Below are 56,958 nucleotides of genomic sequence, written 5' to 3' on the forward strand. Positions count from 1 at the left end.
GCCCAGCATCACTTGCGCGATATCGTCCGAATTGCGGATGTTCTCGGCCGGGTCGGCGGTGAGAATCAAGAGGTCGGCCAGCTTGCCCACTTCGAGGCTGCCGATATCCTGGACCATGCCGAGCGACTTGGCCGGTTCGATCGTGCCTGCGCGCAGCGCCTCGACCGGGCTCATGCCGCCGCGCACGAAGCTCCACAGCTCCCAATGCGCCGCGATGCCGGGCTGCTGTCCGTGGGCGCCAATGCTGACCTTGACCCCGCGTTCGGCGAGCTTCTTGGCCTCGCGGGCCGAGTTGTCATCGACAAAGGCCCAGTCGGGCGCGGTGACACGGCGACCCGTCTGCGCGAGCAGCAGGCGCGGCGGCGTATGGACGAGCAGCGGGTTGTCGAACACATCGGTAGCCTGCCGCCAGTAAGGATCGGCGGCCAGACCGCCGTAGGTCACGGTCAGCGTCGGCGTGTAGTTCGTGTCCGAACCGCCGAACATCTGCAGCACGTCTTCGTACATGACATCGACCGGGAGATTGTGCTCCACGGTCGAATTGCCGTCGGCGACGAGGTTCATGTCCATGCCGAAGAGCGAACCGCCCTCAGCCACCACCAGCATATTCTCCGCCCGCGCGGCAGCCACGACCTGCTGGCGCTGCTCGCGCCGGGGCTGGTTGTAGTTCTTCACGCTGATGCCGCCCTGCGCCTTGATCCGGCGGACATGGGCGAGCGCATCTTCGTAGCTGTCGATCCGGGCATAGACGCTCGGCGCCTTGGCCCCGTAGATGATCTCGCCGGTCGAGAAGATGCGCGGGGCGAGCAGCGTCCCCGCCTGCTGGCGTTCGGCCGCTGCGAAGATCATGCTCGCGCTCGACGAGGGATCGTGGATCGTCGTCGTTCCCATGGCGAGGTTCTGGACCTGCGACCAGTTCTGCTGCGGGATCAGGTCGCCCGTCCCCTGCGCGCCATGGGCGTGCGCGTCGACCAGGCCGGGGATGATCGTACGCCCTGTGGCATCCACCACAGTCGCGCCCGAGGGTAGTGGCACGCTCGCGGCAGGACCGATCGCGGCAATACGATCGCCTTCGATCAGGATCGTGCCGTTCTCGATCGTGCCGGCACCCTCGCCCGCCATGGTGTGGATACGCGCGCCGGTGATGGCGACCACGCCGCGGGCCTTGTCGGCACGGACCGTGCGGGCCAGCGAGGTGCCGCGGTCGGGCGGCGTGAATTTCGGCGCTTCATCGCCCGGCGCGCTCGGCGTCAGGGCTGCGGTGCTGGCGCGGTAGAGGACCGGGCCCATCGACCAGTGCAGCGTCGAACCGTTATCGGCCCAGCCGATATAATCCGCGCCGCCCTTGCTGACTTTCGTCACAGGCAGCGAGCTGGCTTTCTCGCCCACGGTGACCGTCTGCCCGCCGGGCAGCAGCGGCATGGCGAAGACTTCGTAATTCTGCCTAAACGCCACGTAATCGCCGCGCGGGCTTACACGGAAATCGTTCGCCAGATCGCCCTGGGCGTGGACGCGGCGCGCCTCGCCGTCGAGATCGGCGGAGATCAGCTGCAGATTGCCGCCCTCTCTTGCGAGCATGAAAATCCGTTCGTCATCCGCGCCGTATTGTGGGGTTGAGGTGTCTCGCGCGACAAGGCGCGGCGTTCCGCCGCTGGCCGCAACAGCGTAGACGCCCTCATTCTCCGAGTAAGTCGGCGAGGTAAGGTAGCCGCCGCCGCGCTTCTCGAACACGATGGTGTCGCCATCGGGCGAGAATTGCGGGACCGCATAATGCCCCTGCTGGCGAGTGACCACGCGCTCGTTCCGGCCGCGGGCATCCACCGTGACGATCCGGCCAAGCCCGGCATCCGTCCAGCGCACGAAGGCGATCCGATCCCCGTCGCGCGACCATGCCGGCCACAGCTCGAGACTGTCATCGCTGCCGGAGACGAGCCGGCGCGGAGCTGCATCGCTGCCCACCGGTTTTACATACAGCTTGCCGAGGCTTTCGAAGACGACGGTGCGACCGTCGGGCGAAACGCTGGCGAAACGCGGGATCTTCGCAGTGAAGCTGTCGGGAGCGACATCGATCACCGGGTGCGGCGCTTCGGCCACCATGCGCGTGTCGGAGATACGGAACGGGATCACATCAGCGCCAGATCCGTCTGCGGCCACGCGGTTGAGCTTGCCGCCCGCCCAGACGACCATGCTTTTCCCGTCGGGCATCCAGTCCATCATCGGGTAGACGCCGTAGACCGCCCAGGTCTCCTGCAGGTCGAGGTCGAGCGCGCCGAAGATCATGCGCTCTTCGCCGGTCGAAAGGTCCTTCACCCACAGCTGCGACTGGTCCTTGTCGCGGCGCACGAAGGCGAGGCTCTTGCCGTCCGGCGACGGAGTCGGACGCACAGCTCCGCCAAACCCGCCAACCGCCGTTGTTACTTCGCCGGTGTCAATGTCGTAGCGCTCGATATTGAAGATGCCCTGCGTCGAATCCTGCGCGTATTCGAAGGTCGCGCCCGGCGTGATGTTGCGGGTGTAGTAGATCGCGTTGCCGTCGGGCGCGTAAATCGGTTCGCCCAGTTCCTTCTGCACCGCTTCGCTGGCACGCTTGACCAGCTGGACACCGCCCCCGCCCGAGACGTGATAGAGCCAGATTTCGCCCGTGCCCGCGCTGCGCTGGGTGGTGAAGTGCTTCTTGGCGACGATGTAGCGCCCGTCGGGCGACCAGCTGGGCTGGTTGAGCAGGCGGAAGTCCTCCTTGGTGACCTGCTGCTTGTTCGAACCATCGGCATTCATCAGCCAGATGTTGTCGCCGCCGCCACGGTCCGAAATGAAGGCGATGCGCGAGCCGTCTGGCGAAAAGCGCGGCTGGATTTCCCAAGCCAGCCCGTCCGCGATCCGCGTCGGCGTGCCGCCGGAAACGGGCATGGTGTAGATGTCGCCCAGCATTGAGAAAGCCAGCGTGCGCCCATCGGGCGAGACGGCCACATCCATCCAGGTGCCTTCATCGGTGTTGATGGCAACTTCGCGCAAGGTAGCGCCGCGCGGGGCGGTGATGTCCCACCCTTCGCCCCTCGCCTCCTCGCCCGCAATCGGCACGTTTGCAGGCGCAGCATCGACCGCCTCGCCGCTGCCTTCGGGCGGCAGTTCGTCCTGCGAGGCGTCGACCTCCTGCTCCTCGACCGGATTGGGGCTCGGCTCGGGCTCCTGGTTCTGCGCGAAGGCAGGTGCGGAACCCGCGCAGAGCACGAGCGCGAGGGCGGAAGCGATGCTGGTTTTCATGTCTCTTAGCTCTCCCCTAGAGAATTGCGGGGAGGCTTAGACCGACCGGAGCGGGCTTGGCAAACGACCAATCCACGAACGTCTAACGCGCGCTGGCACGCTCCACCAGACGCACGGGCACGCGGCGTTCGGTCCGCTCGCCGTCTCCGGCCAGCGCCGTCTCGACCAGCAGGCGGCCCGCCTCGGCGAAATCGGGCTCCACCGTTGTGAGCGGCGGGTTGCTGAATTCGCCCGAGCCAAGGCCGTCGAAGCCGACCACGCCGAGCGTGCCGGGCACCTCGATCCCGCGGGTCGACAATTCCTCCAGAGCGCCGAGCGCCATGGCGTCGCAGGCGAAGAAGAGGCCGTCGAAAGCCTCGCCGCCCTCGTGCAATTGGCCGATGGCGTTTCGGCCCTGCGACACGCGATCCTCGCCCTCGGACACCAGCGGATCGCGCGGGGCGAGTCCGGCCTTTTCCATCGCCGCACGATAGCCTTCGTAACGTTCGCGAAACTGTTTCTGCGAGGAATTGGGGTCGCCCACGAAGACGATATCCTTTGCGCCACCAGCGATGAGGCGCTCAACCGCGAGCCGTCCGCCTTCGAGATTGTCCGAGCGCACCCAGACCGCGTCGTCGAAGGGAGAGCCCCAGAAGGCGATCGCGCTGCTCGCATCGGCCACGGTGCGGAAATAATCCCAGGCCGGTTTGTTAGTCGCCGTGCCGATAACCACTACGCCATCGGCCTGCCGCCGCCCGACGTAGTGACCGAAGAGCTCTTCCTCCTTCGCCTGGAAGGAAACCAGCGCCTCGTAGCCGCGTTCGGCGGCGGCGGCGCAGGTGCTGCCAAGAAGGCTGTAATAGAAGGGATTGATCGCCGCGGGGCCCTGCCCGTCGCGCCCGATCACGACGATGGCGATGGTCCCGGTCTCGCCCTTGCGCAGGCCCGCGGCGCGCATGTTGACGTGATAGCCGAGTTCGGCAGCGGCCTGTTCGACCCGCCGACGGGTAGCCTCGGTGATGGTTTCCGATCCCGATAGCGCGCGGCTGACGGTGGACTGGCTCACCCCGGCGCGTTCGGCGACATCGATCGACGTAACCCGATGGGGGCGTCCGTTACCCTCTTTCGTCATGGCATCTCCTCAAGCCCGTCCCCGCCCTAGCCCACAGTTTGCGCCAAGGCGAGAGCGAGCGCCGCTTGCAGCGGGTCCCAACTCGTGGAAAAGCGCGTAACAGGATGGACGAGGGGAAAGCAAATGCCGCCGAGGAGGCGCAAGGTCCTGCTGCGGGCAGCGGGAGGCGGATAGCGCGCGGGCTGGCGGCCAACCTCGCCTCGATTGGCACGCGCATCCTCGTGCAATTCGCAACCCTGCCCATCTTCTTTGCCAACTGGAGCCCCGAGCGGGTCGGCACCTGGCTGATCGTGTTTGCCATTCCCGTCTATATCGCGCTGGTCGGCAACGGTTTTTGCGGCGCCGGGGGGACATCCTCCCTCGCTGCGGCGCAGGCCGGAGACATGCGCGCTGCGCGAACGAACTTCCGCGCGGCATGGACGATTTCGGCCATGAGCACCGCCGTGCTCGCGCTGCTGTTTGCGGGAACGGCCATGTTCCTGACGCCATCGCTCATCGAGCCGCGCGCCGAGGTCGAGATCTGGGACATCGCCAAGGCGGCCGCGTGGCTCTCCCTCTATATTTTCGCGTCGAACCAGATGGCCGTGTTCGATATCCCGTTCAGGGTCGCCGGCCGCTATCCCGACCACATCTTCCTCTTCAACGCCACGAGCCTGCTCGAGATCGTCGTCATCGCCGCGGCTGTCACCTTTTCGCAGAGCCTCGCGGTCCTCGCCATGTCGCTCGCGCTCTTCCGCTGTCTTGCGGCGGCTTACATCCTTTATACAGCGCGCCGCGCCGAGCCGCGCCTGTTCAAGGGCGAGCATGACCCGGTGTCGAGCCGCCTTGGCGAGCTCTGGAAACCCTCGCTCGCCTTCATGATGCTGCCGCTCATTTACGGTCTCAACCTGCAGGGCTACGTACTGGTCGTGAGCGCGGCCTTCGGCGCCGTCGTGCTGGCGGGCTTCGTTGCCACCCGCGTCCTGACGCGGATGCTCGACCTCGGCACCAATATCGCCTTTGCCATGCTGTTCTACGAAAGCGGCTATCTCGAGGCAGACCGCAAGGCCATCCAGCGGCGGATGCTGGCGACGGTGACCGCCGGATCGCTGGTTCTGGCAGTGGGTTTCACCGTGGTCCTGATGTTGCTGGGTGCCTGGGCGCAGGACCTCTACACGCTGGGAGAAACCCGCTTTGCCCCCGCCGTTGCGCTGGTGCTGGTCTGCGCCTCGACCTTCCGCGCGCTGTCGGCCGCCCCGATTGCCATCCTCGCGGCCGAGAACGCCCACCCGCCGGTCATGACACGCTATCTTGCCGGTTCTGCCGCGGCGCTCGCGCTGGCTACCCTGTTCGGCGCGGCGGACCTGCCGCTGCCCGTGATCCTCTTGCCGATCATCGCGGCGGAGGCGAGCCAGATGGTCCCCGCCATGTCGCGTGCCCTTGCGCATCTCAAGATCGCCCCTGCGGACTTCCTTCGCACTCTCGTCTCGCGCGAGAGGATTTCCGACGTGAAAGCGCTGATACACACGCTCGGCAAGAAGGCATGAGCGTCTTGCGCCCGTGCCCGAACGAGCGATAGACCTGCGCCCCGTGTACGAGTTCCTCCTCCTCGCCTCGGTCGTCCTGCTGGTCTTCGTGACCATCGTCTACCTGCGGCACCCGGCAGCCTCGATCGCGCATCCGGCGAGCTTCTATCTCGCCTTTCACGCTTTCATCTTCGTGCTGCGCCCCATCGTCGCGCGCTGGTACGAGTTCGATTTCGTCTACCAGCTCTACGAATTCATGCCCTCGATGGAGACCAAGATCACGGTCATCCTTGGCGCGAACCTGTGCATGGTCACCTTCGTGATCGTGTCGCTGTGGATCGCCTCGAAAGAGCGGCGCGACATTCTGCGGCGCGAATACGACGCGTTTCGTACCCGGATGTTCTGGCCGATCCTGTCCGCGGTCGGCCTTGTCACCCCGCTCGCCCTCGCTGCGCTGATCAGCAATTGGGAGCGGCGGGTGAACAATTTCGAGAGCATGGTCCGCGATGCATCCACCGGCGCGATGGTCAACATCCAGGGCAACGGCTGGTTCACCGATTCCGCGCTGATGATGGCGCCCATGTCGGTGATGATGGTGTGGCTGTCGCGCTATCGCTGGTGGGGCTGGGCCTATTTCGCGGTCTTCGCTTTCCTGCAGGCGGGCACGGGATCGCGCCACGCGATCATCTACGCCATTTCGGCCATTGCGATATGCTGGCTGCTGGAGACCGGGCGCAAATGGTTCGACTGGCGCGCGGTTGCGCTGGCCTTGGTGGCGGCGGTCGCCTTCAACCAGATCGTGATCGACCGCGGCGGCGCTGTCCGCGCCCTGATCAGCGACGATCTTTCCGACGGCTATATCGACGAAGAAGCGCTCGACCCGCTCGAGCATATGGATTTCGCCAATCTCGAATATTTCGAATACATGGTCTACGCGGTGCCGGAGCGGACCGGCACTTACGACTATTTCGCCCACACCCTCCAGATCTTCACCGAGCCGATCCCGCGCGCCCTGTGGGAAGGCAAGCCGGTGGGTTCCCCCATCCAGCACTTTTCGCTGTGGGATTATGGCCGCCCCATCGGGATGACAGGCTCGCTGCCGGGGATCGGGTGGATGAGCCTCGGCTATCCGGGCATCGTCATCCAGGCGAGCATCTTCGCGCTGATCTTCGGCGGACTCCACCGCCTGCTGCTGGTCAACCGCGCCAGTCCGCTGGCCCGCCTCGCCTATGCGCTGGCGATCTCCATGACGGTGCTCGGCTTTAGGGACGGCACGCTTCTTACGCTGCTGCGCTCGACACCCTTTTACTTCGGTCCGCTGGCGCTCGCCGTGTTCTTCTGGTGGCTCGCCACACCCCGAGGCACAACAGTCGCGCAAGTGCCGTCCGCAGGCCATCCCTCGCCTGCCGAGCGCCGCCGCGCCCTTGCCGCGCGAGCCGAAGAGAAACCGCAATAGGTTGCACCTCGCAACTCGTGCTTCCCCTCTCGCGTCGCTTGGGTTAGTCTGCGCCTCATGGGAGAGAGACCAGCAAGCAACCGCGCCACCGATTTCGATGTGCTGATCGTCGGCGCCGGCATTTCCGGCATCGGCATGGCCGCGCATATGCGGGAGAAAGCGCCCGATCACACATTCGCCATCGTCGAACGGCGCGAAAATCTGGGCGGCACCTGGGACCTGTTCCGTTACCCCGGCATTCGCTCGGACAGCGACATGCACACGCTGGGCTTCGATTTCGAGCCGTGGAAGCATGAGAAGAGCATTGCCGATGGACCGGCCATACTCGACTATCTCGACCGCATCGTCGACGAGCGCGACATTCGCCGCCACATTCGCTTCGGCCACAAGGTCGTCGCTGCCGACTGGCGCGAAGCCGATGCCCGCTGGCACGTGACGCTGGAAACCGAGGATGGCGAACGCAAGAAGCTGACCGCGAACTGGCTGTATCTCGGATCGGGCTATTACGACTATGACGAGCCCTACGATCCGGGCTTCGACTTCGGGGACTTTACCGGGCAGGTCATCCATCCGCAGTTCTGGCCGAAAGACCTCGACTATGCGGGCAAGAGCGTGGTGGTCATCGGATCGGGGGCGACGGCGGTTACAATCGTGCCCTCGATGGCGGACAAGGCGGCAAAGGTCACCATGCTCCAGCGCACGCCGACCTGGATGTTCTCGCGTCCGGCGAAGGACGGGTTCGCGAATTTCCTGCGCAAGGTGCTGCCAGAAAAGCTCGCCTATCGCATCACCCGCTTCAAGAACATCAAGCTGCAGGACATCGGCTTCAAGCGGGCGCGCACCAAGCCCGAGAAGGTGAAGCAGTTCCTGCACAAGAAGATCACGAAGATCATGGGGAAGGATTACGACCTTGCCCCCTTCACCCCGCCCTACGATCCGTGGGACCAGCGGCTCTGCCTCGTGCCCGACGACGATCTTTTCGAAGCGATCAAGGGCGGCAAGGCCGAGGTCGTCACCGGTCAGATCAAGGCCTTCGAAAAGGGCGGCGTGCGGCTGAAGGACGACAGCTTCCTGCCCGCCGACATCGTCGTCACGGCCACGGGCCTGAAGCTGGCCGTGGCCGGCAAGATCAGGCTGTCGGTCGAGGGCGAAGCGGTCGATCTGGCCGAGCGCTTTTATTACAAGGGCTGCATGTTCTCGAACCTGCCCAACCTTGCGGTGGTGTTCGGCTATCTCAACGCCAGCTGGACGCTGCGTGCCGATATCAATTCCGATTACGTGTGCCGCGTGCTCAACGTGATGAAGGCCAAGGGTGCGGAGGTTGCCGTGCCGGTCCTGCCGCAGGATCACGGGTTGGAAGAGGACGATATTTTCGACTTTTCTTCCGGCTATATCCAGCGTTCCAAGCACATCATGCCCAAGAACGCGCTGCAATATCCCTGGCGGCTCAACCAGGAATATGTGCTCGACCGCAAGCGCATGGCCACCGACCCGGTCGAGGACGGCCTGCTCCGCCTGCGGGGGCGGCAGGAGGCCGCGACCGGCGACAGAGAGAAACTGGAAGCAGCAGAGTAGCTTTCACGCGCTGCACGCATTAGGCCGGGCGTCATGACCGATCGCATCTACACCGCCGGGCTCGTCGTCATCGGTGACGAAATCCTTTCCGGCCGCACGCATGACAAGAACATTGCGCAGGTCGCCAGCTGGCTGCAGGTGCAGGGCATTCGCCTGTCCGAAGTGCGCGTGGTGCCCGATGTGGTGGCGAAGATCGTCGAGGCGGTGAACACGCTGCGCGAGAGCTATGACTACCTCTTCACCACCGGCGGGATCGGGCCGACGCATGACGACATCACCGTCGATGCCGTGTCGGAGGCGCTGGGCGTCGACGTCGTCATCCATCCGGAAGCGCGCGCGACGCTGGAAGCCTATTACGCCGACAAGGGCGGGCTCAACGAAGGGCGCCTGCGCATGGCCCGTGTGCCGGAAGGAGCCGAGCTCATTCCCAACCGCATGTCGGGCGCGCCGGGCATCCGCATTGAGAACGTCCACCTCATGGCGGGCGTGCCGCATATCACCGCCGGGATGCTCGATGCGCTGACCGGCACGCTGGAAGGCGGCGCGCCGTTGCTGTCCGAGACCATCGGCGGTTTCATTCCCGAAAGCGAGGTCTCGACCCTGCTGCGCGATGTCGAGAAGGCGCATGAGAACTGCCAGATCGGCAGCTACCCCTTCTTCAAGGAGGGCAAGGTCGGCGCGAACTTCGTCATCCGCTCCACCGACCGCGTCGCGCTGGACGCCTGCCTCGTTGCGCTGACCGCTGGCCTGGACGAGGCCGGCTTCGCCTATACGCCGGGCGGGATTTGATCGGACAAAGAGAAAGGGCCGGAAGTTTCCCTCCGGCCCGTTTCTGTTTGCGCTATCGCCTATCGGCTACTTGAGCGCGAACGCCCTCAATTAGCGAAGCGGTAGGGCGAAAAAGGCTTACGCACCCTCGACTTCGCCGAGATCGACCTTGAGGCCGGGGCCCATCGAGCTGGTCAGCGTGACCTTGCGGACATACTTGCCCTTGGCGCCAGCCGGCTTCGCCTTGACGATGGCGTCGGTCAGAGCCTTGAAGTTGGTCTTCAGGTCTTCGTCCTTGAACGACAGCTTGCCGATGCCTGAGTGGATGATGCCCTGCTTTTCCACGCGGAATTCGACCTGGCCGCCCTTGGCGTCCTTCACGGCCTGTTCCACGTTCGGCGTAACGGTGCCGAGCTTCGGGTTCGGCATCAGGCCCTTGGGGCCGAGCACCTTACCGAGACGGCCGACGACACCCATCATGTCCGGGGTCGCGATCACGCGGTCGTAGTCGAGGTTGCCGTTCTGCATGTCTTCCATGAGATCTTCGGCACCGACCTTGTCTGCGCCGGCAGCAAGAGCCTTCTCGGCGTTGTCGCCCTTGGCGAACACGGCGACGCGCACGTCCTTGCCGGTGCCGCTCGGGAGCGAGACCATGCCGCGGACCATCTGGTCGGCGTGGCGCGGATCGACGCCGAGGTTCATCGCGACTTCGACGGTCTCGTCGAACTTCGCCTTGTGCTCGCGCAGCGTGGCGAGTGCTTCGTCCACGGTGTAGAGCTTTTCGCCGTCCAGCTTCGCGCGGACCTGCTGGTTCTTCGTCTGCTTTGCCATGTTCTTAGCCCTCCACCACTTCGAGGCCCATCGAACGCGCGGAGCCTTCGATGATCTTCATGGCCTGGTCGATGTCGTTCGCGTTGAGGTCGACCATCTTGGCTTCGGCGATTTCCTTGATCGCGCTCTGCTTGATGGTTCCGGCCGAAACCTTGCCCGGCTCCTTCGAGCCCGACTTCAGCTTGGCAGCCTTCTTGAGATAGAACGATGCCGGCGGCGTCTTGGTGACGAAGCTGAACGAACGGTCGGCATAGACGGTGATGACCGTCGGGATCGGGGCGTTCTTTTCAAGGTCCTGCGTGGCGGCGTTGAACGCCTTGCAGAATTCCATGATGTTGACGCCGCGCTGACCCAGTGCCGGGCCGATGGGGGGCGACGGGTTTGCAGTGCCCGCGGGCACCTGCAGCTTGATATAGCCTTCGATCTTCTTGGCCACGATTGGCCTCCTTTCACACTGTCGGCCGCCTCTTTCGAGGGGGCCTCATGTTGAGCGGTCGAGCGGCTTGCCGTGAGGCACTCCTCCCGCGTGGAATCCCATGACTGTCGCTTGGGAAGGCGCGCACATAGCGATTCTGCCCGTAAATGCAAGCCTGAGCACGTCCTGTAGGACGCCGTTTGGATTGGCCCGGCGCAGTCCCGACAGAATGGAGCGGATGGAGCACGGTCCTGCGGCGAAATCCAGTCCGAGGGCCACGATCAGACGAGGCGGCGGCGGGAAGCAGGTAAGGTAGGGCAAAATCATGGCCGGACCTTATTCGTCTACGCCCGTGTAGGAAAACGGATGAACAGCCCAAACTGCGCTTCCTATTTCTTCTCGAAGCGTTAACAATTGACCGGTAAGAAATTCGGGACTTTCAAAGGGGGACGCTTTCATGTTTCGTATTGCCATCCAGGTGAAGGAACTCATTTCCAGCAACGTCACCAGCGCGATCGACAGCGCTTCGAACCCGGCCAAGATGCTGGCGCGCCTGCAGCGCGAAATCGAAGAGGCTCTGGTCGGCCTGCACGGCGAAGTGTCGAAGGCCCGCCGCCAGAAGGACCGGCTCGAGAACGAACTGACCCAGGCCGAACTGCGCGAGGCCGACTGGTCGGATAAGGCCCAGATCGCCATGGACAACGGTCGCGAGGACCTTGCCCGCCAGGCGCTTATGGCGCGCGAGGATTGCCGCGCCGGGATCGAGCGGGTGAAGCAGGACATCGACCGCCTTTCCGCCGACATCACCGAAATGGAAGCGGCGACGCGCGAACTGGAAGCCAAGCGCGAGGACGTGCGCCAGCGCCACGCAGACCAGACGGCGGCTGACGGCAACGCCAGCGGCTCGGGCGCAGTCAGCGGCTACGCCAGCCGCACCGAACGCCGCATGGACCACATCGAAACGCTGGAAAAGCGCACCGCCTTCGCCACCGAAGAGAGCGCGCCGTGCCGCGGCAACGCCTCGGTCGAACGCGAGATCGAGGAAATGCGCCGCAACCGCAAGATCGAGGAAGAACTCGCCGCCATGCGCTCGGACGATAAGCCCGCACCGGCGAAGAAACCGGCAAAGAAGGGCGGAAAACGCAGCAAGGCCGCGTGATCGCTGCGCCATCGAATGTTAGGGCGGTGCTGCAAGGTGCCGCCCTTTTTTATGCGCGCGGCAAGCGGGAGAGGACGCAGTGATGACCGACACGGGCCAGCAGCGCATGGGATGGGGCTATTTCCTGCTCCAGCTCATCACCATCGGGGCGGTCTATTTCCTCTGCTCGATCCCGGCAGCGGTGATCTGGGGCTATGTCGATGCGAGTGGCGAGGCCGCGATAAGCTCGACCGGCGCGGCGGCATCGGTCGCCTCGAGCATGGCCGGCGCGCTTCTGGTCGCCTGGCTGTGGCTGCGCCGCGATGGCGCGGTTGCCGAGGCGTGGAACCTGCGCCGGCCCGAAGACGGCTGGGCGAGGACACTGCTCGCCGCCGTGGTCGCGACGATCGCCATCATCGGCTGGTTCACGCTGGGCGCAATGCTGGTCGACGCGATCGGCCTTGCCATGCCCGATGTGGTCGAGGTGCTCGGCTGGGTCACACAGAGCCAGTTCCACTTCATCCTGTGGATCGTCCTCGTAGCCCTCTTCGCTGCCGGCCTTGGCGAGGAACTCATTTATCGCGGCTTCCTCATGGACCGGCTGAACCGCCTGCAGGGCCTTGCCGGAAAGGCCTGGCCGATCATCCTGATCCAGGGCGTGCTGTTCGGCCTCCCCCACGCCTATCAGGGCTTGGGCGGCGTGATCATCACCGGCGTCGTCGGCATCGGGCTCGGCTGGCTGCGCTACAACCGCAAGGGCAATCTGTGGGCGCTGGTGCTGGCGCATATGGCGGTCGACGTGATCATGATGAGCCTGTCCTATGCCGACAAGCTGGGCTTCATGCCCGCGACCTGAGCCACACTCTCCACGCAAACGAAAAGGGGCGCCCCCCCGGATGTGAGGAGCGCCCCTTTTTCGTGAGCCCGAAGGCGAAGTCTTACTTGACCAGTTCGACCTGTTCGAATTCGAGTTCGACCGGCGTGGCGCGGCCGAAGATCGAGACCGAAACCTTGACCTTCTGCTTGTCGAAATCGAGTTCCTCGACGAGGCCGTTGAAGCTGGCAAAGGGGCCGTCGAGCACCTTGACCTGGTCGCCGATCTCGTAATCGACATTGACCTGCTTCTTGGGTGCGGACTTGGCTTCTTCCACACCGCCGAAATAGCGCGCGGCTTCCTTCTCGGAAATCGCCTGCGGCTTGTTGTTGTTGCCGAGGAAGCCGGTCACCTTGGGCGTGTTTTTCACGAGGTGATAAACGTCGTCGGTCATGTTGAGCTTGGCCAGCACGTAGCCGGGCATGAACTTGCGCTCGACCTGGACCTTCTTGCCGCGCTTCACTTCGGTGACGGTTTCGGTCGGGACCTGCACCTCTTCGACGCCTTCGGACAGGCCCAGGCGCTCGGCCTCGGCGATGATCGAATCGCGGACCTTGTTCTCGAAACCGGAATAGGCGTGGATGATGTACCAGCGTGCCATGTGTTCTCGTTATCCTTTAGGAAAGGTCAGGCCAGCGTGAGGAGCCAGCTCACCACGGCGCCGAAGGCCGAATCGACGCCGAGGAAGAAGAGCGAGAGGATGATCATCATGATGAACACGAAGATCGAGATACGGACCGTTTCGGGCCAGGTCGGCCACACGACCTTGCGGCCTTCGGTCTGAACCTGCCGGATGAATTCGGCGGGCGAGGTTTTCTTGCCCCCCTTAACTTTGGCAGGGGCTACCTTGGCGGTCTTGTCGGCTTTGTCGACCATGATCGTGTCTGCTCTCGCGAATGAACTTTTGTATCTCTTCCGGGATGGGGGCCGCGCCGCCCCGATGCAAGATCGGGAGGGGCTTTTCCTTCATCGATGTCGGAAGACGGGAAGCCATTTAGGCCGCGCGCCACAAAAACGCAAGCGGTGGAGACGCGCGCGATTGCCGCTTTCCAAGAGCCGTGCGCGTGGCTAGCTTGCGCGCTTCGAATTCAAGGGACGCTTGAGGGGAATACAACGATGGCAAACGCCACACCGCCGAGTTTTGGCGAGCGGATGATCGAACCGGTCACCAACATATCCGATTTCATCTGGGGGGGGACCTGGAACGGCGAGGCCGTGATCCCCTTCCCGCCGCTGGCCATAATCCTGCTGGGCATCGGCCTGTGGTTCATGGTGGGCCTGCGGTTCTACCCGATCGTCAAGCTGTGGTCCTCGATCACCGGCCTTTTCGCCGGTCGCAAGGGCCAGGGTGCGGGCGAAATCTCGCCTTTCGCTGCGCTGTCGACCGCCCTGTCGGGACAGGTCGGCACGGGTAACCTCGCCGGTGTCGCCACCGCTATTGCACTGGGCGGACCGGGGGCGATCTTCTGGATGTGGATCACCGCCCTGTTCGGCATGGCGCTGGCCTTCGCCGAAGGCTCGCTCGCCATCCGCTATCGCGAAAAGACCAGCGACGGCGTCTATCGCGGCGGTCCGATGAGCTACATCATGATGGGCCTGGGCCCCAAGTTCACCTGGCTGGCGGTGGTCTTCTGCCTCGGTACGCTGTTCTCCGCGCTGGTGACGGGCAACTCGATCCAGGCGAACGCCATGGCCGACGGCATGAACGAACTCTTCGGCATGCCCGAATGGCTTGGCGGCCTCCTGACGGCGGCCATCGTCTTCATCGTCATCATCGGCGGCATCAAGTCGATCGGCAATGTGGCGGAAAAGATCGTGCCCTTCATGGCCGCAACCTACATCGTCATGGCGGTGATCGCGCTGATCCTGAACTTCGGCGATCTCGGCGAGACTTTCGCCCTGATCTTCAACGGTGCCTTCAACCCGCAGAGCGCGGTGGGCGGCTTCACCGGCGCGGCGATCATCATGGCGATCCGCGCAGGTGTGGCGCGCGGCCTGTTCTCGAACGAGGCGGGCCAGGGTTCGACCCCGATCGCCCACGCCGTCGCGCAGACCGACGATCCCGAACTGCAGGGCCGCATGGCCATGCTGGGCACCTTCATCGACACCATCGTGATCTGCACCATGACGGCGCTGGTCATCCTCACCGTGCGCGGTGATTTCACCGCTGGCGGCGAGGCTGTCGCGCACGCCTGGCAGTCGGATCGCGTCGGCTTCGAAATGACCAGCGGCGCCTTCGCAGCGGCCTTCCCCTTCGAGATCGCCTCGATCCCGATCGGCACGCTGATCGCTTCGATCGCTCTCATTCTGTTCGTCTTCACCACGCTGCTGACGTGGAGCTATTACGGGGAACGGGCGATCACCTTTATTTACGACCGGATCAAGGGCTCGACCCGTAGCGGCGAGAAGAAGCTGCACATGGCGTGGCGCGTGCTGTGGTGCCTTGTGATCTTCCTCGGTGCCGCTCAGCCGAGCGAACTGGTCTGGCGTCTTGGCGATATTTCCAACGCCGCGATGGCGCTGCCCAACCTGCTGGCGCTGGCGCTCCTGTCGGGCGTGGTGTTCAAGCTCGCCCGCGGCGATCGCAAGGCCGGGCCGGACCATACGGCCGACACGCCCGAGGAACCGGAGGAGTACTAAACTCCTCCCACCCTAACGGTGGCCAAGAAAAAGGGGCCGGGAGTATCGCTACTCCCGGCCCCACCCTTTTGGGTCACGTCCTTTACGACTGAACCTTCGTATCAGCGGGCGCCAAACAGGCGGGCGAGGAAACCGGGTTCTTCCATCGGGAGGATCTTCCCGTGGTGCTTATAGCGAAGGCTGGCGTCGCTATAGCTCTTCGGCTTCACCCACCCGTCCGGGCGGCTGCTGCGGTAGGACAAGCTCGACATGGGTACTCCTCCATGAAATCTTTTCCCTGCGTCCGCCGAGTAGAACCACCTAGGCGCGGCTGCGGTTCCCGCGCCGCCTCCACTGAGGCGCTCGGGCGTGGCCAAAGGGCAACATTAACCCTTTGAATCCGCGGAAATCTGTTACCCGAAAAACGCGTATTCTAAGGCGCGGTTAAAGCGCCTTCTCAAGGCGAGCGGCTATTTCACAATGCCGGCCGCGCGCGTTTCGACATCGGTGGCAAGGCCCCTCACGAAAGGGCGCCAGGATCAGCCCTTTCCCGCGCCCGCTGCAATCCACCGGTCGATCTTAGCCTCCAGCACGGGAAGCGGCAGGGCGCCGCTGTCCAGCACTTGCGCATGGAAATCGCGGATGTCGAAAGCCGCGCCCAATTGCTGCTCGGCCTTGGCGCGCAGTGCCTGGATCTTGAGCGCGCCGACCTTGTAGGCGAGCGCCTGCCCGGGAATCGCGATATAGCGTTCGACCTCGGCGATCACCTCGGTCTCGGTCAGGCCGGAATTTTCCAGCATGAAGGCAATCGCCTGCTCGCGGGTCCAGCCCTTGGCGTGGAGCCCGGTGTCGACCACCAGCCGCATCGCCCGCAGCTGCTCGTCCTGCAGCGTGCCGTAGCGGTTCCACGGATCCTCGAAGAAGCCCATCTCATAGCCCAGCGTCTCGGCATAAAGGGCCCAGCCTTCGATATAGGCGGTGTTGCCGCCGAAGCGCATGAAGCTTGGCAGGGCCTCGTTCTCGCGCGCGAGGCTGATCTGGAAGTGATGCCCCGGCGCGCCTTCATGGAGATAGAGCGTGACGATACCCGTCGTCAGGCGGCTCGGCAGGTCATAGGCGTTGAAGTAGAAGGTGCCGGGTCGTGATCCGTCGGGCGCGCCGTCCTGATAGGACCCGCCTGCCTCGAACTTTTCGCGATATTCCTCATAGGGCTTGATCACGAGCGGGGTCTTCGGGACCAGCGAGAAATAGGCACCGATGCGCTCGTCCACCTCGTGGCCGATATCGTAATAGGCCTGCGTCAGCGCCTCGCGGCTTTTCGGCTTGAATTGCGGATCGGTCCGCACGTAATCGAAGAATTCGTTGAGCGTGCCGGTGAAGCCGACCTCTTCCTTTATCTCTTCCATGCCCGTCTTGATCCGGGCGGTCTCGGACAGGCCGAGATCGTGGAGGTAATCGGGGGTGAGCGGCAGCGTGGTCGAACCCTCGATCAGGTGCTGATAGAGCGCCGCCCCGCCCTTCATCTGCGAAAGGCCCACGCTTTCGCGCGCGGCACCGTAATATTCGTCACGCAGGAAATCGCGCAGGCGCATATGCGCGGCGTAGACGGCCTCGACCGCATCGAGATATTCGAACTTAAGCCGCTTCTTCTCCTCCGCGCTGAAGCTGTCGGGGAAGTTGTCGACCGGCATCCAGAAGGGCGATTCGTGGTATTCCATCGACAGCTGGGTATCGATCTGGCTGATCACGTTTCCGATGGTCAGGCGCGTTTCGAGGACGCCGCTGTCCATCCCTTCGCGGAACCGCGCTATCGCGCGGTCGATGATCGCGACATATTCCGCGTGGCGCGCAAGATTGTTCTCGTGGTCCTCGACCGTCGCCAACGTGACCCCGCCCTCGCCGCTCGCAAGGCTGGGGTAGAAAGTGTGCAGGCCGCTGAAATGGTTGATGGGGCGAACCTGCGTTACTGCGAGCAGTTCGGGCTCCAGCCCCTTCAACGTGCGCTGCTGGTCGAATTCGAACACGTCATAGGCGAGCTGGTCGGTCGGCGAGAGGGCCGCGCGGTCGATCGCTTCCAGCTGCTGCAGGTTGAGCGCGGCATCGGCGCGGCTGGCTTCGGTGTATGCGTCGCTGAAATAATCGCCCAGCCGATCGGCATAGCGCGTGTCGCCGCGAAACAGGCCGCTTAGAGGGTTGAGCTTGAGATCGCGTTCGTCCGCTTCCGCGAAGAGCGCGAAGAGCGCGTCATGGGCGACACTCTCGTCTGTCGCTGAGACCGGGGTTTCGGCGGCAGCGACGGCGCCGTCCCCTTCTGTAGCCGTCTGGTCGACGGTGCCGGTCGTGGCACACGCTGCAAGCGCTAGCGCCGAAGCGCCGCACACGGCGAGGCGGGCGATATTCATCCTGTTTCCCTCGAAGATTGCTTCGAAAACGCGCTTACAAGGACCGCCGGAGAACACAAGCCGCAGACCGCCGACAGTCTATCGGCATCGACGGAGGGCTTCACACCGCAAGCCCGGCCCGGTTTGCCTTACGCACGGGCCTCGCTATGAGTGCGCGCAAACGCATCCATGAAGGAGAGGATCGCATATGAAACTTCGCCCCATCGCCCTTGCCGCAAGCTTGCTGGCCGGTGCCTCGATCACCGCCACGGCGCAGGCGCGCCCGATGACGCCGGAAGATGTCGCCAAGCTGGAAAGCGTGGGCACCATCGCGGTTTCGCCCGATGGCAGCCGCATCGCCTACACCACCGCCAGCCTGCCCGACATCACCGATGGCGAGGAAAACGGCAGCACCGAGCAGCAGCTCAAGATGGCCTACGCGCCGATGAACGCGCGCGACTTTTTGCCCGAAGACATGAGCGTTTCGGGCATCACCTTCTCGCCCGATGGCCGCATGGTGAGCTTCCTGTGGGCCGATGAGGACGAAGACCGCGCCGTATGGGGTATTCCCGTGGATGGCGGCGCGCAGCGCAAGCTCGCCGCAGTCGAGGATGCCAGCGTGCGCTCCTTCGCCTGGGCACCCGACGGCTCGCGCATCTGGATGCTCGCCTCGGCAGAGAACGACGAGGCCCGCGAGAAGGAATCCAAGGCCGGCTTCAACGCCATCGTCTATGAGGAAGAGGCGCGCCTCAACCGCCTGTTTTCCGCCGCCGTCGGTACCGAAGTTGACGAGGACCCGGTGGCCGTCACCATCCCCGGCTATGTCAGCGCCTTCAAGGTCGCTCCTGGCGGCAAGACCGCCGTGGTCCAGAGCGCTCCGACGCCGCAGATCGACGATGAATACACCTCCAAGCGGGCCCATGTGATCGATTTGACGAGCGGCAAGGTCCTGCGCGTCGTCGAAACCCCCGGCAAGCTGGGCGACATCGAGATTTCGCCCGATGGAAAGCAGCTGTCCATGATCGCGGGCGTCGACATGAACGACCCGGCGGATACCACGCTGCACCTGGTCGATGTCGCCAGCGGCAGCTACCGCGCGCTCAATGCAGGCGCGCCCGAAGCGGCGGTCGATGCCGAATGGCTCGCCGACGGCCGCCTTGCCGCCGTCATCCACAAGGGCGCCCAGTCTGCGCTCCGCATCTACAACGCCAATGGGACCGTTGCCGAGGAACACGATGGCGGCGCACTCATCCTCACCAGCGTCGAGGCAGGCGGCAAAACGCTGGCCGTCGAAGCCAACAGCCCCACCCATCCGACCGAACTGTTCGTCTGGAACAAGGGCAAGTTCGCCCGCTGGACGCAGCACAACCCGTGGCTGTCGGAGATCGATTTCGGCAAGCAGCGCACCTTCCGCTACACCGCGCGCGACGGGCAGGAAGTCGAAGGCGTGCTGATCGAGCCGGTCGGCGGAGCCCCGCGCGGCGGCGCCCCGCTGATCCTCAATGTCCACGGCGGCCCCGAAGCGCATGACAGCAACGGCTGGCAGACCGCCTATTCGAAGCCCGGCCATGTCGCGGCAGGCCAGGGCTATGCCGTCTTCCTGCCGAACTATCGCGGATCGACCGGCTATGGCACGGCCTTCTCCAAGCAGCACACGGGCAATTACACCGATCCGGAATTCACCGACCTGGTCGACGCCAAGCGCGCGCTGGTCGAGGCTGGCATTGCCGACCCTGATCGCACCGGCGTGACCGGTGGTTCCTATGGCGGTTATGCCACGGCATGGTCCTCCACCGCGCTGTCGGACGAATTTGCCGCGGGCGTGATGTTCGTCGGCATTTCGAACCAGATCTCGAAGTTCGGCACGACCGACATTCCTTACGAGATGTACAACGTCCACTCGGGCAAATGGCCGTGGGACGACTGGCAGGCCATGCTCGAAGTCTCGCCGATCTACCATGTCGACAAGGCCAACACGCCGCTGCTCATCCTGCACGGCGCGGAGGACACCCGCGTCGCGCCGAGCCAGAGCTACGAGCTCTATCGCTCGATGAAGGTGCGCAAGCCCGATGTGCCGGTGCGCCTCGTGCTCTATCCGGGCGAAGGCCACGGCAACCGCAAGGCCGCAGCGCGCTACGACTATAACCTGCGCATGATGCGCTGGTTCGACACCTATCTGAAGACCGGCGACCGCGACGCGGAAATCCCGGACGCACGGCCGGTCCTGCCGGAAGGCACGACCGGAGCGGCAAAGAAGGACGACTGACCCCGCGCCAAGACGGCCACAACCTGCTAGACCCGCCCTTTCGTTACCATGCGAAAGGGCGGGTTTTTGCGTTCACTTCTTGCCATTGCCGTGGGGATCGGACTCGTTGCCGCAGGGTTCGGCTATATTCGCGACATCGATACCATGCCGATGGTGATGAAGGTGATCTTCGTCCTGTTCGGCGGGGTGCTCATCTATGCCGGGCTCTATCATCTCTGGCTTCGGATCCAGCGGCGCAGGGCCTACACCGGCGGGCGCGAGCGGCAGGGCACCGCGCGCTTGCTGAAGCCGCTGGACGAGGATGACGCTCTCGCCTTCGTCCTTTTCGCGAACAGCCATTCCGAATGGCTGATGTCGGTCGACCGCGGCAGCATCCGGCAGATCGAGAGCGGGCTTGGTGAAGGCCTGCCCGCCCGCGCCTATCTCGGCAATGACGACCGGATTTACGGTCTCGACATCGGCTCCACCAAGGCGCTGCCGATTTCGGTCGGGACGCCCTATGGCGGCAAGCTCAAGGAGCGCGTCGACTGGGCCGAGCGCAAGAAAGCCGAATGGGCTGCGCGCAAGCGCGAGGACTGAGCCGTCAGCCCGCCGCCTGCCACTCGCCGATCGCCTCGACCGGCCAGATCAGCATGATGAAGTTGAGGGTCAGGTTATCGCGCACGACCATCGCCGCCACGGTCTCCATGATGATTGCGAGCACCACGGTCACTTTCACCGGCAGCTTCAGCGCGAGGTAGAAGCCGAGGCTCATCCAGCCGAGGTCGGCAAGCGAGTTGATGATGCTGTCGCCCGAATAGCCCCAGTTGACCGTGACCGAGCGATAGCGGTCGATGACCCAGGACATGTTCTCGACAATCTCCCATACGGCCTCGAGCGCGATGGCGAGCGCGAAACTCCACTTCGCCGCGCCCTTCCCGCCGATCTTCAGCTTCGCGAACAGAAGCCAGCCGAGTGCGTAGAACAGCATGCCGTGGATGATGTGGCTCGGCGTGTACCAATCGGCGAGGTGCTGGCTGTTGCCCGAAGAATTGATGTTGCCGTGCCACAGCTTGACGTAGCCGCATTCGCATATCGGCGGTCGGTCCATCGCGTAAAGGATCGCGAGCGTGGCGATCACGAGGACAAGCGACAGGGTGAGCGCTGCGCGATGCGGCTTGAGCGACCGGTTCTTCATGGGCGCGACCCTGCGGCGGGAATGCCCCGCTGCCAAGAGACGCGCCCTCGCTTATCCGCTAGAAGGTGTAGCCGACGCCCAGCGCGACGAAATACTGGTCGTTATTGCCGCGAATGCTGGTGAAGGGCGTGTCGGCCGCATCATTGACCAATTTCGACCAGCCGCCGATGCCGACAAGAGACAAGCCGCCATCGGTGACATCGCCGCTGAGGTCATGCGCGAGCAGCAGGTTTACGCCGTAGCTTTGCATCCCGCCTTCGGCCTGGAAACCGGGCAGCACGTTTTCGTCCGGCAGCAGCGTGTTGAACTGCGGCACGGAGTAGTAATAGTCGGCAAACTTGTCGTCGACGAAGGTCGTGCTGAGCGAGAGCGAGGCGGCGGTCGCGCGGCTGAGCGGCGAGAAATAGGTGACGCTCGGGCTCCAGTACATGCCGCCATGCGCGCCCGCGACATCCCAGGCCGCGTCGAGATTGACCGAGAGACTATCATAGGGGTGAAGGAGTTTGGGAAAGCTCACCCCGACGCTGCCGCCCAGTTCCACGGCCCGGTCGAGTTCGCCATAGGCTGCCACCACATCGTCGTTGATGTCGTCGACATCCGCGCGGTCGCTGCGCAGGCGCACCATGGGGCCGGCGGAAAAGCCGATGCCCTCGTCGGGATCGGGAATGAAGTCGAGCGCGAGGCCCGCGGGGCGCGGATTGACCTTGATGCCGGCGAAGCTCGCCTGGACGATGGGCAGGATGTTGATGTTGTAATCGTCGCTGCCCGAATAGCTGGCGTTGTATCCCACGCCGATGCCGACGCTGAGGAAATCGCCGTCGAAAACGGTTTCGGGCGGACCGGCGGGCAGCGGTTCCTCGACTTGCGTTTCCTGTGCGAGGACCGGCGTTGCCGAGACGGATATGAGAAGGGCTGCGGCGATGGACGCAGGTCGAACCATTTGATTAACCCCCATGAAGTTATTTCCCTTGCCAACGTGCATCATCCCGCCACGTTCCTCAAACGATGTGTGCCGTCAGCGATTGCGGCGGAGCGGCGACATCCATAGAAGGCAGACCCATGACCAGACTGATTTCCCTTCTCGCCCCGCTTGCCTTTGCCACGGGGCTGGCCAGCGCTGCGAACGCTCAGGAAGCCGAAGCCGTCGCTTCCGCCAGCGAAACGAGCAGCTATGACGCGCTGCTCGATTCGATGCTGGACGGGCTCGATCGCGAACAGTTGATCGACAACCAGCTCCGCGTTGCGAAGTCCTTTTGGGAGGCCGACGCCAATGTCGTGGCTATGGAAGCGCAGCATCCCGGCCTGATGGACGCCATGGTCCGCGCCATGCGGCCGATCCTGATCCGCGTCGATGCCGAGCTGCAGAACGAATACCGCGACGATTTCGTAGCCGCCATTGCCGCCACGGTGACGGCGGAAGAAGCCAGCACCATTGCCCAATTCTACAGTTCGGACCTCGGCGTGAAGATGCTGTCGGGCATCAGTGCCACGTACGATGGCAAAGAATCCATCGCGAAGACGCTCGAAAGTGGCGCCCCCACCAACGAGACTTTCGACCGCGACACCGCTGTGACTACAAACCACGTAGTGCAGACCCTGTCCGCCGAGGAGCAACAGGAACTGGTGGCGCAGTTCACGAGCAAGCCGGCGCTTCAAAAACTTCCGGCGATCCAGCAGGCGATGCGTCCCATCCGCATACAGATGGAACGCGCAGGCATGGCTCCCGAACGCCAGCGCGTGATCCAGGAGGCTGTCCGCAAGGCGGCCATGGATCACATGGCGAATTCCTAGGCGGGGCAGGCTCCCGGCGTGCTCGACATCGCAATCGTCGGCGGCGGTCTGGCCGGTGGGCTGACCGCGCTGGCGATCCGTCGGGTTGCGCCGGACCTGTCCTTCGCCCTGTTCGAGGCGGGCGACAGCTTCGGAGGCAACCACCGCTGGAGCTGGTTCGAGCATGACCTCGATGCCGAAGCCACCGCCCTCCTCGCGCCGTTCGACAAGACCGAATGGAGCGGCGGCAACGAGGTGCGCTTCCCCGCGCACAGCCGCATTCTCGCCAGCAATTACCGCTCGCTCGACAGCCGCGATTTCGACGCCGCGCTTCGCCGCCTCCTGCCACAGAAAGCGATCCGCACCTCCTCGCGCGTGGCGGGCCTCGATAAAGGCGGCATTACGCTGGCCGATGGCGAACGTATCGCCGCTCAATGCGTGATCGATTGTCGCGACGGAGCGGGAAGCGAGCATCTGACCGGCGGATGGCAGGTCTTCCTCGGCCAGCACCTCCGCACCGAGGCGCCCCACGGGATCGAACGCCCGGTCATCATGGACGCCACGGTCGAACAGGCGAACGCCTATCGCTTCGTTTACCTCCTGCCGCTCGGCGAGGACGAAATCTTCGTCGAGGACACCTATTACGCCGACAGCCCCGAGCTCGACGCGGGAACCCTGCGCGCGCGGATCGAGGCCTATGGCTGTGCGAAAGGCTGGCAGGCGAAGGTCTTGCACGAGGAAACCGGCGTCCTCCCGGTCATCACCGGCGGAGATTTTGGCGCCTATCGCGCTTCGCTGAGCATTGCGGGCGTCGCGCTGGCGGGCGCGCGCGGAGGCTTCGTCCATCCGCTCACCAGCTACACCATGCCAATTGCCGCCGATAACGCGCTCGCCATCGCGCGGGCGGCCCAGGCCGACCTCGCCGCCCTGCCCGAATTCGTCGAGCACCGTGCGAAGGAACATTGGCGCGCGACGGGCTATTATCGCATGCTCGGCAAGATGCTGTTCCAGGCGGCACGGCCTGCGGAACGATATCGCGTGTTCGAGCGCTTCTATCGCCTACCCGAACCCCTCATCGAACGCTTCTACGCCGCCCGCTCTACCCCGCTCGACAAGATGCGCATCCTCACCGGCAGACCGCCCGTACCTGTCGCTCGCGCCATCCCTGCCCTGCTTGGCAAGGGCACACCGCTCGTCCAAGAGATCGATCCATGAACGCCCAGACCCAGAATACCGCCTTTCGCGCCACCGACCTGCCCGAAAGCCCGACCATGCCGGAACCCACGGGCAAGACCGCCTGCGTCGTCGGCTCGGGCTTCGGCGGTCTCGCTCTCGCCATCCGCCTGCAATCGGCCGGCATCGCCACCACGGTGATCGAAGCGCGCGACAAGCCGGGCGGCCGCGCCTATTTCTGGGAGAAGGACGGCTTCACCTTCGACGCCGGCCCCACCGTCATCACCGATCCCGACTGCCTGCGCGAACTCTGGGCGCTGACCGGCCACGACATGGCCGAGGATATCGAGATCATGCCGGTCATGCCGTTCTATCGCCTCAACTGGCCCGACGGGACGAATTTCGATTATTCGAACGACGAGGAACAGCTCTTCAGCGAAATCGCCGAGCTGAACCCGCGCGATGTGGCGGGCTACCAACGCTTCCTCGATTACGCCGAGGGCGTCTATGAAGAAGGCTACGTCAAGCTCGGCCACGTCCCCTTCCTCGACTTCAAGTCGATGATGAAGGCGGCCCCGGCGCTGGCCAAGAAGCAGGCCTGGCGCAGCGTCTATTCCATGGTGTCGAGCTTCGTCGAGAACGAGAAGCTGCGCGAGGCCCTGAGCTTCCACACGCTGCTCGTCGGCGGCAACCCGATGAAGACCAGCAGCATCTACGCGCTGATCCACAAGCTGGAGAAGGACGGCGGTGTGTGGTGGGCCAAGGGCGGCACCAACCGGCTGATCGCGGCCATGGTCACGCATTTCGAACGGATCGGCGGCGCCATGCGCGTCGGCGATCCGGTGACGCGCATCCACACGCTGGGCAGCAAGGCGAGCGAGGTGGAAACGCATTCGGGCTTCAAACAGCGGTTCGACGCGGTCGCCAGCAACGCCGACATCATGCACAGCTACAAGGACCTCTTGGCCGGGACCAAGCGGGGCGAGAGCTATTCCAAGTCGCTCGCGCGCAAGAAGTTCTCGCCCAGCCTCTTCGTCGTCCATTTCGGGATCGAAGGCACCTGGCCGGGCATCCCGCACCACATGATCCTGTTCGGCCCGCGCTACCAAGGCCTGCTGGAAGACATTTACGATCACGGCGTCCTGCCGCAGGATTTCTCGATTTACCTCCACCACCCAAGCGTGACCGACCCCAGCGTCGCGCCCGAAGGCATGAGCACCTTCTACGCGCTGGTGCCGGTCGCCCACATGGGCAAGCTGTCGGTCGATTGGGAGCAGATGGGCCCGGTGCTTGAAAAACGCATCCTCGACGAGGTCGAACGCCGCCTGATCCCCGACCTGCACGGCCGCATAAAGACCAAGTTCCACTACGCGCCGAGCGATTTCGCGCATGATCTCAACGCCCACAAGGGCAGCGCCTTCAGCCTCGAACCGCTGCTGACCCAGAGCGCCTTTTTCCGCGGGCACAACCGCGACGATGTGCTGGACAATTTCTATCTGGTCGGTGCAGGGACGCATCCGGGCGCCGGCATCCCCGGTGTCGTCGGCAGCGCGAAGGCGACGGCCGGCTTGATGGTAGAGGATCTGGTTTCGTGAAGTTTGGTGTTGCTGTCGCTCTGGCGGCGTTAAGTGTTGCAGGATGCGGAGAAACGGTGGCGCGTGAAGAGGCGCCGGTTCCCGCCGGTTTCGTTCCGGTCGAGATGCCGGCTGGTGAGCGCGTCTATTTCGACCCGGCCTCGCGCGGCGAAGGCCAGATGAACGGCAACCCGGCACGCACCGGCGTGTTCGTGGAGGTATTCGAGACGACCGACAATCGCTGGGCCTTGCGCCGCGAAAAATGGACCTCGCGCTGCGACCCGCAGCATGCGACGAAGGAAGTCCTTTCGCTCCAGACGCCGAGCGGCGAAACCGTGGCGGAAAGCGCGCTCGTCATTCCCGAGCGTGATTTCGCCGAGCGCAGCTATTACTTGCGCAGCTTCTCCGGCTATCTCTGCGAACAGGAGGTGCTGCCGTGAAGCGTCTTGCAGTCTATTGCGGTTCGGCCTCGCCCGAGGACCCGCGGTATCTCGAACTTGCCCGCGACGTGGGCGCAGGCCTTGCCGAGCGCGGAATCGGCGTCGTCTATGGCGGCGGACGTCTGGGCCTGATGGGCGCGGTGGCGTCCGGCGCGCTCGATGCGGGCGGCGAGGTGATCGGCATCATTCCCGATGCGCTCGCCAACAGCGAAGTCGCCAACCACGACTGCACCGAGCTTTACACCGTATCCGGTATGCACGAGCGCAAGCAGCGCTTCACCGACCTGTCCGACGGTTTCGTTACCATCCCCGGCGGCGTCGGCACGATGGACGAGTTGTGGGAAGCGGTGAGCTGGGCGCAACTCGGCTACCACCAGAAGCCCGTCGGCCTGCTCAACGCCTTCGGCTTTTACGATCACCTCATCGCCTTCAACCGCCACATGGCCGAGGTCGGCTTCGTGCGTCCGGCGCACCAAGGGATAATTCTGGCCGAAGAGACGTTAAGTGCGTTGCTGGACAAAATGGAAAGCTATCAACCGCATACACCGATCTTCAAGATGAAGGCCTCCGACCTCTGAGCAAGCCCCGCCCCTTAACGACGCAAAACCTTCGCCCCACCCCGGCGCGCGCCGGTGGCGGGCGTGAGCGTGCCACGCTGGTGGCGCGGGCGCTGGAATCGATCGAGGTCGGCTCGCACAGCTTTTCCGCCGCTTCCAAGCTGTTCGACAAGACCACCCGCGAGCGCAGCTGGCTCCTCTACGCCTGGTGCCGCCGCTGCGACGATATTGCCGACAATCAGGACAAGGGCGGGCCGCTCGGCGACCAGGGCACTCCGAAAGATGCCGAGGACCGCATCCAGGCGATCCGCGTCCTTACCCGCCGCGCCTTGGAGGGCCAGCCCACGGCCGATTTCGCTTTCGACGCGCTGGGCATGGTCGCCTCCGAATGCGGCCTGACCTACGAGATGGCGAACGACGTCATCGGCGGCTTCGCCATGGACGCGACCGGTTTTGCGCCCAAGAATGAAAACGACATGCTGCGCTATTCCTACCATGTGGCAGGCGCGGTCGGCATCATGATGGCGAAGATCATGGGCGTGCACGAGGACGATGGCGAAACGCTTGATCGGGCGAACGATTTGGGCCTCGCCTTCCAGATCGCCAACATCAGCCGTGACGTGGTGGAAGATGCCGCTGCGGGCCGCGTCTACATCCCCGCAACCTGGCTCGAAGAGGCAGGCCTCACTCCCGGCGAGCACGCCAAGGAAGAAAACCGCTTTGTCCTCGCCAGCATCATGCCGCGCATGATCGCGCTGATGCAGAAGCACGAGGACGCAGCGCGCCTCGGCGCAAAACGCCTGCCGTTCCGCTCGCGCTGGGCGGTGCTGTCGGCGGCGAATATCTACGGCGCAATCGGCCGCAAGGTCCTCGACCGCGGACAGAACGCCTGGAACACCCGCACCCGCGTGAACGGCCTCGAAAAGGGCTGGCACGTCACCACGGCCTTCTTCCAGGCCCTGTGGAACCGGCCTGCTGGCCCGCAAGAGCCGATCATCTGGTCACGCCACGATTTCAGGCCTGTTGCCGGTTGGTAGCTTGATGCGGCGCGCCGCTACGGCTAGCGCGCATTCGTATGATTTCTAAGCTTCTCATCGCCAATCGCGGCGAAATCGCCTGCCGTATCATCCGCACTGCGCGCGAGATGGGGATCGCCACTGTCGCGGTCTATTCCGATGCCGACGCCAAGGCGCTCCACGTTCGCAGCGCCGACGAAGCGGTGCACATCGGACCCTCTCCCGCTGCCGAGAGCTATCTGGTGGGCGAGAAGATCATTGCGGCGGCCAAGGAGACCGGCGCCGAGGCAATCCACCCCGGCTACGGCTTCCTCTCGGAAAACGCCGGTTTCGCGCAGGCGGTAATCGACGCCGGGCTGATCTGGGTCGGCCCCAAGCCCTCCAGCATCGATGCGATGGGCCTCAAGGACGCCGCCAAGAAGCTTATGCGCGATGCCGGTGTGCCGGTGACGCCGGGTTATGAGGGCGAGGACCAGTCGGTCGAGCGCCTCAAGAAAGAAGCCGACGCCATTGGCTATCCCGTCCTGATCAAGGCAGTCGCGGGCGGCGGAGGCAAGGGGATGCGCAAGGTCGATCACGCCGAGGACTTCGAGGCGAGCCTCGAAAGCTGCCGGCGCGAGGCCAAGGCCAGCTTCTCAAACGATGAAGTGCTGCTCGAAAAGTGGATCACCTCGCCCCGCCATATCGAGGTGCAGGTCTTCGGCGACAGCCACGGTAATGTCGTCCACCTGTTCGAACGCGACTGTTCGCTCCAGCGCCGCCACCAGAAGGTGATTGAGGAAGCCCCCGCCCCCGGCATGGACGAGGCCACACGCGAGGACATCTGCGCCGCAGCCGTGCGCGCCGCCAAGGCAGTCGATTACGAAGGCGCAGGCACGATCGAATTTATCGCCGACGCCAGCGAAGGCCTGCGCGCCGACCGTATCTTCTTCATGGAAATGAACACCCGCCTGCAGGTCGAACACCCGGTGACCGAGGAGATCACCGGAGTCGATCTGGTCGAATGGCAGCTGCGTGTGGCGAGCGGGGAGCCAATCCCCCTGAAGCAGGAAGAGCTGGGCATCGACGGCTGGGCCATCGAGGCGCGGCTGTATGCGGAGGATCCGGCGAAAGGGTTTTTGCCGAGTACCGGACGGTTGGAATATCTCGGCCTGCCCAATTTCAGGTCGAGGGTCGAAGCAGGTGTCGAGCAGGGGTCGGAAGTCTCGCCTTTTTATGATCCCATGATTGCTAAGATCGTCTGCAAGGGCGCCGACCGGGACGACGCTATCGCCAAGCTCCGCGAAGCAACGGCCAACACGAATGTGTGGCCGGTCCGGCAAAATGCGTGGTTTCTTGTCAGGTTGCTGGAACTTGAAGAATTCAAGTCAGGGCAGATGACTACGGGCACCATTGGCGAGCATATTGAGGAACTGACCGAGGAACCCAAGCTAGGGAAAAGTACCTTAGCTCTCCGAGCGCGAGATCACCTCTATGAAAACCAATTCGGCGATGATCTCGCGAGGCTGGAAGGTATCGGCGGTTTCCGGCTCAATGCTGATCGTAAAGAGAGCATCCGCCTGTTGGTCAGCGGTGAGGCTGTGGAAGTTACACCCCATGATGGTTGGGATGAACCGCTGCCTAGCGGCGGAGTAGGAACCTTTCAGATAGGCGATCTGGTGTTTGAGAACGGCGCGGCATTTCGGGTCCAGCCTTATCGCCACGACGCTGGCGGCGCAGCTTCCGCCGCGGACGGCGCTATCCTCGCCCCCATGCCGGGCAAGGTCATCGCGGTCGATGTGGCCGAGGGCGATGCGGTCACCGCGGGCCAGCGCCTCATGGTGCTCGAAGCGATGAAGATGGAACACGCGCTCACCGCGCCCTTCGACGGGACCGTGACCGAGCTTTCCGCCAGCGAGGGTGGGCAGGTGCAGGTCGAGGCGGTGCTGGCGGTTGTGGAGCCGAGCGAATAGGCCTGGCCTCAATTCCGTTCGTGCTGAGCTTGTCGAAGCACCGCTTTTTCTTCTAGCTCAGGTCCACAAGTGAAGGACGGCCCTTCGATAAGCTCAGGGCGAACGGAGGTTGGGATGTCTTGGCAGGCCGAACTTGAAGAACTCCGCAGGCGCGAAGAGTTCGCGGAACAGATGGGCGGGCCGGACAAGCTCGCCCGCCAGCACTCCCGCGGCAAGATGGATGCCCGCGCCCGGCTCGCGGCGCTGGTGGACCCCGGCTCCTTTCGAGAGATCGGCAAGATCGCCGGCAAGGGACACTACGACGAGGACGGCAATCTTGCAGGCGTAACCCCTGCCCCCTTCCTGTTCGGCAAGGCGGAGATAAACGGCCGCCCGGTGGTCGCGACCGCCGACGATTTCACCATTCGCGGCGGCGCTGCGGATGCCGGGATCAGCCGCAAGATGGTGCAGGCCGAGAAGATGGCGCACGAGCTGAAGCTGCCCATCATCCGCATGATTGACGGCACGGGCGGCGGCGGCAGCGTCAAGACGCTCGAACAGATCGGCGCGACCTATATTCCCGCAGTGCCCGGCTGGTCCGACGTGGTGAAAAACCTCGACACCGTGCCCGTGGTGGCTCTGGCGCTTGGCCCCACGGCAGGTCTCGGCGCGGCCCGGACGGTGGCGAGCCATTATTCGGTCATGGTGAAAGGCCTTAGCCAGATCTTTGCCGCCGGGCCTGCCGTGGTCGATGGCCTGGGCGAAGGTTACAAGGGCTCCGACAATCACCAACAGGCCAAGGAAGACCTTGGCGGCAGTGGCATCCACACGCGCAACGGCGTGGTCGACGACGAGGTGGCAAGCGAGGCCGAAGCCTTCGCCCGCGCGCGGCATTTCCTCTCCTTCATGCCCGAGCATGTCGGCCAGCTTGCCGCCCGTGCCGACTGCTCCGACCCGGTGGACCGCCGCGAGGAGGCGTTGCTCAGTCTCGTCCCGCGCGAGGACAAGCAGGTCTATTCGATGCGCCGCGCGATGGAGATTGTGTTCGATTCCGGCACCGTCTTCGAGATCGGCCGCATGTGGGGCCGCGCCTGCATCACCGCGCTTGCCCGGCTCGACGGCTGGCCCGTCATGGTGCTCGCCAGCGACCCGTCCTATCTCGGCGGGTCGTGGGAAGCGAAGACCAGCGAGAAGGTCGAACGCTTCGTCAAGCTCGCCGACCAGTTCCGCCTGCCCATCGTCCACCTCGTCGACAATCCCGGATTCATGATCGGGCGCGAGGCGGAGATGGCGGGGACCATCCGCTACGGCGTGCAGGCGATGAACGCGATCTACCGCGCCAGCGTCCCGCTCGCCTCCATCGTCCTGCGCCGCGCCTATGGCATTGCGGGGAGCGCCATGAGTAACGCCGAGACCTTCCAGTACCGCTATTGCTGGCCTTCAGGCGATTGGGGCTCGCTCCCCATCGCGGGCGGCTTGGAGGTCGCCTACAAGTCCGAGCTGGAAGCGGCCCAAGACCCGGAAGCCGAACTCGCCGCCATTCGCGAGCGGCTGGACAAGGTCACCTCGCCCTTCCGCAGCGCCGAACGCTTCAACGTCGAGGACATCATCGACCCGCGCGACACCCGGCCCTTGCTGTGCGAATTCGCGCAACTTGCGTGGCGCAGGCTGGAGAGCGAGACCTAGTCGTAATCCTCCATCTTCTCGCCGAACAGCTCGCCGCGTTCGGAGAAGAGGACGAAAACGAGGCTCAGCACCGCCGTGATGAGCAGGGCGAGCGCCAGCGGGCGCGCCGTGCCGTCGTACATATAGCCGATGAACGCCCCCAGCGCCGCGCCGCTTGTCATGCGCAGGAACCCCTGCGCGCTCGAAGCCGCCCCTGCGATATGGCGGAAGGGCTGCAAGGCGATGCTGCCGAAATTGGCACCGATGAAGCCAAGCAGGCTCATGTTTGCCGCCATCAGCGGGACGAAGGTCCACAAGGTCTCGTCCGGGTCGTTGGCGAACCACAGTTGCAGCGCGGCCACGAAGATGAAGGCGAAAAGCGCCGCGTGGCTGACCTTGCGCGCCCCGAACCGCTCGACAATGCGGCTGTTCGACCAGTTGGCAATTGCCATACAGCCAGCACAGATGGCGAAGATCAGCGGGAACTTGTCGCCTGCCCCGAAGGCTTCGCCGATGAGCTGCTGGCTCGAATTGATGAAGCCGAACAATCCGCCGAACACCAGCGCGCTCCCGAGCGTGTAACCGATGGTTTCGCGCAAGGTGACAGCGCTTTTCATGTTGCGCGTGATGGTCGGCAGGTGGATGTCCTGCTTGTCTTCCTCGTGCAGGGTTTCGGGGAGGCGGAAATAGACCCAGGCGCTCATCACGCAGCCGAGCAGGGCCATCGCGCCGAAGATCCAGCGCCAGTCGCCAAACGCGAAGAGCACGGCTTGCCCGATACTCGGCGCGACGGCGGGCACGAGCAGGAAGATCACGAAGATGAGGCTCATCATGCGCGCCATCTTGTCCCCGCCCACCCGGTCGCGAATGATGGCCGGCGGCAGGGCGATGATGCCGGCGGCGAAGAAACCCTGTGCCGCGCGAAGACCCACCAGCATATCGAATGTGGTCGCCATGGCGCAGGCGAGCGAGAGCAGGATGTAGCAGGCCAGCGCCACGAACAGCACGGGCCGTCGCCCGTACCGGTCGGCAAAGGCTCCAGGCACGAGCGTACCGAAACCGGCCGCCAGCAGATAGGCGCCGACCACGAACTGGCGATCGTTGCCCGGCGCGCCGAGATCGCTCGCCAGCGCGTCGAGTGCGGGAAGGATGGCGTCGATACCGAAAGCGTTGCAGGCCATCAGCAGCGCCATCATCCAGATCAGCTCGCGCTCACCGATCATCGTGCGCTTCGCGCGGTCGGGAAGCGGGCGTTCGCCGCCGGAGAGCTGTTCGTTTCGCATCTGCACAAAATGGCGAGTGAAGCACAAGGTTCCGATTTGCAACCCGCATCGCTATCTAGGCGCGCATGAGCGAAGGTGACGAGAAGGATGAGGACGAGGCCGATGGCCTGCGCAAGATCATCCATGTCGACATGGACGCCTTCTTCGCCAGCGTCGAACAGCGCGACAATCCGGACCTGCGGGGCAAGCCGGTCGCCGTGGGCGGATCGAGCGGGCGCGGCGTGGTGGCGGCGGCAAGCTACGAGGCGCGCAAATTCGGCGTGAAGAGCGCCATGCCCAGCGTCACCGCCAAGCGGCTCTGCCCCGACCTGATCTTCTGCAAGTCGCGCTTCGATGTCTACCGCGAGGTCAGCCAGCAGATCCGCGCGATCTTCCGCCATCACACCGACCTTGTCGAACCGCTGAGCCTCGACGAGGCCTATCTCGACGTCACCGAGGACAAGCTCGGCATCGGCAGCGCGACGCGCATCGCCGAACTTATCCGACAGGAAATCCGCGCCAAGACGAAACTGACCGCCAGCGCGGGCGTGTCGTACAACAAGTTCCTCGCCAAGCTGGCGAGCGACCAGAACAAGCCCGACGGAATGTGCGTCATCCGCCCCGGACAGGGCGCGGAGTTCGTGCAATCGCTCCCCGTGCGGCGCTTCCACGGCGTCGGCCCCAAGGGGGCGGAGAAGATGGACCGGCTCGGCATCCAGACCGGTGCCGATCTCGCCGCCAAGGACATCGAGTGGCTGCGCGCGCATTTCGGCAGCTTTGCCGATTACCTCTATCGCGCCGCGCGCGGGATCGACCTGCGCCCCGTACGCTCCAGCCGCATCCGCAAGTCGGTCGGCGGCGAGCGGACCTTCAGCCGCGACCTCTCTTCGGGCAGCGAACTGCGCGAGACGCTGGAGGATATCATCGACATCGTCTGGGGCTATATCGAGCGCGCCGAGGCCAAGGGCCGCACAGTCACGCTCAAGATGAAATACACCGATTTCCAGATTTTCAGCCGCGCCAAGACGGTCGACCAGCCGATCACCGACCGCGCCCAGTTCGCGGCGCTCTCGCGGCAGTTGCTGGAAGAGGTGCTTCCCCTACCCATGCCGATCCGGCTGATGGGCCTGACCTTGTCGAAACTGGAAGGCGGCAAGGAGGAACCCAAGCGCCCCGATGCGCAGCTCTCGCTGCTCTAGCTCTTGCGCGCCTGCCACATCTTCAGCCGCTCGCGCGTGCGGGGGCTGAGCGGTTCGGGGAGCGAGTGGGTTGGGAAGAAGCGCGCTTCCACCACCTCGCGGCCATCGGCTTCGGGCATGTCGTTGACCACGCCTTCGAACAGATGCGCCTTGTGCGGCGCGCCGGAGAGCGTCTCCTCGATCAGTCCGACGAGCTTCATGCCTTCGATCTCGCAGCCCGTTTCCTCGAGCAATTCGCGCCTGGCGGCCGTTTCCGGCTCCTCGCCCTCGGCGATGCCGCCGCCGGGGAAGAACCATTGGTTCGGGCCGTAGCTGTGGCGCACGAGCAGGATCTGCCCGCCCAGATCGCGGCCGACCACGCTCACTCCGTCGCGCGTCGTGCCAGACACGCGGCGCGCCCGGTTGCGCAGCTTGTAGGCAATCTTGAGGGCGAGCCGATGCAGCGGCGCAGGTATCAGGTGAAGCATATGACAGGCTGTGTAGCGCCTGCCAGCAGCCGGGCAACCGGCAAATCGCTTTTTCCGCCAGCGGCTTCGTCGAACACGGCGCGCTTGTCTTCGCCACGGATCACGAAGGCGATGGTGTCGCTGTCGAGGATCGCGGGGAGCGTCAGGCTGATGCGGTCGAAGGGCGCTTCGGGCGGCAGCGGATCGGGCGTTAGGCGCACGATGCTGCGTGGCTCGTCCAGCTTGGGATCGGTGTTCGGGAAGAGCGAGGCGATGTGCCCGTCCGCGCCCATGCCGAGCCATGCGAGGTCGAAATGCGGGACCTGTTCCATGATGGTGAGCGTCACCACTTCCGCGCCCGCCGGTTCGAACATGGCGCGCAGCTTGCCGGTGTTCGAGGCCTCGTGATCTTCGGGCACGATCCGGTCGTCGCCCGGCCACACGACCAGCCGCGACCAGTCCAGATCGGCCTCGAGCAGCTTGGCGATGATCGGGAACGGCGTCGAACCACCCGGCACAGTGATGGTCACCGGGCCGTCTGTCGCGGCCAGCGCCCTTGCGAGCTCCTGCTCGAGCCATTCGGCAATTCGTTCGTCGGCGGCGTTTTCGATGATCGTGATGTCGGCCATGGGTACTCCCGATACAGCAAACCCGCCCCCGGCCAAGCCGCGAGCGGGTGAATTGCTATGCGCTCATTGCGCTTACTTGGTGGTCTGGTTGAGGAACCAGATGCGCTCTTCGCATTGGTCGATCCAGTCGTCGACGATGCCGCTGGTGGCGTTGTCGCCGACGCTTTCGGCCTCTTCCTTCACCTTGCCGAGGCGGTCGTGCAGCTTGCGGTTATCGTCGCGCAATTCTGCCACCATGGCGTCGGCGGTGATGGTCACGTCGTCCTGGTCCTTGATCTGCGTTTCGGACGCGACCGTGCCGATCGAGGTGAGCGTGTATTCGTCGTTCTTGCGCACGCGCTCGCCAATATCGTCGACCGTGCCGATCAGCTGCGCCGCCTGCTCGTCGAAGAGCAGGTGCAGGTCGCGAAAGCGCGGGCCTGCAACGTGCCAGTGAAAGTTCTTGGTCTTGAAATAGAGCGCCATCGTATCCGCCAGCGCGCCGTTCAGCGCCGTGACGAGACCTGCTTTTGCGTTGTTGCCGAGTTCGGCCATTGTCTCTTGTCCTTCTATTTCCTGTTTGTCCGGCCAACGAACGAACGGGGGGTGAAGTTTCGGGACAAAGACCGGCCTTCTTGATCGGATTTTTCGATCAAGGGCGCGTAATTTATCGAACTGGTGATTATGTCGCCCAAGGCCCAGTTATGGCTACCGTCCTTGTCGGCGAATAGGCGTTGACGAAGAACCACTTGCCGTCGGGCGAGAAGCAGCCACCGGCAAGTTCGGTCTGCAGCTTGAGCCGGCCGAACACATAGGGTGCGCCCAGCGGCGTGATGCCGATCAGCCGGTTGTCGACCACCTCGGTATACTGGTCTTCGCACACGATCAGGTGGCCGTTGGGGGCCACGGTAAGATTGTCGCCATAGTTGAATTGCGCGGGATCGGAGCTCTCGAAGAACAGCTCCACCCGTTCGGGCGTGCCGTCGAAGGCGGGCTGGAGGCGGAAGACCTGACCCAGTTTGGCCGCACCGCCGCTGGTCGAGCAAATGTAAAGCTCGCCCTCGCCCATGTGGATGCCCTCGCCCCGCGCGATCAGGGTCGCGCCCATGGCCGCGCCGCGCTTGCGCAGATCGTCGAGCGGGGCCTCGACATTGTCGAGCGCGACCCAGCGCACGCTGCGCGGCTCCTGCACCGCGATCGAGACCGCGTCCCAGTTGCGCGCATCGGCGACGCCTTCGATCACCATCGCTTCGAGGCGGCCCGGCTCGTCGAGCCGGCCGTTGGGCACGAACCGGTAGAGCAGGGAATCGTCGCGATCCTCGGTCAGGTAGACAAGGCCGTTGCGCGGATCGACGCAGGCCGCCTCGTGGTTGAAGCGGCCAAGATGCTTGAGCGGCTGCGCGTCCACCAGCCCGGTCGCGCTCGCCGGCACTTCGAACACCCAACCGTGGTTCTTGGCCAGCTTGTCGGGCGCGATGTGCTGGTCCTCGCTCACGAATTCCTCGCAGGTGAGCCAGCTGCCCCACGGCGTCACCCCGCCCGAACAATTGCGGATCGTCCCGGCAAGCGAGCGGAACTCGCGCTTCTTCTGCAAGGTCGCCGCGTCGAGCACGAGGGTCGTGGTGCCTCCGGGAAGGACGTGATGTCCGGCGATCGTGTCGTACCCGCTCGTCACCGTACCGCCGATATCCTGTCCCGGCATCAATTCGTGGTTGCGCACCAGCGCGATCTCCCCGCCATCGAGCGGCAGGCAGCCCATGCCGTCTGCGTGGTCGGGCACTGTGCCGCCATCGCTCATCGCATCGCCGAGGCTGGAGAGCAGGCGGTAGGAAAAGCCTTCGGGCAGGTCGAGGAGACCGGCCGGATCGGGGACCAGATCGCCATAGCCGGTGAAGTTCGCCCAGCGCGACGCGCCGCGGGTCATGCAGCCGCTCAGCGAAAGCGCGGCAAAGGCGCTCGCGGTGGCGGACAGGAACTGGCGGCGATGAAGACTTGCAGGCATGCGGTACTCCCTTGGCGGTATGGCCCAAGCCATGCGATAGCAGTGCGACAGGCAAATGACAGCAGGGAGAGCGGAGATGGAACTGACCGAAGGCATGGCGGCGGTGGTCACGGGTGGGGCCAGCGGTCTCGGCAAGGCGAGCGCGCAGGCGCTGGCCGATCTCGGCCTGAAAGTGACGATCTTCGACGTGAACGAAGAGGCCGGCGAGGCGCACGCCAAGGCCATCGGCGGCACCTTTGCGCGCGTGGACATCACCGACGAGCAATCGGTCGTCGACGGTTTCGAAAAGGCGCGCGGCACCCACGGGCAGGAGCGCGTAACCGTCCATTGCGCCATGACCAGCCGCCGCGGCAAGACCTTGGGCTGGGACAAAGAAACGGGCGGCTACAAGCGCCTCTCGACCGCGGATTACGCCTATGGGGCGGAAGGCATCCTCGTCTCCTCCTATCGCATCGCCAGCCATTCCGCGCTGGGTATGGCCAACAGCGAGCCGCTGAACGCGGACGGCGAGCGCGGCTGCATCACGCTGACCGCCAGCGTGGCGGCGCAGGACGGCCAGATCGGGCAAGTTATCTATGGCAGTTGCAAGGCAGGGGTGAACGGCCTCGTCCTGCCGATGGCGCGCGACCTCATGGACCTCGGCATCCGCGTCAATTCAGTCATGCCGGGCATATTCGCCACCCCGTTGATGCTGGGCATGAAGGACCGCAACCCACAGATGTGGGACCAGTTGAACGCCAGCGTCCCCTTCCCCAAACGCCTCGGCGAGCCGGAGGAATTCGCCTCGCTCATCTGCGAAATCGCGCGCAACAGCTACATCAACGGCCACCAGTTCCGCCTCGACGGTGCGATCCGGATGCCGCCGAAATAGAGAAAATCAGGGAGGTGGAGCGGGTAGCGGGAATCGAACCCGCGCGTCCAGCATGGGAAGCTGGCAGGCTACCATTACATCATACCCGCAGCCCGGAGCGGCGATTTGCCTGTGGCCAGCGTGGCGGTCAACATGGTTTTTCGCCTCCGCCCTCGCTAGGCAGGCAGCAGGAAAACGATTTGGGACCGGTTTCACAAAACGATGATCACTGACGATAGGATAATTCTCGGCCTGCTCGGCCTTGTGCTCGCTTTCGTCTTCGCGACGCGCGACCGGCCCGGCTGGACGAAATTCTACACCTTCGTGCCGATCATCCTCGTCTGCTATCTGGTCCCTTCGCTGATGGTCACCTTCGGCCTGATCGATGTGAGCGAGAGCAATCTTTGGACTGTCGCGAAGGACTTCTTCCTGCCCGCCGCGCTGTTCCTGATGACGCTCAGCATCGACCTCAAAGGCATTCTCGGGCTCGGCAGCAAGGCCATCATCATGTTCCTCACCGCCACGCTGGGCATCGTGATCGGCGGACCGATTGCGCTTTGGGCGGTGGCGCAGTTCGACCCCTCCATCATCGGCACGGGCGACAACGCCGCCTGGCGCGGGCTGGCAACGCTGGCCGGAAGCTGGATCGGGGGCGGCGCGAACCAGACCGCCATGCTTGAAGTCTATGGCTACAACATCGAACGCTATTCCGCGCTGATCGCAGTCGACATCATCGTCGCCAATATCTGGATGATCTTCCTCCTCTATGGCGCCGGCGCGAGCGAGCGGGTCGACCGTTGGCTGGGCGCGGACAGCAGCGCGATCGACGCCCTCCGCGACAAGATGGCGGACTACACCAGCTCGGTGGAACGCGTCGCAAAGGCCAACGACTATGTGCTCCTTTTCGGCGCGACGCTGGCCGTGGTCGGCCTATGCCACCTGCTTGGCGGCCTGCTCGGCGGGTTCTTCGCAGACCTCCAAGGGGAAGACGCAACGCTGGCGAGCAGCTTCTTCTGGGTCGTCGTCGTGGCGACGACGCTGGGCCTTGCCGCCAGCTTCACCCGTGCGCGCGATCTCGAAGGCGTCGGGGCGAGCAAGTTCGGCACGCTTTTCATCTTCCTCTTGGTCGCCATCATCGGCACCAAGATGGACGTGACCCAGCTGGGCGATGCGCCCGGCTTCTTCGCCGTCGGCCTGATCTGGATAATCATCCACGTCGTGCTGCTGCTGGTGGTCGCCAAGCTGATCAAGGCGCCATTCTTCTTCGTCGCCGTAGGCAGCAAGGCCAATGTCGGCGGTGCGGCCTCAGCTCCCGTCGTGGCCGCTGCCTTCCACCCGGCCCTCGCCCCCGTCGGCGTGCTGCTGGCGGTGCTCGGCTATGCGCTCGGCACCTATGGCGCGATCCTGTGCGCGCAGATGATGGCGGCAGTCGGATAGCGCATCGAACAAAGGTTTCAACTGAAACCGGTTGATTTCGGACCTCTCGCTTGCCAAGGCCGTTGGCAAGAAAAGAGAGGATTCCCCCATGCGTCAGGTTGACCATTTCATCGTCGGCGAAAGCCCGGCCCCCACCCGCAAGCACAAGATCTGGAACCCGTCCACGGGCGAGGTACAGGCGCAAGTCGCGCTCGGCGGCGCGGACCTGCTCCAGCAGGCGGTCGATGCCGCCAAGAAGGTCCAGCCCGAATGGGCGGCGACCAATCCGCAACGCCGCGCCCGTGTCATGTTCAAGTTCAAGGAACTGGTCGAGGCGAACAAGCAGGAACTGGCCGAGCTGCTTTCGAGCGAGCACGGCAAGGTCGTCGAGGACGCGCATGGCGACGTGCAGCGGGGCCTCGAAGTCATCGAATTCGCCTGCGGCATCCCGCAGGCGCTGAAGGGCGAGTACACGCAAGGTGCCGGTCCCGGCATTGATGTCTATTCGATGCGCCAGCCGCTCGGCATTGGCGCCGGCATCACCCCGTTCAACTTCCCGGCCATGATCCCGATGTGGATGTTCGGCATGGCGATTGCGGCGGGTAATGCCTTCATACTCAAGCCTTCCGAGCGCGACCCGAGCGTTCCCGTACGTCTCGCAGAACTTTTCCTCGAAGCCGGCGCGCCCGGAGGCCTGCTGCAGGTCGTCCATGGCGACAAGGAAATGGTCGACGCGATCCTCGACCATCCCGATATCCCGGCGATCAGCTTTGTCGGCTCCTCCGACATCGCGCAGTATATCTATTCGCGCGGCACGGCGAACGCCAAACGCGTGCAGGCCTTCGGCGGCGCGAAAAACCACGGCATTGTCATGCCCGACGCGGATCTCGACCAGGTGGTCAACGATCTTGCCGGTGCTGCTTTCGGCTCGGCGGGCGAACGCTGCATGGCACTGCCCGTGGTCGTTCCCGTGGGCGAGGACACCGCCAACCGCCTGCGCGACAAGCTGATCCCCGCTATCAACGCGCTGCGCGTCGGCGTCTCGAACGATCCCGACGCGCATTACGGCCCCGTGGTCACGCCCGAACACAAGGCGCGCGTCGAAGGCTGGATCGACACGGCCGAAAAGGAAGGCTCGACGGACGCGGCTTCACGCTCCAGGGCCATGAAGACGGCTTCTTCGTCGGCCCGACGCTGCTCGACCAGGTCACGCCCGACATGGAAAGCTACAAGGAAGAGATCTTCGGCCCGGTTCTCCAGATCGTGCGCGCCAAGGATTTCGAGGACGCTGTGCGCCTGCCCAGCGAGCACCAATACGGCAATGGCGTCGCGATCTTCACTCGCAACGGCCACGCGGCGCGCGAATTCGCCAGCCGCGTCAACGTCGGCATGGTCGGCATCAACGTACCGATCCCCGTTCCCGTCAGCTACCACAGCTTCGGCGGCTGGAAGCGTTCGGGCTTCGGCGACATCGACCAGTACGGCATGGAAGGCCTGAAGTTCTGGACCAAGGCCAAGAAGGTCACCCAGCGCTGGCCCGACGGCGGCGGTGACGGGTCGAACGCCTTCGTCATCCCGACGATGGGGTAATACCGGCGGGATAATTCGGACCGGCGAGGCGTTGGGGGCACATGACTTTCGGATCGCTCCCCCGCCTCGCCCTCGTCTCCCTGCCCTTACTGCTGGCAGCCTGCGACAGGGCAGGCGACGAAGCGGCCGAGCGCTTGCCCGACCAGGCCCCGCTCGAGGAAACCACGCCCGTGCCGACCCCCTCGGTGAGCGAGACCCCCAATGCGCAGCTTGCCAAGACCATGCCTTCCGCCATGCACGGCGACTGGCACAAGGACGATCTGGGGCGCGCCCCCACGGCTCAGGATTGCGACCCGCGCCTTCGCGGGACCATCGACTGGGATCGCCTGATGACGGTTCGCGAGGAGGGCTACAGCTATTTCGAAACCGGCGGCCGGATCATGGAGGTGCACGCGCGCACCGACCACACGATCGACGCCACGTTCGACACCACCTATGCCGAAACGCCCACTAGCGAGCGCCGCGATTTCGCGCTCGAAGGGGGCGGCACGCTCGCCGTCAACGCCGACAAGGGCGGCGGCGGGATGGACGTCACCCGATACATTCGCTGCCCGGAGTAAACCTATGCGTTCGATGCTCGCCCTTATCGCCCTCGCCCCGCTTGCGCTGGCCGCCTGCTCCGACCCGATCGAGGAGCGTCCCGAAGGCGAAGAGACGATGATCCCGGTCGAACCCGATGGCGGCATCGGCGACGGGGCCGAGCCCTTGCCGGAGCCGGTCGCGACAACCATTCCCGCCGCCTTCCACGGGCGCTGGGGCATCAATCCCGGCGACTGCACCGATGAGAATGGCGACGCCAAGGGCGCCATCACGATTTCGGAGGACCGGCTGCGCTTCTACGAATCCGTGGCGACGCTGGGCGCGATTTCGGAAAGCCGCGACGGAGACCTTCGCGCCACCTACGCCTTTACCGGCGAAGGCGAGGAATGGACGCGCGATATCCGCTTTGCCATCAGCGAAGACGGCACCGAACTAACGCGCACCGAATATGGAGAAGACGCCATGGCCGAACCGCTCACCTACACGAAGTGCCAGGCATGATCCGCATCGCCGCCCTCCCCCTCGCCCTGCTTGCCGGAGCCTGCATGACCATGGATCGTCCGACCGGAAGCCTCGACGCGCCCGACGCGCCGCCCGCCAGTTGCTCGGCCACGGAAGCACAGCAATTCATCGGGCGCACGGCCACCTCCGCCATCGGCAAGAGCGTGCTCGCCATGAGCGATGCACGTGTCCTCCGATGGGGCCCGCCCGATAGCGTTTTCACGATGGATTACCGGCAGGACCGGGTGAACGTGATCTACGACGCGCAAGGCGTGATCACACGGATATATTGCGGGTGAGCACGCGCCAGCACGCCTTCACCGGATCGCCTTTCGAGGAACGGTTCGGCTTCGCCCGGGCGGTGCGCGAAGGCAATCGCATCACCGTCGCGGGCACCGGGCCGGTGGAGGACGACGGCTCCTCGACCGCTGGCGATGCGGCCGCGCAGGCGGAGCGCTGCTGCGTCCTGATCCTGCGCGCCATCGAGGAACTGGGTGGGTCGGCAGTCGATATCGTCCGCACCCGCATGTTCCTGACCAACTTCGACGACCAGGCCGCGGTGGGCGCAGTCCACGCGCGCTTTTTCGGCGAAGCGCGTCCCGCCGCAACGATGGTCGGCGCAAGCTGGCTCTGCCGCAAGGAATGGAAAGTCGAGATCGAGGCCGAAGCAATCGTTTCGTGAGGTTGCCAAGCGCCCCTTCCCTTGCGGCAAGGAGGGGGCTAGAGCGCGCGGCATGACTACGAATGCAGGACAATTCCAGCTCACCGAAGAGCAGCAGCAGATCCAGGAAATGGCGCAGCGCTTCACCGCCGACAACATCACGCCGCACGCCGCGGAATGGGACGAAAAGTCGCATTTCCCGCGCGACGTCATCAAACAGAGCGCCGAGCTCGGCTTCGGGGCGATCTATGTTTCCGAAGAAAGCGGCGGCATCGGTCTCGGCCGTCTGGAAGCGGCGCTGATCATGGAAGCCATGGCCTATGGCTGCCCGGCGACCAGCGCCTATATCTCGATCCACAACATGGCCGCCTGGATGATCGACCAGTTCGGCGGGGCGCAAGTGAAGGAGAAATATCTTCCCGACCTCGTCACGATGGAAAAGATCGCGAGCTATGCGCTGACCGAACCGGGCAGCGGCTCGGACGCGGCGGGTCTCAAGACCAGCGCGAAGCTCGAGGGCGATCATTACGTCCTCAACGGCACAAAGCAGTTCATCTCCGGTGGCGGCTTCAACGACGTTTACGTCACCATGGTCCGCACCAGCGATCACAAGACCAAGGGCATCACCTGCCTTGTGATCGACAAGGACACGCCCGGTATCTCCTTCGGCAAGCCGGAAAAGAAGCTCGGCTGGAACGCCTCGCCCACGGCGCAGGTGATCTTCGAGGACGCGCGCGTGCCCGTAGCCAACCGTGTCGGCGATGAGGGCGAAGGTTTCCGTTTCGCGATGATGGGTCTCGACGGCGGCCGCCTCAACATCGGCGCGTGCTCGCTCGGCGGGGCGCAGCGTTGCCTCGACGAGGCGGTGGCCTACACCAAGGACCGCAAGCAGTTCGACACACCCATCGCGGATTTCCAGAACACGCAATTCATGCTCGCCGACATGGCGACCGATCTGGAGGCAGCGCGCGCGCTGCTTTATCTCGCAGCGGCCAAGGTTACGGACAACGCTCCCGACAAATCGCGCTTCTCCGCCATGGCCAAGCGCCTCGCCACCGACAGCGGCAGCAAGATCGTCAACGACGCGCTGCAGCTCTTCGGCGGCTACGGCTATCTGCGCGAATATCCCATCGAGCGCTTCTGGCGCGACCTGCGCGTGCACTCGATTCTCGAAGGCACGAACCAGGTCATGCGCATGATCGTGGGCCGGGATTTGCTGCGCCAGTGACAGCGCTTGCCATGACCACCTTCCTCGTCCCCGATTACGACGAGGGCATCGCTTTCTTTCGCGAAGCGCTCGATTTCGCGCTTCACGAGGACACCGATCTGGGTGGCGGCAAACGCTGGGTCGTCATGGGTGGGGTGAACGGTGGCCGGTTGCTTCTTGCCCGCGCCACAGATGACGAGCAGCGTGCGGCCATCGGCAGGCAGACGGGCGGGCGAGTCGGGTGGTTTCTCGCATCCGACGACTTTGCCGCCGACCATCGTCGCATGACCGCATGGGGTGTAGAATTTACCGAGGAACCTCGCCACGAGCCCTATGGCACGGTGGCGGTCTTCAAGGACCCATGGGGCAACCCCTGGGACCTTATCGAACACAGGAAAGCAGCATGACCGACCAGGTCCATATCCACACGCACGGCCGCATCGGCCACATCTCGCTCAACCGGCCCAAGGCGATTCACGCCCTCACGCTCGACATGTGCCACGCGATGAGCTCGGCGCTGACGGAATGGGCGTCAGATGACGCGGTCGAGGCGGTGATCCTCGATCACGCCGAGGGGCGCGGCTTTTGCGCGGGCGGCGACATCAACCTGCTGCGCAATTCGGCGCTGAACGATGGCGGGGCCTCGGGCCGCGCCTTCTTCCACGACGAGTACCAGCTCAACCACCAGATGATGACCTATCCAAAGCCCATCGTGGCTATCATGGACGGCATCACCATGGGCGGCGGCGTGGGCATCGCGCTTCCGTGCAAATACCGCGTCGCGACCGAGCACACGCGCTTCGCCATGCCCGAAACCGGCATCGGCCTCTTCCCCGATGTGGGCGGCGGCTGGCACCTCTCGCGCCTCGGCGGCAGGCTCGGCCAGTTCCTGGCGCTGACCGGCGCGCGGCTCGACGGCGCGGAATGCGTCTGGGCCGGTATCGCCACGCATTACCTCCCGTCCGAAAGGCTGGAGGAAGCCAAGGCGCGCATCGTCGAACATCCCGACCGGATCGCCGGCATCCTTTCCGAACTGTCCGAGACGCCGCCCGAAGCGCGCATCGAAGGCAATGCGGAAAAGATCGCCCGCCACTTCGCCTCCGACCGCTACGAGGACATCCTCGCCAGCCTCGAAGCCGAGGACAGCGACTGGGCCGCCAAGGAACTCGCCACGCTGCGCACCAAGAGCCCGCAGACCTGCAAGGTCGCGCTGCGCCAGCTGGCGGAAAGCGCGAAGCTCGACGATTTCGCCGACAACATGGTCATGGAATACCGCATCGCGAGCCGCGTGCTCACCCGGCCCGACTTTGCCGAAGGCGTGCGCGCGGTGATCGTGGACAAGACCAACGACCCCAAATGGGATCCGGCCACGCCCGAGGGCGTGAGCGAGGACCTGCTCGACAGCATCTTCGCCCCGCTTCCCGCCGAAGAGGAATGGAAACCCCTATGACTTTCGAAACCATCACCGTCGAACAGCGCGATGCCGTCACGCTGATCACCTTGAACCGCCCCAAGGCGCTCAACGCGCTCAACTCGAAAGTGCTCGAAGAACTGATCGAGGCTTTTGCCGCCTACCAGGCCGACAGCAGCCAGCTGTGCGCGGTCCTCACCGGCTCGGGCGACAAGGCCTTTGCCGCCGGCGCCGACATCAAGGAAATGAGCGAGAAGGACGCGGCAGACTTCTATCTCGACGATTTCTTCGCGCCCTGGACCAGCGAGATCGCGAAGAAGACCCGCAAGCCGTGGATCGCCGCGGTCAACGGCTTCGCGCTCGGCGGCGGGTGCGAGCTCGCCATGATGGCGGACTTCATCATCGCTTCGGAAAACGCCAAGTTCGGCCAGCCCGAAATCAAGCTCGGCGTTGCGCCCGGCATGGGCGGTTCGCAGCGTCTGACCAAGGCCATCGGCAAGTCCAAGGCCATGGAAATGTGCCTGACGGGCCGCATGATGGGCGCTGAGGAAGCCGAACGCAGCAACCTCGTCGCGCGCGTGGTGCCGCATGACGATTTGCTCGACGATGCGATGAAGACCGCTGCCCAGATCGCCTCGATGCCCCCGATGGCGGCGATCGCGAACAAGGAAATGGTCAACGCCGCCTTCGAGACCAGCCTCGACCAGGGCCTGATCATCGAGCGCCGCATCTTCCAGATCCTCACCGCGAGCGAGGACAAGAAGGAAGGCATGGCCGCCTTCGTCGAGAAGCGCGAGGGTAAGTGGACTGGGAGGTAATCCTAAAGGGTCTCGGCCTGCTGACGTTCGGCGCTCTGTTCGTGTGGTTCGGCATCGACGGATGGCGACACCGCCGCGAAGAGCGGATTAGTCTGATCGAAGCGGCAATCCTCAAGGCGGGTAAGGAAAATGAGCCCCTGCCATTCAATCGATGGGACCGGATGACGGCATACGTCCAGCCGGTGCTCTTGCTAATATTCGGACCGCTCATGATCCTCGGCGGCGTAGCGGTCCTTTCACTTTTGGGAGAGTGACATGAAAATCGCCTTCATCGGCCTCGGCAACATGGGCGGCGGGATGGCCGCGAACCTTGTGAAGGCGGGGCACGCGGTCAACGCCTTCGACCTGTCGGACGAAGCCCTCGCCACGGCCAAAGACAACGGCTGCGCGACATACACCGACGCCTCTGAAGCGGTTCAGGGTGTCGATGGCGTGGTGACGATGCTTCCCAATGGCGGGATCGTGAAGTCGGTCTACGAAAGCAGCGTCATCGGCAAAGCTCCAGAAGGCGCAGTGCTGCTCGACTGCTCGACCATCGACGTCGCCACCGCCAAGGAGGTGATCGCCAAGGCCGAAGCTGCCGGATACGACATGGTCGATGCCCCGGTCTCGGGCGGTATCGCGGCGGCCAATGGCGGCACGCTCACTTTCATGGTCGGCGGCACCGAAAAGGCCTTCAAGCGCGCCGAAGAGGTGCTGAACGCGATGGGCAAGGCTGTTATCCACGCAGGCGATGCCGGTGCGGGGCAGACGGCGAAGATCTGCAACAACATGCTGCTCGCCATCACTATGATCGGCACGACCGAAGCGATGAAGATGGCCGAAAAGCTCGGCCTCGACCCGCAGAAGTTCTACGAAATTTCGAGCCAGTCCTCAGGCTACTGCTGGCCGCTCAACGCCTATACGCCGATGCCCGGCGTTGGCGTCGAGAGCCCGGCGGACAAGGACTATCAGGGCGGCTTCGCCACTGCGCTTATGCTCAAAGATTTACGCCTCGCGATGGAAGCGGCGGGAAGCGTCGATGCGAAGACCGCGCTCGGCAAGCATGCCACCGAGATCTACGAGGCGTTCGCCGAGGAGAACGGTGGCCTAGACTTCTCGGCGGTGATCAAGACGCTCTGAGGTCTGCTAGGATCACCTCCAACCAGCGCCGTGGTGCCTCGCGGCGACCGATATCGGCCACGAATTCCTGTCCCCGCGCCACGCTCTTCAGGCGCTTTCCGCGCAGCCAGCGGTCCCCGCGGTCGTGATAGGTGAGGCCGCCCTTGCGCAGCCACTCGGGACGCTGCCACAGACTTGGCGGGCCGCCCGGGACCGTCAGCCGCAAGGCGTCGCTGGCATGGGCCGCCGTTCCGCCCGGTCCTACATAGATCCAGTCATTGCTGCCATGCATGGCCAGCGCATGGGGGTGGAGGTGGCCTGCCAGTTCCTCACGCTCCTCCTCGCGGCAACGCGCAAGATCGACCATCCGCTCGATCTCCATCCAGCCGAAGATACGGTGATGCGGCTCGCCGGTTTCCTCGTCGCGAAAGAGGCCGAAGAATAGGAAGACATCGCCCACCCCCACGCCCTGGTTCGCCAGATGCGTCTGCGCCGCGCCGACCTGCCCGAAGAGGCAGGTTCCGTCGCTGCGGAACATGGGGTCGTGGTGGCAGAGGTCCTGAGCGCCCAGCTTTCCGCGGCTGGCCGTCGCCGCGTGCTCGCCCAGCCCGAGATCGCCATAGGTCGTGCGTGACGCTGTGCCCGCCGGGATCGGCAGGCTTAACGGCACACCGTCCACGATCGGCGAGGCACCGCCGCCCGCTGCGCTGTCGAAGCCCTTGCGGCTGAAGACGATCTTCATGTCCGCATGAGGAGAGGCTTACCGCCCCCCCTGCTCGCTCATCGTCGGCGTGCCGCCGGGAGGGCTCGGCTCTTCCCAGGCCAGCACCGGCTTGCGCGCCGCCAGCGTCTCGTCGAGACGACGGCGAGGCGCGTAATGCGGGGCGGTCTTGAGGCTCTCGTCGCCCGCCCGCGCCCGCTCGGCCACGCTGCGCAGCGCCGTGATGAACTGGTCGAGCGCCGCCTTGCTTTCGGTCTCGGTCGGCTCCACCAGCATCGCGCCATGCACCACCAGCGGGAAGTACATGGTCATCGGGTGGTAGCCCTCGTCGATGAGCGCCTTGGCGAGATCGAGCGTCGAGATGTCCTCGGCGAAGCCCTTATCGCTGAACAGCGCCTCGTGCATGCAGGGGCCGCTGTGGCCGAAAGGCGCGTCGAGCACGTCTTCGAGGCTGCGCAGGATGTAGTTGGCATTGAGCACCGCATCTTCCGCAACCTGCCGCAATCCGTCCGCACCGTGGCTGAGGATATAGGTCAGCGCGCGGGTGAACATGCCCATCTGGCCGTGGAAGGCGGTCATGCGGCCGAAGCTCTGCATCACGCCGTCGAAATGCTCTTCGGAAAAGGCGTCGGCGTCCTCTTCCTCGACGAGGTGGACGATACCGTCCTTCGTGCGCGCGGTGTAGGGCAGCGGAGCGAAGGGGCTGAGCGCTTCGGACAGCACCACCGGGCCAGAACCCGGGCCGCCACCGCCGTGCGGGGTGGAGAAGGTCTTGTGCAGGTTGATGTGCATGGCATCGACGCCGAGGTCGCCGGGGCGCACCTTGCCGACGATGGCGTTGAAGTTCGCGCCGTCGCAATAGACGAACCCGCCCACCTCGTGGACCGCGTCGGAGATCGCCTTCAGGTCGCGCTCGAACAGGCCGAGCGTCGAAGGGTTGGTGATCATCACGCCAGCCACATCCGGGCCAAGACGCGACTTGAGCGCATCGAGATCGACGCGGCCGTCGCTGTTGGCCGGAATATCCTCGATCTCATAGCCGGCGAAGGCGGCGGTGGCGGGATTGGTGCCATGCGCGCTTTCGGGCACGAGGATGACCTTGCGGGCATCGCCGCGCGCTTCGAGCGCGGCGCGGATGCAGAGGATGCCGCACAATTCGCCATGCGCACCGGCCTTGGGGCTCATCGCGACGCCGTGCATGGCGGTGAGGTCGATCAGCCAGAACGCCAGCTCGTTGATGACCTCGAGCGCGCCCCGCACCGTGTCGACCGGCTGCAGCGGGTGGACATCGGCGAAACCGGGCATCCGCGCGACCTTCTCGTTGAGGCGCGGGTTGTGCTTCATCGTGCAGCTACCCAGCGGGAAGAGCCCGAGGTCGATGGCGTAGTTCTGGCGGCTGAGGCGCGTGTAGTGGCGCACGGTTTCCGGTTCGGAAAGACCCGGAAGGCCGATGGTCTCGTTACGGTCAAGGCCGCCGAGGCGGTTCGCGCCGCCCTTCGCTTCGGGGAGGTCGACACCGGTCGTCTCGGTCGTGCCGATCTCGAAGATAAGCGGTTCCTCGAGCATCAGCGCGCGGTTGCCGGTGACGGTGTCGGGGCCGCTCATCGCGTTGTGATCCTGGACGGGGCTGCCGGGCTTCCAGCCGGACTGGTTGGGCGCGCTCATGCCAGCACCTCCTTCAGAGCGGAGACGAGGGTTTCGATATCCTCCTCCGTCGTGGTCTCGGTGACCGCGACGATGAGGCCGTCGGACAGCTCCTCGTGCTGCGGGAACAGGCGGCCGAGCGACACTCCGGCAAGCACATTGTCCTTGGCGAGGCGGCGCACAATCGCGCGGGCATCGGTCCCGAGGCGGATGGTGAATTCGTTGAAGAAGCTGCCGTTGAGGACCGAGACGCCCGGAACCTCGGCCAGCTTGTCGGCGGCGAGGCACGCAAGGCGATGATTCTCGGCGGCAAGCTGGCGCAGGCCCTTCTCGCCCAACAAGGTCATGTGGACGCTGAAGGCCAGCGCGCAGAGGCCCGAATTGGTGCAGATGTTCGAGGTCGCCTTCTCGCGGCGAATGTGCTGCTCGCGCGTCGAGAGCGTCAGCACGTAGCCGCGCTTGCCCTCGGCATCCTGCGTCTCGCCGCACAGACGGCCCGGCATCATGCGGACATGCTTGGGATCGCGCACGGCGAATAGGCCGAGGTAGGGGCCGCCGAACTGCAGGCCGACGCCGATCGACTGGCCCTCGCCCACGACGATATCCGCGCCCATTTCGCCGGGCGACTTGATCGCTCCCAAAGCCACGGGCTCGGTGTTGACGACGATCAGCAGCGCGCCCTTGTCATGCGCGGCTTCGGCGATCGGCTGGAGATCGGTCACGCGGCCAAGGATGTCCGGATATTGCACCACGACGCAGCTGGTGTCCTCGTCAATCCGCGCCATCAGCCCGGCACTGTCCGGCTCCGCCTGCATGGCGGGCTTGGCGTGGGCGATCTCGTCGTCGGTGAATTTCGCCATGGTCTTCACGACCTCGGCGTAATGCGGGTGCAGCGCGCCCGAGAGCACGACCTTGCGCTTCTTTCCGCGCGCAATGCGGCTCGCCATCGCGACCGCTTCCCAGCAGGCGGTCGAGCCATCGTACATCGAGGCGTTGGCCACCGCGCAGCCATAGAGATGCGCGACCTGGCTCTGGAATTCGAACAGCATCTGCAGCGTGCCCTGTGCGATTTCCGGCTGGTAGGGCGTGTAAGCGGTCAGGAACTCGCCGCGCTGGATGATGTGGTCGACGCTCGCCGGGACATGGTGCTTGTAAGCCCCTGCCCCGAGGAAAAAGGCCGCGTCCGCTGCCGCGAGGTTCTTCTTCGATAGGCGGCGCATATGCTTTTCGACCGCCATTTCGCTGGCGTGCATCGGCAGGCCGTGGATCGGCCCGTCGAGGCGGGCTTCCTCGGGAACATCGACGAAGAGTGCATCCACATCGGGCGCACCGATCTTTTCAAGCATAGCCGAACGGTCGGCATCAGTCAGGGGAAGGTAGCGCATTTAATTTGTCTCGGCAGGTTGAATTGAAAGTGGCTCGATGTCGGGCGCGCGATCCGAACAATTTGCCGGCCAACACATATCGTTAACACGACCTCGTATTCGAACCCGACTGTGTTGCAGAGGAAGGGCGGAAGCGTCGAAGGTATCGTCAGCACCCACACTTAGGGTACGCCGCAAAGCGTGCTCCTGAGCGGTCGACCATTCTCCTCCTTGCTCAAGAATCTTGCGATCGGCTGGGTCGGAATACAGCATGCAATCAAGCTCCTCACAGCGACCTAGCCAACCTTCGACTGTGACGATCTGACCATCCCAATCGTGAATATTCGCTCCCACTTGAGCGGGAGTGACAATCCCCACCAACTCGTTCTCACCATCGGCCGTGGGATTTGCTTCCGCACAGCCCGTCAAGCTGACGAGCAGGATCGGGACGGTTGTCGCCCGCATCAAAGCCCGTCGCAGAAGCTCTTGTAAGCCTTGTCGTCCATAAGCCCTTCGAGCTCGGCCTTGTCGGAAACGGTCATCTTGAAGAACCAGCCGTCTTCTTCCGGCGAGGAATTGACGAGTGCGGGATCGTCTTCCAGCCCGTCGTTCACCTCGACGACTTCGCCCGATAGCGGCGCGTAGACGTCGCTTGCGGCCTTGACGCTCTCGACCACGGCGGCGTCCTTGCCCTTTTCGACCATGGTGCCGACTTCGGGCAGTTCGACGAAGACGATGTCGCCCAGCTGGCCTTGCGCGAAATCGGTGATGCCGACCGTGGCGGTGTCGCCTTCGAGGTCGATCCATTCGTGTTCATCGGTGAAATAGCGAGCCATCTGAGTCATTTCCCTCTGTGGTAGCGATTGGGGACGAAGGGCATGGCGGCAACCTTCGCGGGCAGTCTCTTCTTACGAACCTCGACCTCGACTTCGGTTCCCTCGGTGGCGAGGCCGGTGTCGATATAGGCCATGGCGATCGGGCGCTGGAGCGTGGGCGAGAAGCCGCCGCTGGTGACGCGGCCGACCTGTTTGTCGCCCGAGTAGACCAGCGCGCCTTCGCGGGCCGGCAGGCGACCTTCGATGTTGAGGCCGACGCGCTTTTGCGCCGGACCATCGGCGAGCACCTTGGCGACCGCTTCATGGCCCATCCACCCGCCTTCCTCGCGGCGCTTCTTGGTCAGTGCGAAGAGGAGGTCGGCGGAAACCGGATCGGTCTCCGTGGTGATGTCGTGGCCGTAGAGCGGCAGGCCTGCTTCCAAGCGCAGGCTGTCGCGCGCGCCGAGGCCGATGGGGCGCACCTCGATTTCCGCGCACAGGCGGTTGCAGAAGCTTTCCGCATGCTCGGCCGGAAGCGAGATCTCGAAGCCGTCTTCACCGGTGTAGCCCGAGCGGGTGATGCGCAGCGGCCATTCGCCGAAATCGTGGCAGACCGAATCCATGAATACCATGTCGTCGATGACGTTGCGCATCACGCGGTTCAAGGCCGTCGCCGCGTTGGGCCCCTGCAGGGCGACCAGCGCGTGGTCGTCCATGTGGGTGAGCGTGACATCGTCGTCGAGATGCTCGCGTAGGTGGGCGATATCGTCCCACTTCATCGCGCCGTTGACGACGAGGTAATAGGCCGGATCGCCCCAGTGGCCTTCGGCGCCTTCCTCTTCGTCGCCCTCGATCCACGGCGTCGCGTTGGTGACCATGAGATCGTCGAGGATGCCGCCATCTTCGGCCATCAGCAGCGAATAGCGCGTGCGGCCGGGCTTCAGCGATGCGATGGCGCCGGGCAGGAGCTTTTCGAGTTCCTCGGCCGCCTTGTCGCCCGTGACCATGAGCTGGCCCATGTGGCTCACATCGAACAGGCCCGCCTGCTCGCGCGTCCAATTGTGTTCGGCGACGATGCCTTCATACTGGATCGGCATTTCGTACCCGGCGAAGGGCACCATGCGCGCGCCCTTGCGGCGATGCCATGCGTCCAGCGGCAGCGTCTGGATTTCACCATCGGTGTTTTCGTGTTCTTCGCTCAAGTCCCGTCCTTCAAAAGCATGGGGGCGCGCCGTGCGGCACGCAAAAACCAACCCATGCCCCCTCTGTCGGGAAACCTGAGAGACTGGCGCGCAGATGAGCGCGCTTACCCCTTCGGTGGCCGCGGCACGAAGCTGCGACGCTTTCCAGAGTGTCGATGGCGGCGCACGGTCCCGAATGCCTGAGAGTTTCCGGGGCGGTTGCTCCTTCGGCGCTGTGCGGGTGTCCCCCGCACAGGCTCTCCCGTGCGCGCCCGCCGCAGAATCGCTCCCGAGGCCGACGCAAGACGCCCTGCGCGACTATGCGCGCGGGGTCAATCCAGATTGGGCCTGAGCCAGCGTTCCGCCGTGGCGATATCCACACCGCGCCGCGCCGCGTAGTCTTCCAGCTGGTCGCGCCCGATGCGCGCCACGCCGAAATACTGCGCTTCCGGATGGCCGAAATAGAAGCCGCTCACCGCGGCCGTGGGCAGCATGGCGAAGTTCTCGGTCAGGGTAAGACCGGCGTTGGCTTCCACATCGAGCAGGTCGAACAGGATCGGCTTGAGGCTGTGATCGGGGCAGGCCGGATAGCCGGGTGCCGGCCGGATACCGCGATACTCTTCCTTGATCAGCGCTTCGTTGGTGAGCTGTTCCTGCGGCGCATAGCCCCACAGATCGGTGCGGACATGCTGGTGCAGACGTTCGGCAAAGGCTTCGGCAAAGCGGTCGGCCAGCGCTTTGAGGAGAATGTCGGAGTAATCGTCCTTGTCCTCCAGGAAGCGCTTGGAATGCTCCTCGATCCCGTGGATGCCGACGGCAAACCCGCCGATCCAGTCGCCCGCCGGATCGATGAAGTCAGCAAGGCACATATTGGCGCGCTCGCGGCTTTTCTTCACCTGCTGGCGGAGGAAGGGAAGCATCACGCGCTCCTCGCGATCGGCAAGGTGGAGGGTTACATCGTCGCCGTCGCGCGCGCAGGGCCAGAAGCCCGCCACTCCCTTCGCTGTCAGCCATTGGCCTGCGATGATGCGGTCGAGCATGGCGTCGGCATCGGCCTTTAGCTGCTGCGCAGTTTCGCCCACCACCTCGTCCTCGAGGATCTTGGGGTAGGTCCCGTGCAATTCCCAGGCGCGGAAGAAGGGCGTCCAGTCGATGTAGTCCCGCAAATCTTCCAGCGACCAATTGTCGAAGGCATGGATGCCGGGCCGCAGCGGCGGGGCCGCACGGTCGGAATAGAAGGGATCATAGGCGTTGGCGCGCGCTTCCTCGAGGCTGAGGAGGACGCTCTGCGCCTTGCCCTCGCGCGCTTCGCGCACCTTCACGTAATCCGCAGCCGTCGTCTCCACGAACTCATCGCGCTGCGTGTCGGACAGGAGGCGGCTGGCGACGCCAACGGCACGGCTGGCGTCGAGGACGTGGATCACCGGCCCTTCATAGGCCTTGTCGATGCGCAGCGCGGTGTGGACCTTGCTGGTGGTCGCGCCGCCGATCAGCAGCGGCATGTCCATTCCAGCTGCCTGCATTTCCTCGGCCACGGTCACCATCTCGTCGAGCGAGGGCGTGATCAGGCCGGACAGGCCGATCATGTCCGCCTTTTCCTCGCGCGCAGTTTCGAGGATCTTGGCCCATGGCACCATGACGCCAAGATCGATCACCTCGTAGCCGTTGCACTGCAGGACCACGCCGACGATGTTCTTGCCAATATCGTGGACGTCGCCCTTCACGGTCGCCATCACGATCTTGCCCTTGGCTTTGCGCTCTTCCTCGGGCAGCGCGTCCTTCTCCGCCTCGATGAAGGGGATGAGGTGGGCGACCGCCTTCTTCATGACGCGCGCGGATTTGACCACCTGCGGCAGGAACATCTTGCCGCTGCCGAAGAGGTCGCCGACGACGTTCATGCCGTCCATAAGCGGGCCTTCGATGACCTCGATCGGGCGGCCACCACCAGCCGCGATCAGTTCGCGCGCTTCCTCGGTGTCGTCGACGACATGAGCATCGATCCCTTTGACCAGCGCGTGTTCGAGACGCCGCTTCACGTCCCAGCCGCGCCATTCCTCGGCGGCCTTTTCGTCCGCCGCGCTCTTGCCGCGATAGCTTTCGGCCAGCGCGATCAGGCGCTCGGTCGCGTCGGATCGGCGCATGAGGATCACATCCTCACAGGCTTCGCGCAGTTCCGGGTCGATCTGGTCGTAGACGTCGAGCTGGCCCGCGTTGACGATCGCCATGTCGAGGCCCGCCGGAATGGCGTGGAACAGGAACACCGAATGCATCGCGCGGCGCACGGTCTCGTTGCCGCGGAAACTGAAGGAGAGGTTGGAGAGGCCGCCACTCGTCTTGGCCAGCGGGCAGCGCTGCTTGATCTCGCGCACCGCCTCGATGAAATCGAGCCCGTAGCGGTCGTGCTCTTCGATCCCGGTCGCCACGGCAAAGACGTTGGGGTCGAAAATGATGTCTTCGGGCGGGAAGCCGATGCCGGTCAGCAGGTCATAGGCGCGGGCGCAGATTTCGACCTTGCGGTCTTTCGTGTCCGCCTGGCCTTCCTCGTCGAAGGCCATGACGACCACGGCGGCGCCATAATCCATGCATTTTCGGGCGTGGTCGAGGAACGCTTCCTCGCCTTCCTTCATGCTGATCGAATTGACGATCGGCTTGCCGGACACGCATTTGAGGCCTGCCTCGATCACTTCCCACTTCGAGCTGTCGATCATCACCGGCACGCGCGCAATATCCGGCTCGGCGGCGATCAGCTTGAGGAAGGTGGTCATGGCCTTGGTCGCGTCGAGCAGGCCTTCGTCCATATTGACGTCGATCACCTGCGCGCCGTTTTCCACCTGGTCGCGCGCGACCTCCACGGCGGTTTCGTAATCGTCGGCAAGGATCAGCTTCTTGAACCGGGCCGAGCCGGTCACATTGGTGCGTTCGCCGATATTGACGAAGCGGGCAGTCGTAAGATCGGACATAGGTTCAGGCAGCAATCGTAAAGGGTTCGAGACCGGCGAGGCGCATATGCTGGTCGACATTCGGCAATTTGCGCGGGGCGACGCCTTCGACCTTCTTGGCCATGGCGGCGATATGCGCCGGAGTTGAGCCGCAGCAACCGCCCAGCGCGTTGATCCGGCCGTTGTCGGCCCAGACCCGCGTCAGCGCGGCGGTGGTTTCGGGCAGCTCGTCATATTCGCCCAGATCGTTGGGCAGGCCGGCGTTGGGATAGGCCATGAGATAGCAATCGGCGATGTCCGAGAGGATCTGGACATGCGGGCGCAGCTGCTCCGCGCCGAAGCTGCAATTGAGCCCCATCGTCAGCGGTTTTGCATGACGCACCGTGTGCCAGAACGCCTCGACCGTATGGCCCGACAGGTTGCGACCCGACAGGTCGGTCAGCGTGAGCGAGATCATCAGCGGGATGTCCTGCCCGAGCTCGCGCTCCAGCTGCTTGACCGCCATGATCGCGGCCTTGCAATTGAGCGTATCGAAGACGGTCTCGATCAGGATGAAATCCGCCCCGCCCTCGATGAGGCCGCGTGCCTGTTCGACATAGACCTCCACGATCTCGTCGAAAGTGACTTCGCGAAAGCCCGGGTCCTCGACATTGGGAGAGAGCGACAGGGTCTTGTTGGTCGGCCCCATGGCGCCGGCCACGAAGCGCGGCACGCCGTCCTTCGCCGTCGCCTCGTCCACCGCCTCGCGGATGATCTTGGCTGCCGACACATTGATTTGGTGGACGAGATGCTCGGCCCCGTAATCAGCCTGGCTGATCCGGTTGGCGTTGAAGGTGTTGGTGGCAAGGATATGCGCGCCGGCGTCGATATAGCTGTCGCAAATCTTCCGTATGACCTGCGGCTGGGTCAGGTTGACGAGGTCGTTATTACCTTTCTGGTCATCGGCCAGGCCGGTATCCCCGGCATAGTCTTCCGCCGCCAGCTTGGCGCGCTGGATTTCCGTTCCGTAGGGGCCGTCCTTGATCAGGATGCGCGTTGCCGCAGCGGCTTCGAATTCTTGGCGTTTGGACATGGGGGTCACGCTTTTGGGCGCAGGCCGAGCATATGGCAGATCGCATAGCTCAGTTCGGCGCGGTTGAGGGTGTAGAAGTGGAACTGGCGCACGCCGCCCGCATAGAG

At 64.4% G+C, this 56,958-nt stretch carries 53 protein-coding genes, 1 tRNA gene, 1 pseudogene and 2 riboswitches (2 of these 57 only partly in view); of the genes and pseudogenes, 31 read left to right on the forward strand and 24 right to left on the reverse strand.

Annotation, left to right across the window (positions count from 1 at the left end):
• Positions 1-3,261: the 5' portion of an amidohydrolase family protein gene (locus tag K3148_RS02715; RefSeq protein ID WP_221425804.1), read on the reverse strand. It extends 78 nt beyond the left edge of the window; the window shows 3,261 of its 3,339 coding nt (coding positions 1-3,261); the start codon lies at positions 3,259-3,261; its stop codon lies off the left edge, out of view.
• Positions 3,262-3,343: 82 nt separating this feature from the next.
• On the reverse strand, positions 3,344-4,372 hold the full coding sequence (locus K3148_RS02720) for a LacI family DNA-binding transcriptional regulator (protein ID WP_221425805.1): 1,029 nt from the start codon (positions 4,370-4,372) through the stop codon (positions 3,344-3,346).
• Positions 4,373-4,476: 104 nt separating this feature from the next.
• On the opposite strand from K3148_RS02720, the gene K3148_RS02725 reads away from it, so the two are divergent.
• Genes K3148_RS02725 through K3148_RS02740 form a run of 4 tightly spaced genes read left to right on the forward strand, consistent with a single transcriptional unit; the run spans position 4,477 to position 9,697 of the window.
• A complete protein-coding gene (locus K3148_RS02725) occupies positions 4,477-5,898 on the forward strand; it encodes a polysaccharide biosynthesis protein (RefSeq protein ID WP_221425806.1) in 1,422 nt (473 codons plus the stop codon).
• Positions 5,899-5,941: 43 nt separating this feature from the next.
• On the forward strand, positions 5,942-7,333 hold the full coding sequence (locus K3148_RS02730; protein WP_221425807.1) for a hypothetical protein: 1,392 nt from the start codon (positions 5,942-5,944) through the stop codon (positions 7,331-7,333).
• 57 nt (positions 7,334-7,390) lie between these two features.
• Positions 7,391-8,908: a flavin-containing monooxygenase gene (locus K3148_RS02735; RefSeq protein WP_221425808.1), complete on the forward strand. Its 1,518-nt coding sequence runs from the start codon at positions 7,391-7,393 to the stop codon at positions 8,906-8,908.
• Between the two features lie 33 nt (positions 8,909-8,941).
• Positions 8,942-9,697: a competence/damage-inducible protein A gene (locus tag K3148_RS02740; protein ID WP_221425809.1), complete on the forward strand. Its 756-nt coding sequence runs from the start codon at positions 8,942-8,944 to the stop codon at positions 9,695-9,697.
• A gap of 117 nt (positions 9,698-9,814) precedes the next feature.
• Here the strand turns inward: K3148_RS02740 and rplA are convergent, their stop codons facing one another.
• Complete coding sequence (gene rplA, locus K3148_RS02745) at positions 9,815-10,507, reverse strand: 50S ribosomal protein L1 (RefSeq protein ID WP_221425810.1); 693 nt, start codon at positions 10,505-10,507, stop codon at positions 9,815-9,817.
• Between the two features lie 4 nt (positions 10,508-10,511).
• Positions 10,512-10,943, reverse strand: a complete 432-nt coding sequence (rplK, locus tag K3148_RS02750; protein ID WP_221425811.1) for a 50S ribosomal protein L11 — start codon at positions 10,941-10,943, stop codon at positions 10,512-10,514.
• 436 nt (positions 10,944-11,379) lie between these two features.
• On the opposite strand from rplK, the gene K3148_RS02755 reads away from it, so the two are divergent.
• Positions 11,380-12,081, forward strand: a complete 702-nt coding sequence (locus tag K3148_RS02755) for a PspA/IM30 family protein (RefSeq protein WP_221425812.1) — start codon at positions 11,380-11,382, stop codon at positions 12,079-12,081.
• Positions 12,082-12,163: 82 nt separating this feature from the next.
• The gene (locus K3148_RS02760) at positions 12,164-12,916 is read left to right on the forward strand and encodes a CPBP family intramembrane glutamic endopeptidase (RefSeq protein ID WP_221425813.1); all 753 of its coding nucleotides are present in this window, start codon (positions 12,164-12,166) and stop codon (positions 12,914-12,916) included.
• A gap of 82 nt (positions 12,917-12,998) precedes the next feature.
• On the opposite strand, the gene nusG is transcribed toward K3148_RS02760, so the two are convergent.
• Positions 12,999-13,535: a transcription termination/antitermination protein NusG gene (nusG, locus tag K3148_RS02765; RefSeq protein ID WP_221425814.1), complete on the reverse strand. Its 537-nt coding sequence runs from the start codon at positions 13,533-13,535 to the stop codon at positions 12,999-13,001.
• Positions 13,536-13,561: 26 nt separating this feature from the next.
• Complete coding sequence (gene secE, locus K3148_RS02770) at positions 13,562-13,810, reverse strand: preprotein translocase subunit SecE (RefSeq protein WP_221425815.1); 249 nt, start codon at positions 13,808-13,810, stop codon at positions 13,562-13,564.
• Between the two features lie 240 nt (positions 13,811-14,050).
• Here secE and K3148_RS02775 point away from each other — a divergent pair, with 240 nt between their 5' ends.
• The gene (locus K3148_RS02775; RefSeq protein ID WP_221425816.1) at positions 14,051-15,574 is read left to right on the forward strand and encodes an alanine/glycine:cation symporter family protein; all 1,524 of its coding nucleotides are present in this window, start codon (positions 14,051-14,053) and stop codon (positions 15,572-15,574) included.
• A gap of 101 nt (positions 15,575-15,675) precedes the next feature.
• Here K3148_RS02775 and K3148_RS02780 read toward each other — a convergent pair whose 3' ends face one another.
• The gene (locus K3148_RS02780; RefSeq protein WP_006833329.1) at positions 15,676-15,825 is read right to left on the reverse strand and encodes a hypothetical protein; all 150 of its coding nucleotides are present in this window, start codon (positions 15,823-15,825) and stop codon (positions 15,676-15,678) included.
• A gap of 267 nt (positions 15,826-16,092) precedes the next feature.
• Positions 16,093-17,955: a DUF885 domain-containing protein gene (locus tag K3148_RS02785; RefSeq protein ID WP_221425817.1), complete on the reverse strand. Its 1,863-nt coding sequence runs from the start codon at positions 17,953-17,955 to the stop codon at positions 16,093-16,095.
• 187 nt (positions 17,956-18,142) lie between these two features.
• Between K3148_RS02785 and K3148_RS02790 the strand changes: the two genes are divergently transcribed.
• Complete coding sequence (locus K3148_RS02790) at positions 18,143-20,200, forward strand: S9 family peptidase (protein ID WP_221425818.1); 2,058 nt, start codon at positions 18,143-18,145, stop codon at positions 20,198-20,200.
• A gap of 66 nt (positions 20,201-20,266) precedes the next feature.
• Positions 20,267-20,779, forward strand: coding sequence for a hypothetical protein (locus K3148_RS02795; protein WP_221425819.1), 513 nt, complete (start codon positions 20,267-20,269; stop codon positions 20,777-20,779).
• 4 nt (positions 20,780-20,783) lie between these two features.
• Here the strand turns inward: K3148_RS02795 and K3148_RS02800 are convergent, their stop codons facing one another.
• On the reverse strand, positions 20,784-21,377 hold the full coding sequence (locus K3148_RS02800; RefSeq protein WP_221425820.1) for a DUF2585 family protein: 594 nt from the start codon (positions 21,375-21,377) through the stop codon (positions 20,784-20,786).
• 58 nt (positions 21,378-21,435) lie between these two features.
• Positions 21,436-22,317 (reverse strand): MipA/OmpV family protein, encoded by an 882-nt coding sequence (locus tag K3148_RS02805; RefSeq protein ID WP_247711624.1) that lies wholly within the window; start codon positions 22,315-22,317, stop codon positions 21,436-21,438.
• Positions 22,318-22,436: 119 nt separating this feature from the next.
• Here K3148_RS02805 and K3148_RS02810 point away from each other — a divergent pair, with 119 nt between their 5' ends.
• The 8 genes from K3148_RS02810 (at position 22,437) to K3148_RS02845 (ending at position 31,524) form a co-directional block, all read left to right on the forward strand.
• Positions 22,437-23,168 (forward strand): DUF2059 domain-containing protein, encoded by a 732-nt coding sequence (locus tag K3148_RS02810; protein WP_221425822.1) that lies wholly within the window; start codon positions 22,437-22,439, stop codon positions 23,166-23,168.
• Between the two features lie 18 nt (positions 23,169-23,186).
• Positions 23,187-24,362: a lycopene beta-cyclase CrtY gene (gene crtY / locus K3148_RS02815; RefSeq protein WP_221425823.1), complete on the forward strand. Its 1,176-nt coding sequence runs from the start codon at positions 23,187-23,189 to the stop codon at positions 24,360-24,362.
• A 56-nt stretch (positions 24,363-24,418) separates the two neighbouring features.
• Complete coding sequence (locus K3148_RS02820) at positions 24,419-25,915, forward strand: phytoene desaturase (protein WP_221426597.1); 1,497 nt, start codon at positions 24,419-24,421, stop codon at positions 25,913-25,915.
• Complete coding sequence (locus K3148_RS02825; RefSeq protein ID WP_221425824.1) at positions 25,912-26,334, forward strand: hypothetical protein; 423 nt, start codon at positions 25,912-25,914, stop codon at positions 26,332-26,334. The genes K3148_RS02820 and K3148_RS02825 overlap by 4 nt, the downstream gene beginning before the upstream one ends.
• The gene (locus K3148_RS02830) at positions 26,331-26,912 is read left to right on the forward strand and encodes an LOG family protein (RefSeq protein ID WP_221425825.1); all 582 of its coding nucleotides are present in this window, start codon (positions 26,331-26,333) and stop codon (positions 26,910-26,912) included. Before K3148_RS02825 ends, K3148_RS02830 begins: the two co-directional genes overlap by 4 nt.
• Positions 26,913-26,992: 80 nt before the next feature.
• Positions 26,993-27,928 (forward strand): phytoene/squalene synthase family protein, encoded by a 936-nt coding sequence (locus K3148_RS02835; RefSeq protein ID WP_247711625.1) that lies wholly within the window; start codon positions 26,993-26,995, stop codon positions 27,926-27,928.
• 38 nt (positions 27,929-27,966) lie between these two features.
• Positions 27,967-29,859 carry an acetyl/propionyl/methylcrotonyl-CoA carboxylase subunit alpha gene (locus K3148_RS02840; RefSeq protein WP_221425826.1) on the forward strand — a complete coding sequence of 631 codons (1,893 nt, stop codon included), beginning with the start codon at positions 27,967-27,969 and terminating at the stop codon, positions 29,857-29,859.
• Positions 29,860-29,973: 114 nt separating this feature from the next.
• Complete coding sequence (locus K3148_RS02845) at positions 29,974-31,524, forward strand: acyl-CoA carboxylase subunit beta (RefSeq protein WP_221425827.1); 1,551 nt, start codon at positions 29,974-29,976, stop codon at positions 31,522-31,524.
• Here K3148_RS02845 and K3148_RS02850 read toward each other — a convergent pair.
• Complete coding sequence (locus K3148_RS02850; protein ID WP_221426599.1) at positions 31,521-32,786, reverse strand: multidrug effflux MFS transporter; 1,266 nt, start codon at positions 32,784-32,786, stop codon at positions 31,521-31,523. The two genes, K3148_RS02845 and K3148_RS02850, sit on opposite strands and share 4 nt — an antisense overlap.
• 65 nt (positions 32,787-32,851) lie before the next feature.
• Between K3148_RS02850 and dinB the strand changes: the two genes are divergently transcribed.
• Positions 32,852-33,964: a DNA polymerase IV gene (dinB, locus tag K3148_RS02855; RefSeq protein WP_221425828.1), complete on the forward strand. Its 1,113-nt coding sequence runs from the start codon at positions 32,852-32,854 to the stop codon at positions 33,962-33,964.
• Here dinB and K3148_RS02860 read toward each other — a convergent pair.
• From K3148_RS02860 to K3148_RS02875, 4 genes are all read right to left on the reverse strand, one after another.
• Positions 33,961-34,431 carry an NUDIX domain-containing protein gene (locus tag K3148_RS02860; protein WP_221425829.1) on the reverse strand — a complete coding sequence of 157 codons (471 nt, stop codon included), beginning with the start codon at positions 34,429-34,431 and terminating at the stop codon, positions 33,961-33,963. The genes dinB and K3148_RS02860 overlap by 4 nt on opposite strands.
• The gene (locus tag K3148_RS02865) at positions 34,419-35,039 is read right to left on the reverse strand and encodes a 6-phosphogluconolactonase (protein WP_221425830.1); all 621 of its coding nucleotides are present in this window, start codon (positions 35,037-35,039) and stop codon (positions 34,419-34,421) included. Before K3148_RS02865 ends, K3148_RS02860 begins: the two co-directional genes overlap by 13 nt.
• A 72-nt stretch (positions 35,040-35,111) precedes the next feature.
• On the reverse strand, positions 35,112-35,573 hold the full coding sequence (locus K3148_RS02870) for a Dps family protein (RefSeq protein WP_221425831.1): 462 nt from the start codon (positions 35,571-35,573) through the stop codon (positions 35,112-35,114).
• Positions 35,574-35,700: 127 nt separating this feature from the next.
• Complete coding sequence (locus K3148_RS02875; protein ID WP_221425832.1) at positions 35,701-37,020, reverse strand: alkaline phosphatase PhoX; 1,320 nt, start codon at positions 37,018-37,020, stop codon at positions 35,701-35,703.
• A 76-nt stretch (positions 37,021-37,096) separates the two neighbouring features.
• Between K3148_RS02875 and K3148_RS02880 the strand changes: the two genes are divergently transcribed.
• On the forward strand, positions 37,097-37,891 hold the full coding sequence (locus K3148_RS02880) for an SDR family oxidoreductase (RefSeq protein WP_221426600.1): 795 nt from the start codon (positions 37,097-37,099) through the stop codon (positions 37,889-37,891).
• 15 nt (positions 37,892-37,906) lie between these two features.
• On the opposite strand, the gene K3148_RS02885 is transcribed toward K3148_RS02880, so the two are convergent.
• Positions 37,907-37,980, reverse strand: a tRNA-Gly gene (locus K3148_RS02885).
• Positions 37,981-38,092: 112 nt separating this feature from the next.
• Here K3148_RS02885 and K3148_RS02890 point away from each other — a divergent pair.
• The 12 genes and pseudogenes from K3148_RS02890 to mmsB all read left to right on the forward strand — a co-directional run bounded on the left by K3148_RS02890 (position 38,093) and on the right by mmsB (position 47,136).
• Positions 38,093-39,307: a DUF819 family protein gene (locus tag K3148_RS02890; RefSeq protein ID WP_221425833.1), complete on the forward strand. Its 1,215-nt coding sequence runs from the start codon at positions 38,093-38,095 to the stop codon at positions 39,305-39,307.
• Positions 39,308-39,395: 88 nt separating this feature from the next.
• Positions 39,396-40,876 (forward strand): annotated as a pseudogene (locus K3148_RS02895) (CoA-acylating methylmalonate-semialdehyde dehydrogenase).
• A 41-nt stretch (positions 40,877-40,917) separates the two neighbouring features.
• Positions 40,918-41,436, forward strand: coding sequence for a hypothetical protein (locus K3148_RS02900; protein ID WP_221425834.1), 519 nt, complete (start codon positions 40,918-40,920; stop codon positions 41,434-41,436).
• Positions 41,437-41,440: 4 nt separating this feature from the next.
• Positions 41,441-41,917, forward strand: coding sequence for a hypothetical protein (locus tag K3148_RS02905; protein ID WP_221425835.1), 477 nt, complete (start codon positions 41,441-41,443; stop codon positions 41,915-41,917).
• A complete protein-coding gene (locus K3148_RS02910; protein WP_247711626.1) occupies positions 41,914-42,216 on the forward strand; it encodes an I78 family peptidase inhibitor in 303 nt (100 codons plus the stop codon). Before K3148_RS02905 ends, K3148_RS02910 begins: the two co-directional genes overlap by 4 nt.
• Complete coding sequence (locus K3148_RS02915) at positions 42,213-42,599, forward strand: RidA family protein (RefSeq protein ID WP_221425836.1); 387 nt, start codon at positions 42,213-42,215, stop codon at positions 42,597-42,599. The genes K3148_RS02910 and K3148_RS02915 overlap by 4 nt, the downstream gene beginning before the upstream one ends.
• 52 nt (positions 42,600-42,651) lie before the next feature.
• Positions 42,652-43,806, forward strand: a complete 1,155-nt coding sequence (locus K3148_RS02920) for an acyl-CoA dehydrogenase family protein (protein WP_221425837.1) — start codon at positions 42,652-42,654, stop codon at positions 43,804-43,806.
• Positions 43,803-44,192 carry a VOC family protein gene (locus K3148_RS02925; protein WP_247711627.1) on the forward strand — a complete coding sequence of 130 codons (390 nt, stop codon included), beginning with the start codon at positions 43,803-43,805 and terminating at the stop codon, positions 44,190-44,192. Before K3148_RS02920 ends, K3148_RS02925 begins: the two co-directional genes overlap by 4 nt.
• The gene (locus K3148_RS02930; RefSeq protein WP_221425838.1) at positions 44,189-45,235 is read left to right on the forward strand and encodes an enoyl-CoA hydratase/isomerase family protein; all 1,047 of its coding nucleotides are present in this window, start codon (positions 44,189-44,191) and stop codon (positions 45,233-45,235) included. The genes K3148_RS02925 and K3148_RS02930 overlap by 4 nt, the downstream gene beginning before the upstream one ends.
• Positions 45,232-46,014 (forward strand): enoyl-CoA hydratase-related protein, encoded by a 783-nt coding sequence (locus tag K3148_RS02935; RefSeq protein WP_221425839.1) that lies wholly within the window; start codon positions 45,232-45,234, stop codon positions 46,012-46,014. Before K3148_RS02930 ends, K3148_RS02935 begins: the two co-directional genes overlap by 4 nt.
• Positions 45,999-46,268 (forward strand): hypothetical protein, encoded by a 270-nt coding sequence (locus K3148_RS02940; protein WP_221425840.1) that lies wholly within the window; start codon positions 45,999-46,001, stop codon positions 46,266-46,268. Before K3148_RS02935 ends, K3148_RS02940 begins: the two co-directional genes overlap by 16 nt.
• A 1-nt stretch (position 46,269) precedes the next feature.
• On the forward strand, positions 46,270-47,136 hold the full coding sequence (gene mmsB, locus K3148_RS02945) for a 3-hydroxyisobutyrate dehydrogenase (RefSeq protein ID WP_221425841.1): 867 nt from the start codon (positions 46,270-46,272) through the stop codon (positions 47,134-47,136).
• Here mmsB and K3148_RS02950 read toward each other — a convergent pair.
• From K3148_RS02950 to metF, 8 genes are all read right to left on the reverse strand, one after another.
• Positions 47,123-47,857 carry an Nmad3 family putative nucleotide modification protein gene (locus K3148_RS02950; protein ID WP_221425842.1) on the reverse strand — a complete coding sequence of 245 codons (735 nt, stop codon included), beginning with the start codon at positions 47,855-47,857 and terminating at the stop codon, positions 47,123-47,125. The two genes, mmsB and K3148_RS02950, sit on opposite strands and share 14 nt — an antisense overlap.
• Before the next feature lie 18 nt (positions 47,858-47,875).
• Complete coding sequence (gcvPB, locus tag K3148_RS02955) at positions 47,876-49,501, reverse strand: aminomethyl-transferring glycine dehydrogenase subunit GcvPB (RefSeq protein WP_221425843.1); 1,626 nt, start codon at positions 49,499-49,501, stop codon at positions 47,876-47,878.
• Positions 49,498-50,865, reverse strand: coding sequence for an aminomethyl-transferring glycine dehydrogenase subunit GcvPA (gene gcvPA / locus K3148_RS02960; protein WP_221425844.1), 1,368 nt, complete (start codon positions 50,863-50,865; stop codon positions 49,498-49,500). Before gcvPA ends, gcvPB begins: the two co-directional genes overlap by 4 nt.
• Before the next feature lie 443 nt (positions 50,866-51,308).
• Entirely contained in the window at positions 51,309-51,680 is a 372-nt protein-coding gene (gcvH, locus tag K3148_RS02965; RefSeq protein WP_221426603.1) for a glycine cleavage system protein GcvH, read from the reverse strand.
• A gap of 5 nt (positions 51,681-51,685) precedes the next feature.
• A complete protein-coding gene (gcvT, locus tag K3148_RS02970; protein WP_221425845.1) occupies positions 51,686-52,861 on the reverse strand; it encodes a glycine cleavage system aminomethyltransferase GcvT in 1,176 nt (391 codons plus the stop codon).
• A gap of 53 nt (positions 52,862-52,914) precedes the next feature.
• A riboswitch (glycine riboswitch) is annotated at positions 52,915-53,017 on the reverse strand.
• Positions 53,018-53,115, reverse strand: a riboswitch (glycine riboswitch).
• A gap of 57 nt (positions 53,116-53,172) precedes the next feature.
• Positions 53,173-55,800, reverse strand: a complete 2,628-nt coding sequence (metH, locus tag K3148_RS02975; protein WP_221425846.1) for a methionine synthase — start codon at positions 55,798-55,800, stop codon at positions 53,173-53,175.
• A gap of 4 nt (positions 55,801-55,804) precedes the next feature.
• Positions 55,805-56,851, reverse strand: coding sequence for a homocysteine S-methyltransferase family protein (locus K3148_RS02980; RefSeq protein ID WP_221425847.1), 1,047 nt, complete (start codon positions 56,849-56,851; stop codon positions 55,805-55,807).
• 5 nt (positions 56,852-56,856) lie between these two features.
• Positions 56,857-56,958 carry the 3' portion of a methylenetetrahydrofolate reductase gene (gene metF, locus K3148_RS02985; protein ID WP_221425848.1) on the reverse strand. Its footprint extends 819 nt past the window's final position, so the window shows 102 of its 921 coding nt (coding positions 820-921); its start codon lies beyond the right edge, outside the window — the gene reads right to left on this strand; it ends in the stop codon at positions 56,857-56,859.

The organism is Qipengyuania aurantiaca (genome assembly GCF_019711375.1).
Taxonomy (GTDB): Bacteria; Pseudomonadota; Alphaproteobacteria; order Sphingomonadales; family Sphingomonadaceae; genus Qipengyuania; species Qipengyuania aurantiaca.

Bases quoted from the DNA above. Each gene is read 5' to 3' on its own strand.
- K3148_RS02720 (WP_221425805.1), bottom strand. From the start codon at position 4,372: ATGACGAAAGAGGGTAACGGACGCCCCCATCGGGTTACGTCGATCGAT.
- K3148_RS02725 (WP_221425806.1), top strand. From the start codon at position 4,477: ATGGACGAGGGGAAAGCAAATGCCGCCGAGGAGGCGCAAGGTCCTGCT.
- K3148_RS02735 (WP_221425808.1), top strand. From the start codon at position 7,391: ATGGGAGAGAGACCAGCAAGCAACCGCGCCACCGATTTCGATGTGCTG.
- K3148_RS02740 (WP_221425809.1), top strand. From the start codon at position 8,942: ATGACCGATCGCATCTACACCGCCGGGCTCGTCGTCATCGGTGACGAA.
- rplA (WP_221425810.1), bottom strand. From the start codon at position 10,507: ATGGCAAAGCAGACGAAGAACCAGCAGGTCCGCGCGAAGCTGGACGGC.
- K3148_RS02755 (WP_221425812.1), top strand. From the start codon at position 11,380: ATGTTTCGTATTGCCATCCAGGTGAAGGAACTCATTTCCAGCAACGTC.
- K3148_RS02760 (WP_221425813.1), top strand. From the start codon at position 12,164: ATGACCGACACGGGCCAGCAGCGCATGGGATGGGGCTATTTCCTGCTC.
- nusG (WP_221425814.1), bottom strand. From the start codon at position 13,535: ATGGCACGCTGGTACATCATCCACGCCTATTCCGGTTTCGAGAACAAG.
- secE (WP_221425815.1), bottom strand. From the start codon at position 13,810: ATGGTCGACAAAGCCGACAAGACCGCCAAGGTAGCCCCTGCCAAAGTT.
- K3148_RS02775 (WP_221425816.1), top strand. From the start codon at position 14,051: ATGGCAAACGCCACACCGCCGAGTTTTGGCGAGCGGATGATCGAACCG.
- K3148_RS02780 (WP_006833329.1), bottom strand. From the start codon at position 15,825: ATGTCGAGCTTGTCCTACCGCAGCAGCCGCCCGGACGGGTGGGTGAAG.
- K3148_RS02785 (WP_221425817.1), bottom strand. From the start codon at position 17,955: ATGAATATCGCCCGCCTCGCCGTGTGCGGCGCTTCGGCGCTAGCGCTT.
- K3148_RS02790 (WP_221425818.1), top strand. From the start codon at position 18,143: ATGAAACTTCGCCCCATCGCCCTTGCCGCAAGCTTGCTGGCCGGTGCC.
- K3148_RS02800 (WP_221425820.1), bottom strand. From the start codon at position 21,377: ATGAAGAACCGGTCGCTCAAGCCGCATCGCGCAGCGCTCACCCTGTCG.
- K3148_RS02805 (WP_247711624.1), bottom strand. From the start codon at position 22,317: ATGGTTCGACCTGCGTCCATCGCCGCAGCCCTTCTCATATCCGTCTCG.
- K3148_RS02810 (WP_221425822.1), top strand. From the start codon at position 22,437: ATGACCAGACTGATTTCCCTTCTCGCCCCGCTTGCCTTTGCCACGGGG.
- K3148_RS02820 (WP_221426597.1), top strand. From the start codon at position 24,419: ATGCCGGAACCCACGGGCAAGACCGCCTGCGTCGTCGGCTCGGGCTTC.
- K3148_RS02840 (WP_221425826.1), top strand. From the start codon at position 27,967: ATGATTTCTAAGCTTCTCATCGCCAATCGCGGCGAAATCGCCTGCCGT.
- K3148_RS02845 (WP_221425827.1), top strand. From the start codon at position 29,974: ATGTCTTGGCAGGCCGAACTTGAAGAACTCCGCAGGCGCGAAGAGTTC.
- K3148_RS02850 (WP_221426599.1), bottom strand. From the start codon at position 32,786: ATGCGAAACGAACAGCTCTCCGGCGGCGAACGCCCGCTTCCCGACCGC.
- dinB (WP_221425828.1), top strand. From the start codon at position 32,852: ATGAGCGAAGGTGACGAGAAGGATGAGGACGAGGCCGATGGCCTGCGC.
- K3148_RS02860 (WP_221425829.1), bottom strand. From the start codon at position 34,431: ATGCTTCACCTGATACCTGCGCCGCTGCATCGGCTCGCCCTCAAGATT.
- K3148_RS02865 (WP_221425830.1), bottom strand. From the start codon at position 35,039: ATGGCCGACATCACGATCATCGAAAACGCCGCCGACGAACGAATTGCC.
- K3148_RS02870 (WP_221425831.1), bottom strand. From the start codon at position 35,573: ATGGCCGAACTCGGCAACAACGCAAAAGCAGGTCTCGTCACGGCGCTG.
- K3148_RS02875 (WP_221425832.1), bottom strand. From the start codon at position 37,020: ATGCCTGCAAGTCTTCATCGCCGCCAGTTCCTGTCCGCCACCGCGAGC.
- K3148_RS02880 (WP_221426600.1), top strand. From the start codon at position 37,097: ATGGAACTGACCGAAGGCATGGCGGCGGTGGTCACGGGTGGGGCCAGC.
- K3148_RS02890 (WP_221425833.1), top strand. From the start codon at position 38,093: ATGATCACTGACGATAGGATAATTCTCGGCCTGCTCGGCCTTGTGCTC.
- K3148_RS02900 (WP_221425834.1), top strand. From the start codon at position 40,918: ATGACTTTCGGATCGCTCCCCCGCCTCGCCCTCGTCTCCCTGCCCTTA.
- K3148_RS02905 (WP_221425835.1), top strand. From the start codon at position 41,441: ATGCGTTCGATGCTCGCCCTTATCGCCCTCGCCCCGCTTGCGCTGGCC.
- K3148_RS02910 (WP_247711626.1), top strand. From the start codon at position 41,914: ATGATCCGCATCGCCGCCCTCCCCCTCGCCCTGCTTGCCGGAGCCTGC.
- K3148_RS02920 (WP_221425837.1), top strand. From the start codon at position 42,652: ATGACTACGAATGCAGGACAATTCCAGCTCACCGAAGAGCAGCAGCAG.
- K3148_RS02930 (WP_221425838.1), top strand. From the start codon at position 44,189: ATGACCGACCAGGTCCATATCCACACGCACGGCCGCATCGGCCACATC.
- K3148_RS02935 (WP_221425839.1), top strand. From the start codon at position 45,232: ATGACTTTCGAAACCATCACCGTCGAACAGCGCGATGCCGTCACGCTG.
- mmsB (WP_221425841.1), top strand. From the start codon at position 46,270: ATGAAAATCGCCTTCATCGGCCTCGGCAACATGGGCGGCGGGATGGCC.
- K3148_RS02950 (WP_221425842.1), bottom strand. From the start codon at position 47,857: ATGAAGATCGTCTTCAGCCGCAAGGGCTTCGACAGCGCAGCGGGCGGC.
- gcvPB (WP_221425843.1), bottom strand. From the start codon at position 49,501: ATGAGCGCGCCCAACCAGTCCGGCTGGAAGCCCGGCAGCCCCGTCCAG.
- gcvPA (WP_221425844.1), bottom strand. From the start codon at position 50,865: ATGCGCTACCTTCCCCTGACTGATGCCGACCGTTCGGCTATGCTTGAA.
- gcvH (WP_221426603.1), bottom strand. From the start codon at position 51,680: ATGGCTCGCTATTTCACCGATGAACACGAATGGATCGACCTCGAAGGC.
- metH (WP_221425846.1), bottom strand. From the start codon at position 55,800: ATGTCCGATCTTACGACTGCCCGCTTCGTCAATATCGGCGAACGCACC.
- K3148_RS02980 (WP_221425847.1), bottom strand. From the start codon at position 56,851: ATGTCCAAACGCCAAGAATTCGAAGCCGCTGCGGCAACGCGCATCCTG.